This window comes from Halomonas stenophila (genome assembly GCF_014192275.1).
Taxonomy (GTDB): Bacteria; Pseudomonadota; Gammaproteobacteria; order Pseudomonadales; family Halomonadaceae; genus Halomonas; species Halomonas stenophila.
Map to the genome: position 1 here is coordinate 55538 of NZ_JACHXR010000002.1, position 57671 is coordinate 113208.

At 69.1% G+C, this 57671-nt stretch carries 44 protein-coding genes and 3 tRNA genes (1 of these 47 cut by a window edge); 39 read left to right on the forward strand and 8 right to left on the reverse strand.

Annotation, left to right across the window (positions count from 1 at the left end; genetic code table 11):
- Positions 1 to 195: 195 nt before the first annotated feature.
- A complete protein-coding gene (locus tag FHR97_RS04370; RefSeq protein WP_183382559.1) occupies positions 196 to 2439 on the reverse strand; it encodes a primosomal protein N' in 2244 nt (747 codons plus the stop codon).
- Between the two features lie 145 nt (positions 2440 to 2584).
- On the opposite strand from FHR97_RS04370, the gene rpmE reads away from it, so the two are divergent.
- Complete coding sequence (rpmE, locus tag FHR97_RS04375) at positions 2585 to 2797, forward strand: 50S ribosomal protein L31 (protein ID WP_183382560.1); 213 nt, start codon at positions 2585 to 2587, stop codon at positions 2795 to 2797.
- A 278-nt stretch (positions 2798 to 3075) separates the two neighbouring features.
- Positions 3076 to 4347: a malic enzyme-like NAD(P)-binding protein gene (locus FHR97_RS04380; RefSeq protein ID WP_183382561.1), complete on the forward strand. Its 1272-nt coding sequence runs from the start codon at positions 3076 to 3078 to the stop codon at positions 4345 to 4347.
- 62 nt (positions 4348 to 4409) lie between these two features.
- Here FHR97_RS04380 and FHR97_RS04385 read toward each other — a convergent pair whose 3' ends face one another.
- Positions 4410 to 5153 carry a DUF481 domain-containing protein gene (locus tag FHR97_RS04385; RefSeq protein WP_183382562.1) on the reverse strand — a complete coding sequence of 248 codons (744 nt, stop codon included), beginning with the start codon at positions 5151 to 5153 and terminating at the stop codon, positions 4410 to 4412.
- Between the two features lie 86 nt (positions 5154 to 5239).
- Complete coding sequence (locus tag FHR97_RS04390) at positions 5240 to 7765, reverse strand: penicillin-binding protein 1A (RefSeq protein ID WP_183382563.1); 2526 nt, start codon at positions 7763 to 7765, stop codon at positions 5240 to 5242.
- 256 nt (positions 7766 to 8021) lie between these two features.
- Here FHR97_RS04390 and pilM point away from each other — a divergent pair, with 256 nt between their 5' ends.
- From pilM to eno, 12 genes are all read left to right on the forward strand, one after another.
- On the forward strand, positions 8022 to 9080 hold the full coding sequence (pilM, locus tag FHR97_RS04395; protein WP_183382564.1) for a type IV pilus assembly protein PilM: 1059 nt from the start codon (positions 8022 to 8024) through the stop codon (positions 9078 to 9080).
- Complete coding sequence (locus tag FHR97_RS04400; RefSeq protein ID WP_183382565.1) at positions 9077 to 9637, forward strand: PilN domain-containing protein; 561 nt, start codon at positions 9077 to 9079, stop codon at positions 9635 to 9637. The genes pilM and FHR97_RS04400 overlap by 4 nt, the downstream gene beginning before the upstream one ends.
- A complete protein-coding gene (locus FHR97_RS04405; protein WP_183382566.1) occupies positions 9634 to 10266 on the forward strand; it encodes a type IV pilus inner membrane component PilO in 633 nt (210 codons plus the stop codon). Before FHR97_RS04400 ends, FHR97_RS04405 begins: the two co-directional genes overlap by 4 nt.
- Positions 10263 to 10787, forward strand: coding sequence for a pilus assembly protein PilP (locus FHR97_RS04410; RefSeq protein ID WP_183382567.1), 525 nt, complete (start codon positions 10263 to 10265; stop codon positions 10785 to 10787). The genes FHR97_RS04405 and FHR97_RS04410 overlap by 4 nt, the downstream gene beginning before the upstream one ends.
- Before the next feature lie 81 nt (positions 10788 to 10868).
- Positions 10869 to 12902, forward strand: coding sequence for a type IV pilus secretin PilQ (locus tag FHR97_RS04415; protein WP_183382943.1), 2034 nt, complete (start codon positions 10869 to 10871; stop codon positions 12900 to 12902).
- Positions 12902 to 13444, forward strand: a complete 543-nt coding sequence (gene aroK, locus FHR97_RS04420) for a shikimate kinase AroK (protein WP_183382568.1) — start codon at positions 12902 to 12904, stop codon at positions 13442 to 13444. The genes FHR97_RS04415 and aroK overlap by 1 nt, the downstream gene beginning before the upstream one ends.
- A 4-nt stretch (positions 13445 to 13448) precedes the next feature.
- The gene (aroB, locus tag FHR97_RS04425) at positions 13449 to 14555 is read left to right on the forward strand and encodes a 3-dehydroquinate synthase (RefSeq protein WP_183382569.1); all 1107 of its coding nucleotides are present in this window, start codon (positions 13449 to 13451) and stop codon (positions 14553 to 14555) included.
- A 436-nt stretch (positions 14556 to 14991) separates the two neighbouring features.
- The gene (gene gltB, locus FHR97_RS04430) at positions 14992 to 19440 is read left to right on the forward strand and encodes a glutamate synthase large subunit (protein ID WP_183382570.1); all 4449 of its coding nucleotides are present in this window, start codon (positions 14992 to 14994) and stop codon (positions 19438 to 19440) included.
- A gap of 23 nt (positions 19441 to 19463) precedes the next feature.
- Positions 19464 to 20882 carry an FAD-dependent oxidoreductase gene (locus FHR97_RS04435; RefSeq protein ID WP_183382571.1) on the forward strand — a complete coding sequence of 473 codons (1419 nt, stop codon included), beginning with the start codon at positions 19464 to 19466 and terminating at the stop codon, positions 20880 to 20882.
- A 381-nt stretch (positions 20883 to 21263) separates the two neighbouring features.
- Positions 21264 to 22919, forward strand: coding sequence for a CTP synthase (gene pyrG / locus FHR97_RS04440; RefSeq protein ID WP_183382572.1), 1656 nt, complete (start codon positions 21264 to 21266; stop codon positions 22917 to 22919).
- Positions 22920 to 22924: 5 nt separating this feature from the next.
- Positions 22925 to 23776, forward strand: coding sequence for a 3-deoxy-8-phosphooctulonate synthase (gene kdsA / locus FHR97_RS04445; protein WP_183382573.1), 852 nt, complete (start codon positions 22925 to 22927; stop codon positions 23774 to 23776).
- Between the two features lie 36 nt (positions 23777 to 23812).
- Positions 23813 to 25105: a phosphopyruvate hydratase gene (gene eno / locus FHR97_RS04450; RefSeq protein WP_183382574.1), complete on the forward strand. Its 1293-nt coding sequence runs from the start codon at positions 23813 to 23815 to the stop codon at positions 25103 to 25105.
- Positions 25106 to 25588: 483 nt separating this feature from the next.
- Here the strand turns inward: eno and fdxA are convergent, their stop codons facing one another.
- Together fdxA and mutS are read right to left on the reverse strand one after the other, a co-directional pair.
- The gene (gene fdxA / locus FHR97_RS04455; protein WP_183382575.1) at positions 25589 to 25912 is read right to left on the reverse strand and encodes a ferredoxin FdxA; all 324 of its coding nucleotides are present in this window, start codon (positions 25910 to 25912) and stop codon (positions 25589 to 25591) included.
- Between the two features lie 175 nt (positions 25913 to 26087).
- Positions 26088 to 28664 carry a DNA mismatch repair protein MutS gene (mutS, locus tag FHR97_RS04460; protein ID WP_183382576.1) on the reverse strand — a complete coding sequence of 859 codons (2577 nt, stop codon included), beginning with the start codon at positions 28662 to 28664 and terminating at the stop codon, positions 26088 to 26090.
- A 161-nt stretch (positions 28665 to 28825) separates the two neighbouring features.
- On the opposite strand from mutS, the gene FHR97_RS04465 reads away from it, so the two are divergent.
- The 10 genes from FHR97_RS04465 to FHR97_RS04510 all read left to right on the forward strand — a co-directional run bounded on the left by FHR97_RS04465 (position 28826) and on the right by FHR97_RS04510 (position 38983).
- Positions 28826 to 31729: an AsmA family protein gene (locus FHR97_RS04465; RefSeq protein ID WP_183382577.1), complete on the forward strand. Its 2904-nt coding sequence runs from the start codon at positions 28826 to 28828 to the stop codon at positions 31727 to 31729.
- 57 nt (positions 31730 to 31786) lie between these two features.
- The gene (locus tag FHR97_RS04470) at positions 31787 to 32326 is read left to right on the forward strand and encodes a nicotinamide-nucleotide amidohydrolase family protein (RefSeq protein ID WP_183382578.1); all 540 of its coding nucleotides are present in this window, start codon (positions 31787 to 31789) and stop codon (positions 32324 to 32326) included.
- A 134-nt stretch (positions 32327 to 32460) separates the two neighbouring features.
- A complete protein-coding gene (gene recA / locus FHR97_RS04475; RefSeq protein WP_183382579.1) occupies positions 32461 to 33522 on the forward strand; it encodes a recombinase RecA in 1062 nt (353 codons plus the stop codon).
- A 3-nt stretch (positions 33523 to 33525) separates the two neighbouring features.
- On the forward strand, positions 33526 to 33996 hold the full coding sequence (locus FHR97_RS04480; RefSeq protein WP_183382580.1) for a regulatory protein RecX: 471 nt from the start codon (positions 33526 to 33528) through the stop codon (positions 33994 to 33996).
- Positions 33997 to 34175: 179 nt separating this feature from the next.
- Positions 34176 to 36782: an alanine--tRNA ligase gene (gene alaS / locus FHR97_RS04485; protein ID WP_183382581.1), complete on the forward strand. Its 2607-nt coding sequence runs from the start codon at positions 34176 to 34178 to the stop codon at positions 36780 to 36782.
- Between the two features lie 106 nt (positions 36783 to 36888).
- Positions 36889 to 38139, forward strand: coding sequence for an aspartate kinase (locus FHR97_RS04490; protein WP_183382582.1), 1251 nt, complete (start codon positions 36889 to 36891; stop codon positions 38137 to 38139).
- 198 nt (positions 38140 to 38337) lie between these two features.
- Positions 38338 to 38541, forward strand: coding sequence for a carbon storage regulator CsrA (gene csrA, locus FHR97_RS04495; RefSeq protein WP_183382583.1), 204 nt, complete (start codon positions 38338 to 38340; stop codon positions 38539 to 38541).
- A gap of 90 nt (positions 38542 to 38631) precedes the next feature.
- Positions 38632 to 38724: transfer RNA gene (locus tag FHR97_RS04500), tRNA-Ser, on the forward strand.
- 35 nt (positions 38725 to 38759) lie between these two features.
- A tRNA-Arg gene (locus FHR97_RS04505) sits at positions 38760 to 38836 on the forward strand.
- A gap of 70 nt (positions 38837 to 38906) precedes the next feature.
- Positions 38907 to 38983, forward strand: a tRNA-Arg gene (locus FHR97_RS04510).
- A gap of 174 nt (positions 38984 to 39157) precedes the next feature.
- On the opposite strand, the gene FHR97_RS04515 is transcribed toward FHR97_RS04510, so the two are convergent.
- Complete coding sequence (locus FHR97_RS04515; RefSeq protein ID WP_183382584.1) at positions 39158 to 40117, reverse strand: tRNA dihydrouridine synthase; 960 nt, start codon at positions 40115 to 40117, stop codon at positions 39158 to 39160.
- 173 nt (positions 40118 to 40290) lie between these two features.
- On the opposite strand from FHR97_RS04515, the gene FHR97_RS04520 reads away from it, so the two are divergent.
- Genes FHR97_RS04520 through FHR97_RS04530 form a run of 3 tightly spaced genes read left to right on the forward strand, consistent with a single transcriptional unit; the run spans position 40291 to position 43737 of the window.
- Positions 40291 to 40533, forward strand: a complete 243-nt coding sequence (locus FHR97_RS04520) for an OadG family protein (RefSeq protein WP_183382585.1) — start codon at positions 40291 to 40293, stop codon at positions 40531 to 40533.
- 56 nt (positions 40534 to 40589) lie between these two features.
- The gene (oadA, locus tag FHR97_RS04525; RefSeq protein ID WP_183382586.1) at positions 40590 to 42401 is read left to right on the forward strand and encodes a sodium-extruding oxaloacetate decarboxylase subunit alpha; all 1812 of its coding nucleotides are present in this window, start codon (positions 40590 to 40592) and stop codon (positions 42399 to 42401) included.
- Between the two features lie 10 nt (positions 42402 to 42411).
- The gene (locus FHR97_RS04530; RefSeq protein WP_183382587.1) at positions 42412 to 43737 is read left to right on the forward strand and encodes a sodium ion-translocating decarboxylase subunit beta; all 1326 of its coding nucleotides are present in this window, start codon (positions 42412 to 42414) and stop codon (positions 43735 to 43737) included.
- Positions 43738 to 43804: 67 nt separating this feature from the next.
- Here the strand turns inward: FHR97_RS04530 and FHR97_RS04535 are convergent, their stop codons facing one another.
- Both FHR97_RS04535 and lexA read right to left on the reverse strand, forming a co-directional pair.
- Positions 43805 to 44431 (reverse strand): IMPACT family protein, encoded by a 627-nt coding sequence (locus FHR97_RS04535; protein ID WP_183382588.1) that lies wholly within the window; start codon positions 44429 to 44431, stop codon positions 43805 to 43807.
- Entirely contained in the window at positions 44431 to 44901 is a 471-nt protein-coding gene (gene lexA / locus FHR97_RS04540) for a transcriptional repressor LexA (RefSeq protein WP_183382589.1), read from the reverse strand. The genes FHR97_RS04535 and lexA overlap by 1 nt, the downstream gene beginning before the upstream one ends.
- 196 nt (positions 44902 to 45097) lie before the next feature.
- On the opposite strand from lexA, the gene ccmA reads away from it, so the two are divergent.
- The 12 genes from ccmA to ligA form a co-directional block, all read left to right on the forward strand.
- Positions 45098 to 45742: a cytochrome c biogenesis heme-transporting ATPase CcmA gene (gene ccmA, locus FHR97_RS04545; RefSeq protein ID WP_183382590.1), complete on the forward strand. Its 645-nt coding sequence runs from the start codon at positions 45098 to 45100 to the stop codon at positions 45740 to 45742.
- Between the two features lie 61 nt (positions 45743 to 45803).
- Positions 45804 to 46472, forward strand: coding sequence for a heme exporter protein CcmB (gene ccmB / locus FHR97_RS04550; RefSeq protein ID WP_246403777.1), 669 nt, complete (start codon positions 45804 to 45806; stop codon positions 46470 to 46472).
- A gap of 14 nt (positions 46473 to 46486) precedes the next feature.
- The gene (locus FHR97_RS04555) at positions 46487 to 47227 is read left to right on the forward strand and encodes a heme ABC transporter permease (protein WP_183382592.1); all 741 of its coding nucleotides are present in this window, start codon (positions 46487 to 46489) and stop codon (positions 47225 to 47227) included.
- Complete coding sequence (gene ccmD / locus FHR97_RS04560) at positions 47227 to 47451, forward strand: heme exporter protein CcmD (RefSeq protein WP_183382593.1); 225 nt, start codon at positions 47227 to 47229, stop codon at positions 47449 to 47451. Before FHR97_RS04555 ends, ccmD begins: the two co-directional genes overlap by 1 nt.
- Positions 47441 to 47947, forward strand: coding sequence for a cytochrome c maturation protein CcmE (ccmE, locus tag FHR97_RS04565; protein ID WP_183382594.1), 507 nt, complete (start codon positions 47441 to 47443; stop codon positions 47945 to 47947). The genes ccmD and ccmE overlap by 11 nt, the downstream gene beginning before the upstream one ends.
- A gap of 12 nt (positions 47948 to 47959) precedes the next feature.
- Positions 47960 to 49963 carry a heme lyase CcmF/NrfE family subunit gene (locus FHR97_RS04570; RefSeq protein WP_281380454.1) on the forward strand — a complete coding sequence of 668 codons (2004 nt, stop codon included), beginning with the start codon at positions 47960 to 47962 and terminating at the stop codon, positions 49961 to 49963.
- Positions 49960 to 50490, forward strand: a complete 531-nt coding sequence (locus FHR97_RS04575; RefSeq protein ID WP_183382595.1) for a DsbE family thiol:disulfide interchange protein — start codon at positions 49960 to 49962, stop codon at positions 50488 to 50490. The genes FHR97_RS04570 and FHR97_RS04575 overlap by 4 nt, the downstream gene beginning before the upstream one ends.
- Entirely contained in the window at positions 50478 to 50948 is a 471-nt protein-coding gene (locus FHR97_RS04580; RefSeq protein ID WP_183382596.1) for a cytochrome c-type biogenesis protein, read from the forward strand. The genes FHR97_RS04575 and FHR97_RS04580 overlap by 13 nt, the downstream gene beginning before the upstream one ends.
- A complete protein-coding gene (gene ccmI, locus FHR97_RS04585) occupies positions 50945 to 52192 on the forward strand; it encodes a c-type cytochrome biogenesis protein CcmI (RefSeq protein WP_183382597.1) in 1248 nt (415 codons plus the stop codon). Before FHR97_RS04580 ends, ccmI begins: the two co-directional genes overlap by 4 nt.
- The gene (gene smc, locus FHR97_RS04590) at positions 52193 to 55687 is read left to right on the forward strand and encodes a chromosome segregation protein SMC (RefSeq protein ID WP_183382598.1); all 3495 of its coding nucleotides are present in this window, start codon (positions 52193 to 52195) and stop codon (positions 55685 to 55687) included.
- A gap of 225 nt (positions 55688 to 55912) precedes the next feature.
- Positions 55913 to 57352, forward strand: coding sequence for a cell division protein ZipA (gene zipA / locus FHR97_RS04595; protein ID WP_183382599.1), 1440 nt, complete (start codon positions 55913 to 55915; stop codon positions 57350 to 57352).
- Between the two features lie 141 nt (positions 57353 to 57493).
- Positions 57494 to 57671, forward strand: partial view of an NAD-dependent DNA ligase LigA gene (ligA, locus tag FHR97_RS04600; RefSeq protein ID WP_183382945.1) — the beginning only. 1883 nt of this gene lie beyond the right edge of the window; only the first 178 of its 2061 coding nucleotides appear in the window; it begins with the start codon at positions 57494 to 57496; its stop codon lies beyond the right edge, outside the window.

A 57671-nucleotide genomic window follows, 5' to 3' on the forward strand; every position in this document is an offset into this window, starting at 1 on the left:
CTGTGGCGCGGGCTTGTGGCGCTCGCCCGTCGGCGGGCATTTGGCCGCACATTATCGACAATTGCGCGTGGGCTTTAAACCCTGCCCGCGGCTTAGCCGCGAGCTGGAAGATCGTCCGCTTCGCGGACGTAAGCCTGAAGCTGGAAGAAAAGCCCAAGACGCGGGCTTTTGAGGCAAGCTGTTGCCTTCCAGCTTTCAGCTAAGGGTTTGGGGATCGATATCCAGCGACCAGCGTACCCGGCGTGCTGCCGGCTCGGCCTCGAGCCAGGCGACGAGCCAGGCGCCCGCCTCGTGGAGCCGGCTGCGCTTGTCGGCGCCGAGCATGACCTGCAGGTGATAGCGGTTCTGGCGGCGCTCCATGGGCGCCGGCACCGGGCCCAGGCAGTCCACCGCCAGCCTGCGCTCGGCGAGGTGCTCACGCAAGGCGTCGGCGGCGCGGCCACCGAGTTCACTTGCCGCCTCTTCCCGGGGGCTCTCCAGGCGCAGCAGGGCCAGGTGACGGAAGGGGGGCAGGGCCGCGGCGCGGCGCTCCGCCAGCAGCTGCTCGGCCAGGGCATCGTAGCCGCGGGCCGCCAGCAGGCGCAGGTTGGAGTCGTCGGCATGCAGGGTCTGCACCAGCACCCGGCCGGGATGGGCGGCGCGGCCGGCGCGGCCGGCCACCTGCTCGAGCAGCTGGGCGCTGTGTTCCAGGGCGCGGAAGTCGCTCGAGTAGAGGCCGGCATCGGCGTTGACCACCACCACCAGGGTGACGTGGGGCAGGTGGTGGCCCTTGGCCAGCATCTGGGTGCCCACCAGCAGGCAGGGCGCGCCGCGCCGCACCTCGGTCAGGGTCTGCTCCAGGGCGTCGCGGCGCCGGGTGCTGTCGCGGTCGATGCGATGGACGGGCGTCTCGGGGAAGCGCTCGGCCAGGGTCTCCTCGGTGCGCTCGGTACCGCTGCCCAGGGGGCGCAGGTCGGCGCTGCCGCAGTCGGGGCAGGCGTCGGGCAGCGCCCGGCGGCGATCGCAGTGGTGGCAGGCCAGCAGCGGCGGCTGGCGGTGCAGGGTCATGCGTGCGTCGCAGTGGTCGCACTCGGCCATCCACCCGCAGGCGTGGCAGGCCAGGGTCGGGGCAAAGCCGCGACGGTTGATGAACACCAGTACCTGGTGGCCGGCGGCCAGCGTCGACGCGATGGCCTCCATGACCGGCGGGATCAGCCCGCCCCGGCGCGGGCGGCCGCGCAGGTCGACCAGCTCCAGGCGCGCCGGCGGGTGGCGGCTGGCGCGCTGGGTCAGCCGCAGGTGGCGATAGTCGCCGGCCAGGGCCCGCTGCAGCGTCTCCAGCGACGGCGTGGCGCTGCCCAGCACCAGCGGGACCCCATGGCGGTGGGCGCGAGCCACCGCCAGGTCCCGGGCGTGGTAGCGCAACCCCTCCTGCTGCTTGAAGGAACCGTCGTGCTCCTCGTCGACGATGATCGCCCCGGGGCGGGCCAGCGGCGTGAAGATCGCCGAGCGGGTGCCGATGACGATGGGCGCGCGGCCGCTGGCGGCGGCCTCCCAGGCGTCCAGGCGCTCATGGTCGGTGAGCCCGGAGTGCAGCGCGACCACCGGCACCCGGAAGCGGCTGCGAAAGCGCGCCAGGGTCTGCGGCGTGAGGCCGATCTCCGGCACCAGCACCAGGGCCTGGCGCCCCCGCCCCACCACGGCCTCGATCAACTGCAGGTAGACCTCGGTCTTGCCGCTGCCGGTGACCCCGTGCAGCAGGCAGGGGTGGAAGGCATCGAGGCGCTCGTGCAGCACGGCCAGGGCGGCGGCCTGCTCCCGGTGGAGCGGCAGGGCCGGCTCGGCCAGCAGCGGTCCCGCCTGGCCGGTCGGCGTGGCGGTCCGTGGCTCCTCGAGGCGCTCGACCAGCCCCTTGTCGACCAGCGCCTTGAGCTGGTCGCGGCTGAACGACTGGGCGAGCACGGCCTGGGTGACCAGGCCGTGAGGGTGCTGGCGCAGCATGGCCAGCAGCTCGGCCTGGCGCGGGGCCCGGGCCAGGCCGGGCGGCGGTTCCCGCTCGGCGGCGGGTGTCACCCGCCAGCGCTCCCGGGTACGGGCCTCGAGGGCCCGCCCCTGGCGCAGCAGGGCGGGCAGCGCCTGATGCAGGGTGTCCCCGGGGGCGTGCTGGTAGTAGCGGGCGGTGAAGCGGCACAGCCATAGCCAGTCCGCCGGCAGCGGGGCGTCGTCCAGGCAGGCATCGACGGGCTTGAGGGTGGCCAGCGGCAGGGCGCTGTCGTCGCGGCACTCGAGGACCACCCCGACCACCTGGCGCCGCCCGAACGGCACCCGGACCCGCAGGCCCGGCCGCCAGCCACCGGCCGGCGTCTCGCCACCGGGGCGGTAGTCGAACAGGCGGCGCAGCGGCGAAGGGATGGCGACGCCCAGCACGCGGGGGGCGGGCCGGGTGGATGATTCGGACAATTGGCCTCCGGGGGCGGCTCTGCTAGAATGCGTCGCCTCCGCGTCCCTCCAGGGGGCGCGGGCGACCGGTTCGAACGTTCCGACAACCCGTATGCGGTGCCTGGCAGCAGATCAGGTGGCGGCATACCGCTCAACGAGGCTCAAGATGAAACAAGGTATCCACCCGGATTACAAGGCGGTCAGTGCGACCTGCTCCTGCGGCGCCACCTTCGAAGTGGGCTCCACCGCCGGCCAGGACCTGTCCCTGGATGTCTGCTCCCAGTGTCACCCCTTCTATACCGGCAAGCAGAAGCAGGCGACCACCGGTGGCCGCGTCGAGCGCTTCAACAAGCGTTTCGGTGCCGCGCTCAAGCGCTGATGCGTCGTTCGGCGCCGCGACGCCGAAACCGTCGACATCGATGATGAAACCCGCCCTGACCGGCGGGTTTCTTTTTTTGTCGAGAGGGGACTAAGGTTAACCAATAAGGGATTGTTTATGGCAAGGGGTGGAAATATAACTTCCGGCAAATAGACGGGATTGTCGGCGAACGCGCGATGTCTCGAGGGGAGGTCGAGGAAAAGTCGCTCAAGTTGAGAAATGGAAATTTTTTTTATACTCTGGTTGGTCTCAACCCCAATGTGGACCGGATCCTGAGCATGACAGACGCGAAGAGACAGGCGGCGCTGGACTATCACGCGAAACCCATTCCCGGGAAGCTGTCGGTGGAGCTGACCAAGCCTACCGCCACGGCTCGGGATCTCGCCCTGGCGTACAGCCCGGGCGTGGCCGAGCCGGTTCGCGAGATCGCCCGTGACCCGGAAAACGCCTACCTCTATACCGGCAAGGGCAACCTGGTCGCGGTCATCTCCGACGGCAGCGCCATCCTCGGCCTGGGCAACCTGGGCGCGCTGGCCAGCAAGCCGGTGATGGAAGGCAAGGGGGTGCTCTTCAAGCGCTTTGCCGGCATCAACTCCATCGACCTGGAGGTCAATGCCGAGAGTCCTCAGGCCTTCATCGACACCGTGGCGCGCATCGCCGACACCTGGGGCGGCATCAACCTCGAGGACATCAAGGCGCCGGAATGCTTCGAGATCGAGCGCGCGCTGGTCGAGCAGTGCAACATCCCGGTGTTCCACGATGACCAGCACGGCACGGCCATCGTCACCGCCGCCGGCATGCTCAACGCCCTGGATATCGCCGGCAAGTCGCTGGAGAGTGCGCGGATCGTCTGCCTGGGCGCCGGGGCGGCGGCCATCGCCTGCATGAAGCTGCTGGTCTCCTGCGGGGCCCGGGCCGAGAACCTGGTGATGCTCGACCGCAAGGGCGTGATCCACAGCGGTCGCGAGGATCTCAACCAGTACAAGGCCGTGTTCGCCGTCGAGACGGACAAGCGCACCCTGGACGATGCCATCGACGGGGCCGATGTCTTCGTCGGGCTCTCCGGCCCCGGGCTGATGACCGCCGAGCATATCCGCAAGATGGCCCCGAACCCGGTGGTCTTCGCCTGCACCAACCCGGACCCGGAGATCCATCCCGACCTGGCCCGGGAGACCCGGCCGGACGTGATCATGGCCACGGGGCGCTCGGACTACCCCAACCAGGTCAACAACGTCCTGGGGTTTCCGTTCATCTTCCGCGGGGCCCTGGACGTGCGGGCCACCCGCATCAACGAGGAGATGAAGGTGGCGGCGGTGCATGCGCTGAAGGACCTGGCCCGGGAACCGGTCCCCCAGGCGGTGCTGGATGCCTACGACAAGGACAGCCTGACCTTCGGGCGCGACTACATCATCCCCACGCCGGTGGACGTGCGGCTGCTGGAGCGGGTGCCCGCGGCGGTGGCCCAGGCGGCGGTGGACTCCGGCGTGGCGCGCAAGCCCTATCCCTCCCACTATCCCCTGAAGACGGTGGAGGATGTCTACGGCGACTGACGCCTGTGGGCGGTCCATGACACGACGCCGCCGGCCCTCGGGCCGGCGGCGTCGTGTCTGGCCTACCAGTCGAAGAGTACCGAGGCGCTGGTAGTGAGGTCGGTGCGCGCCGTGGCGGTCTCGGGGGGGCGGGAGTTGTGCTCGATCTCGTGGGACAGCTTGAGCGCCAGGTGGTCGGTGAGGCGCGCCGTCAGCGAGGTCAGCGAGCGGGAGGTGGTATTGTCGTCGGTGGCCTCGACCGACAGCTCCTGGCTGAAACTCGCGCTGTCGGAGAACTTCCAGCGGTAGTCCATGGCGCCGTAGAGCACGGCGAGCTGCTCGTCCTCGGCGTCGCGTACGCTGTCGAAGCGATAGCCGGGGCCGGCCTCCAGGGACAGCGACTGGGCGTCGCTGTCGAGGAGCTGCCGGCCGTAGCCGGCGATGGTGGTGAACTGGTTATCGTAGCCGCTGAAGCGGTCCTTGTCCCAGCGGGCGAAGCCGAACAGGTAATGCGGGCCCTGGATCTCGTAGCGTTCCCGCATGGCCACCAGGTATTGCTCGGCGCTGGTCTCGTCGTCCTGGGTCACGTGGCGGACCTCACCGCGCAGGCTGTGGGTCAAGGGGCCGGTCAGCCAGACGAGGCGCCCCTTGGCGATTAGCGTCTGGCTGTCGGTGTTGCCGGCCAGGTGGGTGAAGCCGAGCTCGCTCTCGCCGCTCCAGGGCGGGGCATCCGGCTCCGGCGCGGGCGGCGCATAGAAGGGCGAGGCGAGGGCATTGCCGGCCATGGCCAGCAGCCACAGGGTGGCGGAAAGGCGCCTGAGACGCATGGCTGTGTCTCGCTGTCGTTCGGGAAGTCGGCGAACCGGTTGGCGGACGAGGCGATCCGTCGTTGGCCTCGTCCGCCGGGGCCGGTTCAGAAGATGGCCTCGTAGGCGGCGGTCCCCTGGGAGCCGCTTTCCTGTTCCACCGCCTGGTCGACCCGTCGTGGCTGGAAGTCGGGGAGGTGGTCGGCGCGGAACAGCTCCTCGATGCCGCCGGACTGGTCGTCATGCAGCAGGCGACCGGTGTCTGGATCGACCCGCCGGCTGACGACGTTCGCCGGGCGCTCGGGGAGCGCCTCGGGGCGGCCGTCCAGCGCGTGGCCCATGAAGTCGACCCAGATCGGCAGGGCGGCCTGGGAGCCGTACTCGGCGGTGGAGGTGTTGTCGTCCATGCCGACCCAGACGGTGGTCGCCAGGTCGGTGTTGAAGCCGGCGAACCAGGCGTCCCGCTGGTCGTTGGTGGTGCCGGTCTTGCCGACGATATCGGCGCGCTCCAGCGCCAGGGCGCGGCGGGCGGTGCCGTGTTCGACCACGTCGCGCAGCATGTCGCGCAGCAGGTAGACCGCGGCCGGCTCGGCCACCCGGGGCGCGACCCGATAGGTCTCGCCGTCGCGTTCCACGCGGGTCTGGCCTTCGCGGCACTCCCGGCAGGCCACCATGGGGTCGGCCTCTTCCACCGTGGCCTGCTCCTCGCCACGGGTCACCCGCTCGATCAGCCAGGGCTCGATGGCGAAGCCGCCGTTGGCCAGCACCGCATAGCCGCGGGTCATTTCCAGGGGAGTCAGGCTGGTGCTGCCCAGCGCCAGTGCCAGGCCGTGGGGCAGGCGCTCCGGGTGGAAGCCGAAGTCCTCGAGGAAGCCGATGGTGTGCTCCAGGCCCAGGGTCTGGAGCAGGCGAATGGTCACCAGGTTGCGCGACCGGGCCAGGCCGACGCGCAGTCGGGTCGGGCCGAGGAAGTCGCCGCTGGAGTTGTTGGGGCGCCACAGTTCGTTGCTGCCATCCTCCATCACCACCGGGGCGTCGTTGACCACGCTGGCCGGGTTGATCTCGCCGCTGTTCAGGCCGGCCAGGTAGATGAAGGGCTTGAAGATGGAGCCGGCCTGACGACGCGCCTGGGTCGCGCGGTTGAACTTGCTGGCGTCGAAGTCGAAGCCGGCCTGCAGGGCCAGGATGGCGCCGGTGTCGGGTTCCATCACCACCAGCGAGCCCTGGGCCTGGGGTTGCTGCGAGAGGCGCCAGCTGCCGTCCTCGCGCTGGAGGATACGCACCAGGTCGCCGGGGCTGGCGATCTCGGCGGCGGTGTCCGGTGCCGCTCCCCGGCTGCGGGCGCTGCGGTAGGGGCGAGCCCACTCCAGACCCTCCCAGCCCAGGGTCCTGACCTCGGCGCCGGGGGCCAGCACGCGCATCTCGCGCCCCTCGCTCTCTACCACGATGGCCGGCTCCAGGGGGCCGAGAACCGGGGTGCGTTCCAATACCTGCAGCCAGTTGCTGACGTCGCCGTCGATACCCTCGACCTCGCTCTGGCTGCGCTCGGCGGCGCGTCGTGCGGTGGCCATCACCTCGGGGGACTCGGCGAGCTCCTCCTCGAGCCCCTCGCGGTCGGTGCGTTCCTGAGCCTCGGCCAGACTGCGGGGGATGTCGGTCTGTTCCGGACCGCGCCAGCCATGGCGGGTGTCGTAGGCGATCAGGCCCTCGGCCAGGGCGCGGCGCGCCTGCGGCTGCAGCTCGCTGTCCAGGGTGGTGTAGATGTGATAGCCGCCGGTGTAGGCGTCGTCGAAGCGCTCGACGGCGAACTGGCGGGCCATCTCGGCCACGTAGTCGGCCTGGACCTCGGCCTGGGTGATGTGACGGCGCGCGGTGATCGGGGCCTGGACCGCCTCGTCGTAGGCCGGCTGGTCGATGAAGCCGAGCTTGCGCATGCGGAACAGGATCCAGTTGCGGCGAATCAGGGCGCGCTCGGCGTTGGCCAGCGGGTTGAGGGCGGAGGGCGCCTTGGGCAGGCCGGCAATCATCGCCTGCTCGGCCAGGGTCAGCTCCTCCAGCGGGCGGTCGTAGTAGACCTCGGCGGCGGCGGCGATGCCGTAGGCGCGATGGCCCAGGAAGATCTTGTTGACGTAGAGCTCGAGGATCTCCTCCTTGCTGAGGATCTGTTCCATCTGCAGCGCCAGCAGGATCTCGCGGACCTTGCGAGTGTAGGTGCGGTCCAGCGTCAGCAGGTAGTTGCGGGCCACCTGCATGGTGATGGTCGAGCCGCCCGACTGGATGTCGCCGCCGCTGGCCGCCAGTTCCACGGCGGCACGGGCCAGGCCCTTGGGATCGACGCCACGGTGATCGAAGTAGCCGGCGTCCTCGGCCGCGAGCAGGGCCTGCACCATCTCCTCGGGAATCTCGTCGAACTCGACCGGCAGGCGCCGCTCCTCACCGAACTCGCCGATCAGCTTGCCGTCCTGGGTGAAGATGCGCAGCGGCGTCTGCAGCTCGAAGTCCTGCAACTGGCGGACATCCGGCAATCCCGGGGCGAAATAGAGGGCGGCGCCGATCACGGCCAGCAGTGTGGCGGCAGAGAGCGATGCCAGCAGCCACAGGGCCGAGAGAGCCAGTTTTCTGATGAACGTCATGAAAGGGCGGTATCCATGCTGAGAACGGGAACGATGACGGGACGAGGCGCGGGTCTCGGGACGCGCCGGCCATTATAGGAATCCGGCTCGACGACCACCAGCGTTGACACTTGGCGACACTCGGGCCGTGTGAGATTTGGAAATATCATGTAACCTCGAATTACAGGCCCTGGCCTGCTGGTACCTTCATCCAGTGGAGAAGTGGGGCATTATAACGAGCGGCTCGCCGCCAGCTTCAGTCGGGGGCATGATCTAGATGCGAATCGGGACATCCGGTAAAGGGCTTATCGGGGTCGATATCACCTCGGCCACCGTCAAGCTCATCGAGCTCAAGCGGGTCGGGGCCGGCTATCAGGTCGAGAGCTATGCCGTCCGTCCGCTGCGGGAAGGGGCCGTCGTCGAGCGGCGGATCCGTGACATGGGCGAGGTGGTCGATGCCCTCAAGCGTGCGGTGGATCATGCCCGGCCCTCCAGCACACGGGCGTCGGCGGCGGTGCCGGCCAGCGCCGCGATCACCAAGACCCTCACCTTACCCGCCTCCCTCGCCGATGACGAGATCGAGGGGCGAATCCAGCTCGACTCCGACAAGCATATCCCCTTTCCGTTCAGCGAGGTGGCCTTCGACTTCCAGCGCCTGGGGCTCAATTCCCGCTATGGTGACCAGCAGGACGTGCTGCTGGTCGCCTGTCGCAACCAGGACGTCGGGCAGCTGACCGAGGCGCTGCGCCAGGCCGGCCTGACGCCGGCCGCCGTGGACGTGGAGACCTTCGCCATGGAGCGGGCCGTCACCGAGCTGGGAGCACAGCTGCCGGCGGCCGGCCAGGAGGACTGTGTCGCCCTGGTGGATATCGGCGCCAACATGAACGCCTTCCATGTGCTGCGCAACGGGCGCATCACCTACAGCCGCGACACCGTCTTCGGCGGGCGGGCCCTCACCGAGGAGATCCGCGACCGCTACGGCCTGAGCCTGGAAGAGGCCGGGCTGGCCAAGAAGCGCGGCGGCCTGCCGGAAGACTATCAGCGCAGCGTCCTGGATCCCTTTCTCGATACCCTGGTGCAACAGGTCGGTCGCTCGCTGCAACTCTACTATACCGCCGGACGCAAGCACGAGGTGCGCCGCATGATCCTGGCCGGGGGGACCGGCGTGCTGCCCGGCCTGGCGGATCGCCTCGCCGAGGAGAGCGGCATGGAGGTGGTGATCGCCAACCCCTTCCGGCGCATGAAAGTGAATCCGCGGATCGACGTCCAGACCCTGGCCGGGGATGCCCCGGCCATGCTGACGGCCTGCGGCCTGGCGATGAGGGTGCGCTCATGACCATCGAGATCAACCTGCTGCCCTGGCGCGAGGAGCAGCGCCAGACGCGCAGCAAGCGATTCTACATGGCGCTGCTGCTGGTCGGCCTGGTGGGGCTGGGGGCCGGTTACGGCATGACCTGGCACTACGAGCAGGAGCTGGAGGCCCAGCGGGATCGCCATGCGCTGATCCGCGAGCGGACCGTCGCGCTGGATCGCGATATCCGGGCGGTCAGCGAGTACGAGCAGCAGATCGCCATCCTCAAGCGCCGCATCGAGGTCTTCCAGCGGCTCCAGGCCGAGCGGCCGCAGACCGTGCATGTCTTCAATGCGCTGGCCGAGAGCCTCGAATCGGGGGTCCATTACGCGAGCCTCGCCCGCCAGGGCGATTCGCTGCAGCTCAGTGGCCTGGCGGAGGACAATCGGCGGGTCTCCGACCAGCTGCGCGCGCTCGAGGCCTCACCGGTCTTCGACGTGCCGGTGCTGTCCGAGGTGGAGTCCGCCGAGGACAGCCGGCGCTTCAACCTGAGCGTCGACCAGCACATGCCGGGGGCGGCGGCGAAGGAGGTGGCGCAATGAACCTGTCCACGGAATTCCGGCGCCTGCGAGATCTCGACTGGGGCGAGCTGGACATCAAGGAGTCCGGTGGCTGGCCCTTCCTGCTGCAGCTGATCTGCTGCGTGCTGGTGCTGGGCCTGACCTTCGCCGGCATGTACTGGTACCTGGCGGCGCCCAAGGCCGAAGAACTCAAGCAGGCGCGGCAGCAGGAGCAGCAGCTGCTGCGGGATTTCCGCAGCAAGGCGGCCCAGGCGGCGAACCTGCCGGCCCTGCGCGAGCAGGTCGAGGAGCTCGATGGCCGCCTGGCGACCCTGGTGGCGATGCTTCCCGGCGGGCCGGAGATCCCGTCGCTGATCGACGACATCAGTGAGACGGCCATCGACAACCAGCTGACCATCGACTTCATTCGGCTGCGCAGCCCGGTGAGCCAGGAGTTCTATGTCGAGCGACCCTTCGACATTCGCGTGCGCGGCGATTATCACCGCATCGGCTCCTTCATCGCGGGTGTCGCGGATCTGCCACGCATCGTCACGCAGCACGACTTCCAGCTCGAGCCGACGGACAACAACCGGCTGGAGCTGTCGATGCTGGCCCGGACCTATAGCTATCAGCCGCCGGAGGCGTCGCCCGAGGAGGAGGGGCCGCAATGAGGAACTGGTTGCGCATGGGGGGCGTGCTGCCCCTGGCGGTCGTCCTGAGTGCCTGTAGTGATCCCGATCTCACCGGGCTCGAGCGAGAGCTCGCCGAGTTGCGCGGCGACCCGGGGGCGCTGACCCTCGAGCCGCTGCCGCCGATGCCGGTCTATCGTTCGGTGGACTATCGCTTCGCCGACGCCCGCAGCCCCTTCCAGGCACGCCTGCCCGAGAGTCGCGAGCTGCCGGTCGCGGATGTCGACCTGGCGCCGGACACCTCGCGTCCCCGGGACCCCCTCGAGGCCTACAGCCTCGACGATCTGGCCCTGGTGGGAACGCTGATGGTGGGCGGGCAGCCCTCCGCCCTGGTCCGGGCACCGAACGGCAACGTGCATCGTCTGCGGGTCGGGGATCACATGGGTTCGGATTTCGGGCGCATCGTGGGGATCACTCAGGCCTCGGTGCAGCTGGTGGAGATCGTGCCCACCGGCCGGGGTGGGTGGATCGAGCGCAGCACGCTGCTGACGCTGGATGGCTAGATGAGGCCTGGATAATAACGCGCCGCCCCGACAGGGACGGATGAGCGGTACGCAGCAGGGGAGAGGGGAACCATGAAACCGATGACACGCGCGCTCGCGGCGCTGGCCATGCTGGCGATATCCACCGCCGCCATGGCCGCATCCACGCTCACCAACCTGGATTTTCGTCAGGGGGCCGGCGGGGCCCTCGAGGTGGATCTCGACTTCAGCGGGCCGGTGCCCGAGGTGCGCGGCTACCGCCTCGACGATCCCCCTCGCCTGACCATCGACCTGATGGAGACGTCCAGCGGCCTGGAGCGTCGTCGCCAGGAGCTGGGGATCGGCGGCGTCGAACGGGTCACCGCCCTGGAGGCCGGCTCTCGGACCCGGCTGGTCTTCGATCTCGCCGGGCCGCTGCCCTACGACACCACCCAGCTCGGCAATCGCCTGCGGCTGTCCATCGGCGGCGGGGTCGCCGCGGCGGCCCCGACGAGCCCTTCCTCCACGGCGTCCGCGCCCGCTCGCGATGCGGCCGGGCCGAGCATCCAGGACATCGATTTCCGACGCGGCGACGAGGGCGCCGGACGCCTGGTGGTCACCTTCGACCGGGCCGGCGTGGATGCCCGGGTCCGCGAGAGCGGCCGCTCCAATATCGTGGCCCGCCTGGCGGGCGTGAGCCTGCCGGCCTCCCTGAACCAGGTCTATGACGTCAGTGACTTCGGCACACCCCTCCGGCGGATCACCCCCCGGGTCGGCAGCGACGGCGTGACCCTGGAGATCGAGGGCAGCGGCGACTTCGCCATGCTCTCCACCCAGACCGGGCGTCAGCTGACCATCTCGGCCCAGCCGGTCACCCCGGCGGAGCGCGAGCAGCAGGTGCGCGAGCAGTTCCCCTACACCGGCGAGCGCATCACCCTCAACTTCCAGGACATCGAGGTGCGCTCGGTGCTGGCGATCATCGCCGACTTCACCGGCCTCAACCTGGTGGCCAGCGACAGTGTCACCGGCCGCGTCACCCTCAATCTCGAGGATGTGCCCTGGGATCAGGCCCTCGACCTGGTGCTGAAGAGCCATGGCCTGGCCAGCCGCCAGGAAGGCAACGTCATCGTGGTGGCGCCGGCCGCGGAGCTGGCCCAGCTCGAGCGCCAGGAGCTGGAGGCCCAGGAGCAGCTCGAGACCCTGGCGCCGCTCGAGACCGAGTACATCCAGGTCAAGTACGCCAAGGCCGAGGACCTGGCCGCGCTGCTGCGCAGCGACACCGGCTTCGGGCTGCTCACCGAGCGGGGGCGGGTCGCGGTGGATGTGCGCACCAACACCCTGCTGGTGCAGGACACCGCCGAGCAGATCGATGCCATCATCCAGACCCTGGAGCAGTTGGACGTGGCGGTACGCCAGGTGCAGATCGAGGCGCGGATCGTCATCGCCCGGGACAGCGCCACCCGGGAGCTGGGGGTGAACTGGGGGCTTTCTGCTGCGGACACCCCCGCCATTCACCATGCTGGCAGCGATATCGACCTGGGCGGGGCGGCGACGGGCCGTGTGCCCGATGGCGGGCTGTCCGTGGATCTGGGCAGCAGCGTCAATCCGTCCACCGCCTTCAGCTTCGGTTACCTGTCCGGCGATATACTGCTCGACCTGGAGCTGCGGGCGCTGGAGAGCGAGGGCAAGAGCCAGACCATCTCCCAGCCGCGGGTGATCACCGCCAACCAGAGCACGGCGGTGATCAAGCAGGGCACCGAGATCCCCTTTCAGGAGGCTGCTTCCAGCGGTGCCACCAACATCGAGTTCAAGGAGGCCGTGCTGTCCCTGGAGGTGACGCCACAGATCACCCCGGACAACCGCATCATCATGGACCTGGTGATCAACAACGACACCGTGGGCGAACTGTTCGGCGGCGTGCCCTCCATCGACACCAACGAGATCACCACCCAGGTGCTGGTGGACAACGGCCAGACCGTGGTGCTGGGCGGCATCCTGACCACCGAACAGGTGCGCAGCCTGTTCAAGACCCCCTTCCTGGGCGACCTGCCTGCCATCGGGAACCTCTTCCGCTATACCGAGGACACCAGCGATAAGGTAGAGTTGCTGGTATTCATCACGCCCCGAATACTGGATGACAACCTGGCGATTCGCTGATGCCGGCACTACCCAACCTGATACTGATCGGCCCCATGGGGGCCGGAAAGAGCACCATCGGCCGCCTCTTGGCGGCCGAGCTGTCGCGTGAGTTCCTCGACAGCGACCACGAGATCCAGGCCCGCTGCGGCGCCGACATCCCGTGGATCTTCGATGTCGAGGGCGAGGCGGGCTTCCGCGATCGCGAGACCCAGATGATCCGCGAGCTGGCCAGGCTCGACAAGGTGGTCATCGCCACCGGCGGCGGCGCCGTGTTGCGCGAGGAGAATCGGCGTGTGCTGCGCGACTGCGGCACCGTCGTCTATCTCTATACCACCGTGGAGCAGCAGCTGCGGCGGACCGCCAAGGATCGAAACCGTCCGCTGCTGCAGCGTGACGACCGCGAGCAGGTGCTGCGCGAGATGTTCGTCAAGCGGGACCCGCTGTACCGGGCCACGGCCGACATCATCGTGAGAACCGACCGCCGCGGCCCCCGGGCCGTGGTCAACGAGATCGTGCGCCGCGTGCAGCGGTTGATCGACCCCCTCCAGTGCAAGGCCTGAGACCATGACACGACCGGACGATGCCCTGAGCACCCTGCGGGTGGCCTTGGGCGAGCGCAGCTATCCTATCCACATCGGCCCGGGGCTGCTGGGGGATCCCCAGTGGTTGACGCCCCATTTGGCCGGTCGGCAGGTGATGGTGGTGACCAACGAGACCGTGGCACCCCTCTACCTGTCGCGCTTGAGGCAGGGGCTCGGCGACGACCTCGACGTGCGCGAGCTGGTGCTGCCGGACGGCGAGGCCACCAAGACCCTGGCCAGCGTCGAGCGCATCTGGGATGCCCTGCTCGAGGCCGGCTTCAATCGTCGCTGCACCCTGGTGGCCCTGGGGGGCGGGGTGATCGGTGACATGGTCGGCTTCGCCGCCGCCTGCTACCAGCGCGGCGTGGCCTTCGTGCAGGTGCCCACGACGCTGCTGTCCCAGGTGGATTCCTCGGTGGGCGGCAAGACCGGCGTCAATCATCCCCGCGGCAAGAACATGATCGGGGCCTTCTGGCAGCCCCGGGCGGTGCTGATCGATACCGACACCCTGTCGACCCTGCCGGCGCGCGAGCTGTCCGCCGGCCTCGCCGAGGTGATCAAGTACGGCCTGATTCGCGACGCCGACTTCCTGGCCTGGCTGGAGGCCAACATGGCGGCACTGCGCGGGCTCGAGGCCACGGCCTTGACCCGGGCGATCGAGCGCAGCTGCAGCCTCAAGGCCGAGATCGTCGCCGAGGACGAGACCGAGCAGGGGGTGAGGGCGCTGCTCAACCTGGGGCACACCTTCGGCCACGCCATCGAGACGCACCAGGGCTATGGGCGCTGGCTGCATGGCGAGGCCGTCGGCACCGGCATGCTGATGGCCGCCGAGCTCTCGCAGCGGCTGGGATGGCTCGAGGCGGCGGACGTGGCGCGGATCCGGGCGATCCTCGCGGCGGCGGACCTGCCCCTGGCGGCCCCCGTCGACATGACCCCGGAGGACTTCCTGGCGATCATGCGCCTCGACAAGAAGAATCTCGATGACCGGCTGCGGCTGATCCTGCTCGAGCGCCTGGGCGAGGCCTGTGTCCACGACCGGACCCCTCCCGAGCGCCTGGTCGCCCTGCTCGAGGCCTTTCCACGCCGCTGAGCCATGGCCCGCCCCGCATCGACGCCCGCCAGTCCCGGCGGGCGTCGTCGTTTCCGGGTTCCGGCACGGCCGATGCGCGGGTTGGGTTTAATCAATTCGCATGCCTTATGCAGTATCGGTATGGGGAACCTGCAGCGAATTAGACTAAAGTCTAGTGCGTGACGCTCGGGCATGAAACGCCCGTTTTGAGGTTGTGCAACTCGTTGAGTTGCCGGGGTTTTTTTCTTTTTGTCGATCGCAAGTCACGGATTTGTCGACGGTTTTGGGGCGCAGGGAAGGCGGGAGGCGTTGCGTGGTGGGGGCCTGGCTGGCTATGCTGTTCAACCTTTTGCCATGCAGTCTTGATGCCTCGAAATCGGCATCGTGGAAAAAGAAAAATATTATAAGATATCACAAGAAACTGCATAAAAACACCCTTATCACCTGAGGCACGCCCATGAACAGAGGTCTTCATCAACCCGGCGAGTTTCGTGACAACTGCGGGTTCGGCCTGATCGCCCACATGGAGGGGCAGGCCAGTCACGATCTGCTGCAGACCGCCATCGAATCGCTGACCTGCATGACCCACCGCGGCGGTATCGCCGCCGACGGCAAGACGGGCGACGGCTGCGGCCTGCTGCTGAAGATGCCCGACGGCTTCATGCGCGAGATCGCCAAGGAATCCCTCGGGGTCGAGCTCGGTGAGCGCTTCGCCGTGGGCACCATCTTCCTGCCCGACGACGATGCCCGGGAAGCCCGGGGGCGCGAGGTCCTCGAGCAGCAGCTCGAGGCCCGTGGCCTGACGGTGCTGGGCTGGCGCGAGGTGCCGGTGGACCCGAGCGTCTGCGGTCCCATGGCGCTGGACTGCCTGCCGCGTATCCGCCAGCTGTTCGTCGAGCCCGGCGAGGCGACCGTTGACACCTTCGATGTCGACCTGTTCATGGCGCGCCGCCGGGCCGAACAGGCCCTGCGCGACGACGAGGACTTCTACGTCTGCTCGCTGTCGACCGAGGTCGTCTCCTACAAGGGGCTGGTGATGCCGGTGGACCTGCCGGCCTTCTACCAGGACCTGGGCGATGCGCGTCTGGAGACCGCGATCTGCGTCTTCCACCAGCGCTTCTCCACCAATACCGCGCCGCGCTGGCCGCTGGCCCAGCCGTTCCGCCTGCTGGCCCATAACGGCGAGATCAACACCATCCAGGCCAACCGGGGTTGGGCGAACTCCCGCAAGGAGAACTTCGTCAACGAACGGCTGCCCGACATCGCCGAGCTCGACGAGATCGTCAACACCACCGGCTCCGATTCCTCGAGCATGGACAACATGCTGGAAGTCCTGCTCACCGGCGGCATGGACCTGCATCGTGCGGTGCGCATGATGGTGCCGCCGGCCTGGCAGAACGTCGAGATCATGGACGGCGACCTGCGGGCCTTCTACGAGTACAACTCCATGCATGTGGAGCCCTGGGACGGCCCGGCCGGGGTGGTCATGACCGACGGCCGTCAGGCGCTGTGCATGCTCGACCGCAACGGCCTGCGCCCGGCGCGCTGGGTGATCACCAGGAACGGCTACATCACCCTGGCCTCCGAGATCGGCACCTACGACTACCAGCCCGAGGACGTGGTCGCCAAGGGGCGGGTCGGCCCCGGCCAGATCCTGGCCGTGGACACCGAGACCGGCGAGGTGCTGCATACCGAGGACATCGACGAGCGGCTCAAGTCCGCCTACCCCTACAAGCGCTGGCTCAAGCAGGAAGCCAACTACCTCGAGTCGGCGCTCACCGAACTGGCCCGTTTCCAGAACATGGATGCCGAGACGCTGGCCGTGCGGCAGAAGATGTTCCAGGTCAGCTTCGAGGAGCGCGACCAGGTGCTGCGGCCGCTGGCCGAGAGCGGCCAGGAGGCGGTGGGCTCCATGGGCGACGACACGCCCATGGCGGTGCTCTCCGGAAAGCATCGGCTGCTGACCGACTACTTCCGCCAGAAGTTTGCCCAGGTCACCAACCCGGCGATCGATCCGCTGCGCGAAGCGATCGTGATGTCGCTGGAGGCCTGTATCGGCGCCGAGCGCAATGTCTTCGAGGCGACCCCGGAGCATGCCCATCGCATCATCCTGACCACGCCGGTGCTGTCGCCGCGCAAGTTTACCGCCCTGGTCACCCACGAGGACCCGGCCTTCGCCAGCCACGCCCTGTCGCTGGGCTATGACCCCGAATCGGTCGGCCTCAAGGGCGCCCTCCAGGCGCTGTGTCGCGAGGCCGAGCAGGCCGCCCGCGACGGCAAGGTGATCCTGGTGCTCTCCGATGCCGAGCTTCAGAAGGGACAGTTGCCGATCCACGCCGCCCTGGCCGTCGGGGCCGTGCACCATCACCTGGGGCGCCTGGCCCTGCGCCCGCGGGTCAACATCGTGGTGGAGACCGGCTATGCCCGCGATGCCCACCAGATGGCGGTACTGTTCGGCGTGGGCGCCACCGCCGTCTATCCCTGGCTGGCCTACCAGGTCATGGCCGACATGCACCGTACCGGCGAACTGGTCGGCAATCCGGCCGATGCCCGGGAGAACTACCGCAAGGGGCTGCAGAAGGGGCTGTTCAAGATCCTCTCCAAGATGGGGATCTCGACGCTCGCCTCCTACCGCGGTTCGCAGCTGTTCGAGGCCGTGGGGCTGGCCTCCGAGGTCATGGAGCTGTGCTTCACCGGCATGGCCTCGCGCATCGAGGGCACCGGGTTCGCCGAGCTGCAGCTGCAGCAGGAGCTGCTGGCCAAGGATGCCTGGAAGCCGCGCAAGAGCATCTCCCATGGTGGCCTGATGAAGTACGTGCACGGCCACGAGTACCACGCCTACAACCCGGACGTGGTCAAGGCGCTGCAGGAGGCCGTGCAGGAGGGCGACTACGCCAAGTGGAAGAAATTCGCGGCGCTGGTCAACGACCGCGACCCGGCCACCATCCGCGACCTGCTCAGGCTCAAGCCGGCCGAGACGCCGTTGCCGATGGACGAGATCGAGCCGGTCGAGGACCTGCTGCCGCGCTTCGACAGCGCCGGGATGTCGCTCGGCGCGCTGTCGCCGGAGGCCCACGAGGCCCTGGCCCAGGCCATGAACGAGGCCGGCGGGCGCTCGAACTCCGGCGAGGGCGGCGAGGACCCGTCCCGCTACGGCACCATCCGCAGCTCCAAGATCAAGCAGATCGCCTCCGGTCGCTTCGGCGTCACCCCGGCCTACCTGGCCAATGCCGAGGTGCTGCAGATCAAGGTGGCCCAGGGCGCCAAGCCCGGCGAGGGCGGCCAGTTGCCCGGCGGCAAGGTCAATGACCTGATCGCCCGGCTGCGCTACTCGGTGCCCGGCGTGACCCTGATCTCGCCGCCGCCGCACCATGACATCTACTCCATCGAGGACCTGGCCCAGTTGATCTTCGACCTCAAGCAGGTCAATCCGGACGCCCAGGTCTCGGTGAAGCTGGTCTCCGAGCCCGGCATCGGCACCATCGCCACCGGCGTGGCCAAGGCCTACGCCGACCTGATCACCGTCTCGGGCTATGACGGCGGCACCGCGGCCAGCCCGTTGACCTCGATCAAGCATGCCGGCAGCCCCTGGGAACTGGGCCTGCCCGAGGTCCACCAGGCGCTGCGCATCAACGGCCTGCGCGACAAGATTCGCCTGCAGACCGACGGCGGCCTGAAGACCGGCCTCGACGTGATCAAGGCGGCGATCCTCGGCGCCGAGAGCTTCGGCTTCGGCACCGCCCCGATGGTCGCGCTGGGCTGCAAGTACCTGCGGATCTGCCACCTCAACAACTGCGCCACCGGCGTGGCCACCCAGCACCAGTACCTGCGCGACGAGCATTTCCGCGGCACCGTCGACATGGTCAAGCACTACTTCCGCTTCATCGCCGAGGAGGTGCGCGAGCTGATGGCCATGCTGGGCGTGCGCCAGCTCACCGACCTGATCGGGCGCACCGACCTGCTCGAGGCGATCGAGGGGGTGACGCCCTCCCAGCGCAGGCTCGACCTGTCGGCGCTGATGACCAACGACTTCGTGCCGGCCGAGGCGCCGCAGTTCTGCCGCGTCAGCCGCAACGTGCCCCACGACCCGGGGGCCAAGAACCAGGAGGTGCTGGAGGCGCTCAAGGCGGCCATCGAGGACAGGTCGGGCGGCGAGTTCGCGTTCGCCATCACCAACTGCGACCGCTCCGTCGGCGCCCTGGCCTCCGGGGTGATCGCCAAGCGCTACGGCGAGGCCGGCCTCGAGGAGGCGCCGATCACCGCCCGCTTCCGCGGCGTGGCCGGCCAGAGCTTCGGGGTGTGGAATGCCCGTGGCCTGCAGCTCTATCTCGAGGGCGATGCCAACGACTACGTCGGCAAGGGCATGAACGGCGGCAAGGTGGTGATCGTGCCGCCCCGCGAGAGCCGCTTCGAGAGCCACAAGACGGCGATCGTCGGCAATACCTGCCTGTACGGCGCCACCGGCGGCAAGCTGTTCGCCGCGGGGACCGCCGGCGAGCGCTTCGGGGTGCGCAACTCCGGCGCCCATGCGGTGATCGAGGGCGCCGGTGACCACTGCTGCGAGTACATGACCGGCGGCCTGATCACGGTGCTCGGCGAGACCGGCGTCAACTTCGGCGCGGGCATGACCGGCGGCTTCGCCTATGTGCTCGACGAGGACCGCACCTTCGTCGACAAGTACAACCATGAACTGGTGGAGATCCACCGCATCAACACCGAGGCCATGGAGGCCCATCGGCGACACCTGAGGGAGGTGATCGAGGAGTTCGTCGCGGAGACCGGCTCGCAGCGCGGCCGCGACATCCTCGAGGACTTCAGCGACTTCGTCCGCCATTTCTGGCTGGTGAAGCCCAAGGCGGCGAGCCTCGCCAGCCTGCTGGAAGAATCCCGTCGGCGTCCCGAGTAAGCCCGCAGAGAGGAGCACAGAGCATGGCCAACCGTTTGAGCAACGATTTCCAGTTCATCGACGTGGGTCGCCAGGACCCCGAGAAGAAGCCGGCCCGTACCCGGGCGAAGCAGTTCGCCGAGATCTACGAGCCGTACAAGCCCCAGGAGGCGGCCAGCCAGGCACACCGCTGCCTGCACTGCGGCAACCCCTACTGCGAGTGGAAGTGCCCGGTCCACAACTACATCCCCAACTGGCTACAGCTGGTCAGCGAGGGCAACATCCTGGAGGCCGCCGAGCTCTCCCACCGCACCAACTCGCTGCCCGAGGTGTGCGGCCGGGTCTGCCCCCAGGATCGCCTCTGCGAGGGCGACTGCACCCTCAATGACGGCTTCGGGGCGGTGACCATCGGCTCGGTGGAGAAGTACATCACCGACACCGCCTTCGCCATGGGCTGGCGCCCGGACATGTCCGGCGTCACCTGGTCCGACAAGCGCGTGGCGATCATCGGTGCCGGCCCGGCGGGGCTCGGCTGCGCCGACATCCTGGTGCGCAACGGCGTCAAGCCGGTGGTGTTCGACAAGTATCCCGAGATCGGCGGCCTGCTGACCTTCGGCATCCCCGAGTTCAAGCTCGAGAAGACCGTGATGGAGCGGCGCCGGGCGGTGTTCGAGGAGATGGGCGTGGAGTTCTGCCTGGGCGTGGAGATCGGCCGCGACATGCCCTTCGACACGCTGCTCGAGGAGTACGATGCCGTCTTCCTCGGCATGGGCACCTACAAGTACATGGAGGGCGGCTTCCCCGGCGAGGACCTGCCCGGCGTGCACAAGGCGCTCGACTACCTGATCGCCAACGTCAACCACTGCCTGGGCTTCGAGAAGGACCCGGCGGACTACGTCTCCCTCGAGGGCAAGCGGGTCGTGGTGCTGGGCGGCGGCGACACCGCCATGGACTGCAACCGCACCGCCATCCGCCAGGGCGCGGCCGCGGTGACCTGTGCCTATCGCCGTGACGAGGAGAACATGCCGGGGTCGCGCAAGGAGGTGGCCAACGCCCGCGAGGAGGGCGTCGAGTTCCTGTTCAACCGCCAGCCCGTGGCGGTGGTCGGCGAGGACGGCGTCGAGGGGGTCAAGGTGGTGCGCACGCGCCTCGGTGAGCCCGATGAGAACGGCCGCCAGCGTCCCGAGGTGGTGCCGGGGTCCGAGGAGGTGGTGCCCGCCGATGCCGTGGTCATCGCCTTCGGCTTCCAGCCGAGTCCGGCGCCCTGGTTCGAGACGGTGGGCATCGAGGTCGACGAGCGCGGCCGGGTCAGGGCGCCAGAGCACGGCGCCCACGCCTTCCAGACCACCCACGAGAAGATCTTCGCCGGTGGCGACATGGTGCGCGGCTCCGACCTGGTGGTCACCGCGGTCTACGAGGGGCGCCAGGCCGGCGAGGGCATCCTCGACTTTCTGGACGTGTAAGCCGCGGGCGACGGGCTTCGAGCGGGGGGGGTAATCATCCTGCTCGAAGCCCGAAGCCCGAAGCCCGAAGCTCGAAGCCGATGACGCGGCTTTTCCGGCGACAGGTCTACGAGGGGGCGCTGTGAACCCCTCCCTGGGCGCTACCGACGCCATCCATGGCGTAGGACCCCCTCTAAGACCTGTCCCCGGCGCCGCTCGCTTCGTCGGCCCCGCTTGTCGGGTGTCTGTAGAGGCTGCGCCATTCCGCTTGGCCGCTTGGCCGCTTGGCCGCTTGGCCGCTTGGCCGCCAAATTGAGCCATTGGTCGTATTCTGCTACGCTGTCGTCCCATCCTGGCGCGGCTTCCTGCCGGGCCTACCGATCACGTTTCGACAGGTTCTCCATGACACGATATATCTTCGTGACCGGCGGCGTTGTGTCCTCTCTCGGCAAGGGCATCGCGTCGGCATCGCTGGCGGCGATTCTCGAGGCCCGGGGCCTCAAGGTCACCATGCTCAAGCTCGATCCCTACATCAACGTGGATCCGGGCACCATGAGCCCCTTCCAGCACGGCGAGGTGTTCGTCACCGAGGATGGCGCCGAAACCGACCTGGACCTTGGACACTACGAGCGCTTCATCCGCACGAAGATGACCCAGGCCAACAACTTCACCACCGGCCGGGTCTACGAGCACGTGCTGCGCAAGGAGCGCCGCGGCGACTACCTGGGCGGCACCGTGCAGGTGATCCCGCACATCACCGACGAGATCAAGCGTCGCGTCTACGAGGGCGGCAAGGGCGCCGACGTGGCCCTGGTCGAGATCGGCGGCACCGTGGGCGACATTGAGTCGCTGCCGTTCCTCGAGTCGATCCGCCAGATCCGCAGCGAGCTGGGCGCGAGTCGCGCCATCTTCATGCACCTCACCCTGGTGCCCTATATCAAGACCGCCGGGGAGACCAAGACCAAGCCGACCCAGCACAGCGTCAAGGAGCTGCGCTCCATCGGCATCCAGCCGGACATCCTGATCTGCCGCAGCGAGGTGGAGCTGGAGGAGACCGAGCGGCGCAAGATCGCGCTGTTCACCAACGTCGAGGAGCGCGCGGTCATCCCGCTGCAGGACGCCGACACCATCTACCGTATCCCGCTGATGCTCCACGAGCACGGCCTGGACGAGATCGTCTGCGACAAGCTGCGCCTGGAGGCCGGCGAGGCCGACCTGACCGAGTGGATCCGCGTGCTCGATGCCAAGCTCAACCCGCTCAAGTCGATCAACATCGCCATGGTCGGCAAGTACATGGAGCTGCTCGACGCCTACAAGTCGCTCAACGAGGCGCTGGTGCATGCCGGCATCCAGAGCCGGGTGAAGGTCAACATCGACTATATCGACTCCGAGGACATCGAGCGTCACGGCCCGGAACGCCTGGCCGGCAAGGACGCCATCCTGGTGCCCGGCGGCTTCGGCGAGCGCGGCGTGGAGGGCAAGGTCGCCACGGCCCGCTTCGCCCGGGAGAACAAGATCCCCTACCTGGGCATCTGCCTGGGAATGCAGGTGGCGGTCATCGAGTTCGCCCGCCACAAGGCCGGCTGGAGCGATGCCAACTCCACCGAGTTCACCCACGACACCCAGCACCCGGTGGTCGGCCTGATCACCGAGTGGATCAACCCGGAAGGCAAGATCGAGTTGCGCGACGAGGCCTCAGACCTCGGCGGCACCATGCGCCTGGGGGGCCAGGTCTGTCGCCTGGCGCCGGGCTCCAGGGCCCGCGAGGCCTACGGCGACGACGAGATCGTCGAGCGCCACCGCCACCGCTTCGAGGTCAACAACCAGTTCGTCGAGGCCCTGGAGAAGGCCGGCCTGGTGGTCTCCGGGCGCAGCGTCGACAGCTCCCTGGTGGAGATGGTCGAGTTGGCCGACCACCCCTGGTACGTGGCCTGCCAGTTCCACCCGGAGTTCACCTCGACCCCCCGTGACGGCCACCCGCTGTTCACCGGCTTCGTCAACGCGGCCCTGGAGCACAAGGCGGTGCGCTCCCGTGCCCAGACCGCCCCGCAGGAGTAAGGTCGATGACCGCCCCCGAACGCCATATCGACGTCGCCGGCCTGCCGGTCGGCAATGCCCTGCCGCTGACCCTGTTCGCCGGCATGAACGTGCTGGAATCCCGCGAGCTGGCCCTCGAGGTCGCCGAGGCCTATGTCGAGGTCACCGCGCGCCTGGGCATGCCCTACGTGTTCAAGGCCAGCTTCGACAAGGCCAACCGCAGCTCCATCCACTCCTTCCGGGGGCCGGGCATCGAGAAGGGGCTCGAGATCCTCGCCGAGGTGAAGGCGCGCTTCGGCGTGCCGATCATCACCGATGTCCACGAGCCCTGGCAGGCCAGGCCCGTCGCCGAGGTGGCCGATGTCATCCAGCTGCCGGCCTTCCTCGCCCGCCAGACCGACCTGGTGGTGGCGATGGCCGCGACCGGGGCGGTGATCAACATCAAGAAGCCGCAGTTCCTGGCGCCTCACGAGATGCGCCATATCCTGCGCAAGTGCGAGGAGGCCGGCAACGACCGGCTGATCCTCTGCGAGCGCGGCACCAGCTTCGGCTACAACAACCTGGTGGTGGACATGCTCGGCTTCGGTGACATGAAGCAGACCGGCTACCCGCTGCTGTTCGATGTCACCCATGCCCTGCAGCGCCCCGGTGGCCGGGCCGACAGCGCCGGCGGGCGTCGCGCCCAGGTCGCCGAGCTGGCCCGGGCGGGGGTCGCCGTGGGGCTGGCCGGCCTCTTCCTGGAGGCGCACCCGGACCCGGACAACGCCAAGTGCGACGGCCCCTGTGCGCTGCCGCTGGACAAGCTCGAGCCCTTCCTGGCCCAGCTCAAGGCCTTGGACGACCTGGTGAAGGGGTTCCCGCCGCTCGAGATTGCCTGATTTCCCTCAACGCTGACTCGCTAAGGACGACACACCATGACCAAGATCGTCGATATCCGCGCCCTCGAGGTGCTCGACTCCCGCGGTAATCCCACCGTCCAGGCCGAGGTGCGCCTGGAAAGCGGTGCCATAGGCGTGGCCTGCGCCCCGAGCGGGGCCTCCACCGGTTCCCGCGAGGCCCTCGAGCTGCGCGATGGTGACAAGTCCCGCTATCTGGGCAAGGGCGTGTTGAAGGCCGTCGACGCCGTCAACGGGACCATCCGCGAGCGCCTGGTCGGCATGGATGCCCGCGACCAGCGCGGCCTGGACAACGCCATGCTCGAGCTCGACGGCACCGACAACAAGGCCACGCTGGGCGCCAACGCCATCCTCGCCGTGTCCCTGGCCGCCGCCAAGGCCGCCGCCGCCGCCAAGGGCGTGCCGCTCTATGCGCATGTCGCCGAGCTCTACGGCCAGCCGGGCCAGTACCGCATGCCGGTGCCGATGATGAACATCCTCAACGGCGGCGAGCATGCCGACAACAACGTCGACATCCAGGAGTTCATGATCCAGCCGGTGGGCGCACCCAGCTTCCGCGAAGGCCTGCGCATGGGTGCCGAGATCTTCCATGCCCTGAAGAAGGTGCTCTCGGCGCGTGGGCTGTCCACCTCGGTGGGCGACGAGGGCGGCTTCGCCCCCAACCTGGCCTCCAACGCCGAGGCCCTGGCGGTGATCAAGCAGGCGGTGAGTGACGCCGGCTACACGCTCGGCTCCGACATCACCCTGGCCCTGGACTGTGCCTCCTCCGAGTTCTACAGGGACGGCCAGTACCAGCTCTCCGGCGAAGGCAAGAGCTTCGACGCCGCCGGTTTCGCGGATTACCTGGTCGAGCTGTGCGACCAGTACCCGATCGTCTCCATCGAGGACGGCATGGACGAGTCCGACTGGGACGGCTGGCAGGCCCTCACCGACAAGCTCGGTGACCGCGTGCAGCTGGTCGGCGACGACCTCTTCGTCACCAACACCCGGATCCTCAAGCGCGGCATCGACGAGCGGATCGGCAACTCCATCCTGATCAAGTTCAACCAGATCGGTTCGCTCTCCGAGACCCTGGACGCCATCAAGATGGCCCAGGATGCCGGCTTCACCGCGGTGATCTCCCACCGCAGCGGCGAGACCGAGGACACCACCATCGCCGACCTGGCGGTGGGCACCGCCGCCGGCCAGATCAAGACCGGCTCGCTGTGCCGCTCCGATCGCGTCGCCAAGTACAACCGCCTGCTGGTGATCGAGCAGGAGCTCGGCGAGCGGGTGGACTACCCGGGGCGTGCCGCGATCAAGGGTCAGTAAACGAACACTGTTGTCTTTGCCGTTGTGATGTGTAGGAAATCGCCTACAAGGCGACGACGACATCGACCACAGTTAGCCTGAGAAAGACCGGCGCTTCGGCGTCGGTCTTTTCTTATCCGGCTGATTTAAAAAGGTTTTCTGGATGATCGGCGTGACGGGACAGGGGTCGTGGATGGCGGAGGGGAGGGTTGAGAAGTCGTCAGGCCCTGCCACAATGAACTCGGGATCAGGGAGAGCGGAGTCTCTCCCGGCAGGATGCCACGGGATGCAGTCTCGAGTGCGCGCGGTGTGACAGGACGTCGCCTCCGCGCAGGGACGTCACTCAGGGAGGGCGAGCGGAAGGATCCGCTCAAGGATGGCTTGGAGCGGGCGGCCTGCAGGGTCGCCCTTTTTTGCCTGGTGTTCTCCTCCACGTGCAGGGCAAAACGACGACGCCGAATGTCGAGAGACATTCGGCGTCGTCGTGTCCGGGGGTAGGCGGGATCAGCGCTCCAGGTGCTCCAGCTTGCCGGGCTTGCCGTCCCACTCCTCGGCGTCGGCCGGCGGGTCCTTCTTCTCGGCAATGTTCGGCCAGACCTCCGAGAGCTCGGCATTGATCTCGATGAATGGCTCCTGCCCCTCGGGCAACTCGTCCTCGGAGTAGATCGCCTCGGCCGGGCACTCGGGCTCGCACAGCGCGCAATCGATGCACTCGTCGGGGTGAATCACCAGAAAGTTGGGACCCTCGTAGAAGCAGTCCACCGGGCAGACCTCGACACAGTCGGTGTACTTGCACTTGATGCAGTTTTCGGTGACGACGAATGTCATGTCAGTCTCCCTTCCTCGGGGCCGGGGCGCGCCACGGCCGATCGGTCTTGAATGTTGAGTTTTAGGTTATAAAAACGGTTGCTTTTATAATAAGTGGAACTTGGTCGAACCATTCTAGTCGCCCCGCCATATGTCCCGCAAGCCGTGGGCTGCCGCCCCCTTTGGACGTCGACCCTCACAGGCTTCCCTGCCAGCGGTACAGCCACTCCAGCGCCTGGCGCGGGGTGACCTCGTCCAGCCGCAGCCCCGAGAGGCTCTCGACCACCGGATGCGGGGCGCTGGCGAAGAGGTCGGCCTGCTGGGGCGGAGCGGCGCCGTCCAGCGATGCGCCGTCGAGGCGCTGGCCTTGATCGACCTCCTGCTGCTCCAGGGTGGCGAGTTTCTCCCGGGCTCGGGCGATCACCCCCTGGGGCACGCCGGCGAGCTGGGCGACCTGGAGACCATAGCTCTGACTGGCCGGGCCGTCCTCCACCCGGTGCATGAAGACGATGCCATCGCGGTGCTCCGCCGCCGTCAGGTGGACGTTGGCCACCCCCGGCACCTGATCCGCCAGGGCCGTCATCTCGAAGTAGTGGGTGGCGAAGAGCGTGAAGGCGCGGCTGCGGGTCAGGTGCTCGGCGCTGGCCCAGGCCAGGGACAGGCCGTCGAAGGTCGAGGTGCCCCGGCCGATCTCGTCCATCAGCACCAGGCTGTGGTCGGTGGCGTTGTGCAGGATGTTGGCGGTCTCGGTCATCTCCACCATGAAGGTGGAGCGCCCGCCCGCCAGGTCGTCCGAGGAGCCGATGCGGGTGAAGATGCGATCCACCGGGCCGATCACCGCCTCGTCGGCGGGCACGAAGCTGCCGGTATGGGCGAGCAGGGTGATCAGTGCCGCCTGGCGCATGTAGGTCGACTTGCCGCCCATGTTGGGGCCGGTGATCACCAGCATGCGGCGTTCGTCGTCCATGTGCAGGTCGTTGGGCACGAAGGGCGCGTCGCTGACCCGCTCGACCACCGGGTGGCGGCCGCCGCGGATGGCCAGGCCGGGAGCCTCGGGCAGCGTCGGGCGCACCAGGTCCAGGGCCCGGGAGCGCTCGGCGAACGCGGCCAGCACGTCCAGGGCGGCCAGGGCGCGGGCGCTGGCCTGCAGGGCGCCGAGCTCGGCGTTGAGCGCGTCCAGCAGGCTCTCGTAGAGCAGCTTCTCCCGGGCCAGCGCCCGGGACTTGGCCGACAGCGCCTTGTCCTCGAATTCCTTGAGCTCGGGGATGATGAAGCGCTCGGCGTTCTTGAGGGTCTGGCGGCGGATGTAGTCCACCGGGGCGTCGCGGGCCTGGGCGCGAGGGATCTCGATGTAGTAGCCGTGGACCCGGTTGTAGCCCACCTTGAGCCCGGGCAGGCCGGTGCGCTCGCGCTCCCGGGTCTCCAGTTGCACCAGGTAGTCGCCGGCGTGTTCGGCGAGCCCACGGTGCTCGTCGAGCTCGGCATCGAAGCCCTCGGCGATCACCCCGCCGTCGCGGATCACCACCGGCGGGTTCTCCACCAGGGCCCGGGCCAAGGTGTCGGCGAGCTCGGGGTAGGGACGGATATGGCGCTTCAGCTCGTCCAGGGCGGTGCCGTCGGCGTAATCGGCCAGCGCGTCCTGGAGGTCGGGCAGGGCGGCCAGGGCATCGCGCAGTCGCGCCAGGTCCCGGGGACGGGCGCTGTAGAGGGCGACCCGGGCGAGGATGCGCTCCACGTCGCCGATGGCCTTGAGCGAGTCGCGCAGCGCCTCGAAACCGTCGCGGTCGAGCAGGGCGGCCACCGCCGCCTGACGCCCGCCCACCTGGGCGCGGTCGCGCAGCGGGCGGTTGAGCCAGCGCTTGAGCAGCCGCGAACCCATGGCGGTGGCGGTGGTGTCGAGCACGCTGGCCAGGGTGTTGTCCGTGCCGCCGCCGAGGTTGACGTCGATCTCCAGGTTGCGCCGGCTGGCGGCATCGATCACCACGGCGTCGTCCCGGCTCTCCACGCCGATGGCGGTGACATGGGGCAGGCGCGAGCGCTGGGTGTCCCGGGCGTAGTCGATCAGCACGCCGGCGGCGGTGAGGGCCGCCTCCAGGTGGGCGCAGCCGAAGCCACGCAGGTCCTGAACGGCGAACTGGTCGCACAGGGTGCGGGTGGCGGACTCGAGGTCGAACAACCAGTCGCTCTGGCGGCGCAGCCCGCGGCGCTCCTCGAGGCCGGGGGGCAGGGCGAGGCTCTCGGGGAGCAGCAGCTCGGCCGGGTCCAGGCGGGTCAGCTCGGCGAGCATCTCGGCCTCGCCCTCGACCTCCAGCACGCTGAAGCGCCCGCTGGACAGCTCCAGCCAGGCCAGGCCCCAGCGTTCGCCGGCGGGGTGGACCGCCACCACCAGGTTGTCGCGGCGGGCGTCCAGCAGGGCCTCGTCGTAGAGGGTGCCGGGGGTGACGATGCGCACCACCTGGCGCTCCACTGGGCCCTTGCTGGTCGCCGGGTCGCCCATCTGCTCGCAGATGGCCACCGACTCGCCGGCCTGGACCAGCCGGGCGAGGTAGCCCTCGGCGCTGTGATAGGGCACGCCGGCCATGGGAATCGGCTTGCCCGCCGACTGGCCGCGCTGGGTCAGGGTGATGTCGAGCAGGGCGGCGGCGCGCTTGGCGTCATCGAAGAACAGCTCGTAGAAGTCGCCCATGCGGTAGAAGAGCAGCACTTCCGGATGCTCGCGCTTGATCTTCAGGTACTGCGCCATCATGGGCGTGTGTTGGGGAGCTGACTGCATCGTCACGCCTTACGGGGTTGATTGTGTCGGGGCATTTGCGAGCGGCAATTCTAGCGCAGACCGCCGCTGCCATGACAGCTCGGCGGCCAGCGTCGGCTATCCTCAAGGTGAGGCTCGGCCGGCCCGGGGGCATGGCAGCGGCGGGGCGATGGGAGGCGGACGTGGCCAAGGCGGTTCGGCGCGGGGTGGCGGCCCTCCTGGGGCTGGGGCTCGTGGTGGTGGCGACGATGCTGCTGGTGGAGTCCCCTTGGGCACGGCATTGGCTGGAGGGCCAGGTCAGTCAGCGCCTGAACGGACGGGCAGTGGCGATCGGTGCCCTGGATATCGACTGGGGCTGGCCGCTGACGGTGCGCCTCGAGGAGGTCAGCGTCGACAATTCCGCCTGGGCGCGTCAGAAGCGTTTGCTGCACCTGGCCTCGCTCAGCGTTGCCCTGGACACCACCCGCCTGCTGCAGGGGCGGGTGGAACTCGAGAGCCTCGCCCTGGTCCGTCCCGAGCTCCATTTGAGGCGGCACCCGGACGGCCGCCGCAACTGGACCGGTCTCCTGGGGACGCGGGCGGAAGCCGGGAGCGGCTCGGGGCGGCGACCCGAGCGTGTCAGTGTGGAGCGGGGGCGGCTGACCTATCATGACCCGGCCCGGGACATCGGCCTGAGCGTCGCCCTGCAGACCGGCCGGGACGGTACCCAGGCTCCCGGGCTGATCATCGCGGCACGCGGGGTCGTTCGCGGCCAGTCGCTGCGCGCCAGCGGGCGGGGCGCCCCCCTGGAGGACCTGATGGCCTCCCGGGACGACTACCCGCTGGCCGTCGACGCGCGCCTGGGGCAGGTCCGGGCCCGACTCGACGGTCGCCTGGACGGGGCGCATCTCGTCGGGCGGATCGAACTGGTCGCAGCGGAGGAGGCCGACCTGGCCGGGCTGGTGGGCCGGCCGGGCCTGGACCTGCCGGCGCTGGATCTCACCGGGCGCCTGGACCTTGTGCCCTCGCGCTGGGCGCTGGACGACATCGACGGTCACCTGGGGGAGAGCCATGTGGCCGGGACGCTGGCCTTCGTCCCGGGGGGGCGGCCCCGCCTCGAGGCGCGGCTCAGGGCCGACCGCCTGAGCCTGGAACGCTGGGGCATCACCCGACTCCGTCGGCCCGAGGAGCGCCGCGAGACCGAGCGCGAGATCGAGGAGACGCTCGAGGAGATCACCTGGAATCGACGCTGGGCGCAGCTCCTGGCCCCGCTGCGTCGCCTCGACGCCGAGCTGGAGCTGGCAGTCGGGCGGCTGGGCTACGGCGACACGCTGCTCGAGGATGTCGCCGTCGACGGCCGGCTTGAGGCGAATCGCCTGGACCTGGAGCGACTGCATGTTGCCCGAGGCCAGAGTGCGCTGACCACCCGGGGCTGGCTCGAGGTCGGCGCCGGGACCCTCGCCGGCGATCTCGACACCCGGGTGACGCGCCTCGACCTGGGCGAGCTCCTGGCGCCGCTGGGCTATCCCGAGGCGGGCACCCTCGACGGGCGCCTGCGGGTGCGGATCACCGAGGCGACCCTGGCCTTCGACGACACCTCGCTCGACTATCGCGCCCCGGCGCAGTCGCTGGCGCTGACGCTGAACGCCGAGACCGCCCCGGTCACGGGTGATACGGTCCCCGGCGTACACCTGCGGGGGCGCGGGCGCTACCGCGACGAACCCTTCGCCTATGACCTGACGGTCGGGCCGCTGCTGGACCTGAACGCGCCCGACCGGCCTTATCCGGTACGGGGCCTGATCACCTCGCGGGACACCCGGCTACGGGTGGATGGCAGCATCCAACAGCCGCTGCAGCTCGCCGCGGTCACCGGTCGCTTCCAGCTGTCGGGACCCAGTCCGTCCCGACTCACTCCCCTCCTCGGCCTGACCCTGCCGGAGCTGCCACCCTACGAGTTGAGCGGCGAGGTGCAGGTGCGGGAGAATCGGGTCCGCCTGCGCGATGCCCGAGGGCGGGTGGGGGACAGCGACCTCGCTGGCGAGCTTCGCCTGCACCTCGGCGAGCGCCACCGTGTGCAGGCCCGCCTGATGTCGCGGCGCCTCGATCTCGATGACCTCGGGCCGCTGGTCGGCTTGGCGCCCGACACCGGGCCGGGGGAGGAGGCCTCGCCGGAGCAGAGGCGTCGGGCCCGACAGCAGGCCCGACGCCCCGGCGTCTTCCCCGATCGTCGCTGGAACCTGGCCGGGCTGCGCCGCATGGACGCCGAAGTGACGTACCGGGCGGCCAGCGTGAACGCCCGGCATGTGCCGCTGTCCGACGTGGCCGTCGACCTCGCCCTCGAGCGAGGGCGGCTCACCCTGGCCCCGCTGCGCGTCGGCCTCGGTGGCGGTGAGGTGACGGGGCGGGCGCGCCTCGACGCCCGGGGCGAGGCCCTGCAGGGCGATCTCGCTATCGCCCTGCGGCGGGTCAACCTCAAGCCGTTGCTGCAGCGTGCCGGGCTGCCCGAGGTCGCCCGGGACTCCGCCGGAACGCTCGGCGGCGAGGGCGCGCTGCGCTTCCGCGGTCGCTCGCTCGACGAGAGCATGGCGAGCCTCGACGGCACCCTGGAGCTGGCCATGGCCGGCGGGCGTCTGGATATGCTGCTGATCGAGGCCATCGGACTCGACGTCGGCGAGGCCCTGCTGGCTGCGCTGAGCGAGTCCCAGCAGGTGGCCATGCGCTGTGCCTACGCCCGCCTCGACAGCGACCGCGGGCGGGCGGCCCTGCAGCAACTGTTCATCGACACGGACGATTCCAACCTGACCGGTGGCGGGGCCATCGACCTGGATGCCGAGCGCCTCGAGTTGGTCTTCGAGGCACACCCCAAGGACGTCAGCCTGCCTGCCTCGAATTCCCCGGTGACCCTCCGCGGGCCGCTGGAGGATCCGCGTGTCGAGGTGGTGTCGCGGGAACTGGTGGCGCGCGGGGTGCTCTCGGTGCTGGGGGCCCTGATCGCGCCGCCGCTGGCGATCCTGCCATGGATCGAGCCGGGGACCGGTGAATCGGTCGGGCCGGGCTGCCGTCGGGTGCTCGAGGACTTTCCGGCCACCCCGGCCGGCGATTCATGACGTCGCCGGGCCCTTGTCTGCTAAGCTGTCGACCGACTCAGGCCGGTAGACGAGGAGGTGGCGGTGAGCAACGCGACATGGGAGGCGGGGGAGGTACACGTCCTGGCCGAGCGGCTGGGCGAACTCTGCCGGGCCCGCGGCGTCACCGTCACCGCCGCGGAGTCCTGCACCGGCGGCGGGGTGGCCAACGCCATCACCGCGGTGGCCGGCAGTTCCGACTATTTCGAGACCGGTTACGTGACCTACGCCAACGGCGCCAAGACCCGCCTGCTGGGGGTGCCGGCGCCGCTGATCGAAGACCACGGTGCGGTCAGCCGCGAGGTGGTCGAGGCCATGGTGGCCGGCGCCTGCCGGGAGAGCGGTGCCGACCTGGCCGTGGCCGTCAGCGGCGTGGCCGGCCCCGGCGGCGGCAGCCCCGACAAGCCGGTGGGCACGGTGTGGCTGGCCTGGGGAAGCGCCGACGGTGTCCTCGCCGAGCGCCGCCACTTCCCCGGCGACCGTCGGGCGGTGCGCGAGCAGGCCGTCAAGGCCGCCCTGGCCGGGCTGATCCGGATCCTGGAGGGCGACCGCGCCGAGGCGCTCGGCGACACCAGATGAGGCTGGTCGAGCGCCGCTTTTTTCGTCATACTACTGTGCAGTCATACAGTGCTTTCGGCCGGGCCCTTCGGCCCGTCATTCCCACTTCCGTTTCGTCATCGTCGTGTCCCACGGCGACCGCTTAGGAGACCCTCATGGCTCAGGACGACAATCGTGCCAAGGCGCTGAGCGCCGCGCTTTCCCAGATCGACCGGCAGTTCGGCAAGGGGACCGTGATGCGCCTGGGCGACACCCCGCGCGTGGTGATGCCCTCGGTATCCACCGGCTCGCTGGGCCTGGATATCGCGCTGGGTATCGGCGGGCTGCCCTACGGCCGGGTGGTGGAGATCTTCGGCCCCGAGTCCTCGGGCAAGACCACCCTGACCCTGTCGGTGATCGCCGAGGCCCAGAAGCAGGGCAAGACCTGCGCCTTCATCGACGCCGAGCATGCCCTGGACCCGAGCTACGCCGAGAAGCTCGGCGTCAATCTCGACGACCTGCTGGTCTCCCAGCCGGACACCGGCGAGCAGGCCCTCGAGATCTGCGACATGCTGGTGCGCTCCGGTGGGGTCGACGTCATCATCATCGACTCCGTGGCCGCCCTGACCCCGCGCGCCGAGATCGAGGGCGAGATGGGCGACTCGCACGTCGGTCTGCAGGCACGGCTGATGTCCCAGGCGCTGCGCAAGATCACCGGCCACATGAAGAGCGCCAACTGCATGGTGGTGTTCATCAACCAGATCCGCATGAAGATCGGCGTGATGTTCGGCAGCCCCGAGACCACCACCGGCGGCAACGCCCTGAAGTTCTACTCCAGCGTGCGCCTGGACATCCGCCGCACCGGCTCGGTCAAGCAGGGCGACGAGGTCACCGGCAACGAGACCCGGGTCAAGGTGGTCAAGAACAAGGTGGCACCGCCGTTCCGCCAGGCCGAGTTCCAGATCCTCTACGGCAAGGGCATCTACCACGCCGGCGAGGTGGTCGATCTCGGCGTGCAGTGCGGCCTGGTCGACAAGGCCGGTGCCTGGTACAGCTACCAGAGCAACAAGATCGGCCAGGGCAAGGCCAACGCCGCCCAGTTCCTCGAGGACAACCCGGCGGTGATGGAGGAGATCGAGAGCCAGATCCGCGCCCAGCTGCTGGCCACCCCCGAGCCCAGGGAGGAGGCAGTCGAGGCCACCGCCGACGCGGGCGAGCGCGACGACGACCTGCTCTAGGCCATGCGCGAGCCCCGTGCCGCCGACGCCACGCCCCGGGAAGACGCCATCCGCCTGCTGGCCCGGCGCGAGTATGCCCGGGCCGAGCTGTGCGAGCGGCTCGCCGCCCGGGGGCACGCGGCCGATGAGATCGAGGCCTGTCTCGACGCCCTGGTCGAGCAGGGGCTGCAGAGCGATGCGCGCTTCGCCGAGAGCTTCCTGCGTTCCCGGGTGGCCCGCGGCCAGGGCCCGGTGAAGATCCGCGCCGAGCTCGGGCGGCGGGGCATCGACGACGACACCGCCCGGGCGGCCTTCCGCGAGGCCGGCGACGAGGTCGACTGGTTCGGCCTGGCCGCCGAGGTCCTGGCGCGCCGCTTTCCCGGGCCCGGCGAGGGGCCGCGGGAGCGCGCCCGCCGCGAGCGCTTCCTGGCCGGCCGCGGCTTCGACTTCGACCAGCTCAGGCACGCCCTTGCGCACGCCTGGGACGACGCCTGATCCCTCCCGAAGGCCTTCCGCCCTTTAGTCGCTTGACGACTGCGCTATAATGGATCCCTTTGCGAATGCCCCGGGTGGCACTCCACGGGCGCAACGGCGTGCCGACACCGGCGTCGGCGCGGTGTGTGTCGACGATCACCCGCCCGGCGGGCCACCATGCTTATCGCCACGGATACCCCATGAAAAGCGCAGACATCAGACAGGCCTTTCTGAAGTACTTCGAGGAGCAGGGGCACACCATCGTGCCGTCCAGCTCCCTGGTGCCGGGCAACGACCCGACGCTGCTGTTCACCAATGCCGGCATGGTGCCGTTCAAGGATGTCTTCCTCGGGCGCGACCCCCGGCCCTACGTGCGCGCCACCTCGGCGCAGCGCTGCGTGCGTGCCGGCGGCAAGCACAACGACCTGGACAACGTCGGCTATACCGCGCGGCACCATACCTTCTTCGAGATGCTGGGCAACTTCAGCTTCGGCGATTACTTCAAGCGGGATGCCATCCGCTTCGCCTGGACCTTCCTCACCGAGGTGCTGGGGCTGCCCAGGGAGAAGCTGTGGGTCACCGTCCACGTCAGCGACGACGAGGCCGAGCGCATCTGGAAGGACGAGATCGGTGTCGACCCCGAGCGCTTCTCCAGGCTCGACGAGGACAACTTCTGGCAGATGGGCGACACCGGCCCCTGTGGCCCGAGCTCCGAGATCTTCTTCGATCATGGCCCCGAGGTCTGGGGTGGGCCTCCCGGCAGTCCCGAGGAGGACGGCGACCGCTACATCGAGATCTGGAACCTGGTCTTCATGCAGTTCGACCGGGACGCCGGCGGCGAGATGCACCCGCTGCCCAAGCCGTCCATCGATACCGGCATGGGGCTCGAGCGGATCGCCGCGGTGATGCAGGGCGTCCATTCCAACTACCAGATCGACCTCTTCCAGTACCTGCTCGAGGCCGCGGCCCGGGCCACCGGCCACGCCGATACCACCACGCCCTCGCTGCGGGTGATCGCCGACCATATCCGTTCCTGCGCCTTCCTGATCGCCGACGGCGTGCTGCCCTCCAACGAGGGGCGCGGCTACGTGCTGCGCCGGATCATCCGCCGGGCCGTCCGCCATGGCCACAAGCTGGGCGCCGAGGGCAGCTTCTTCCACAAGCTGGTCGGGGCGCTGGACGCCGTGATGGGCGATGCCTATCCCGAGCTGCGCGAGGCCCGGCACCAGATCGAGCGCGTGCTGCTCAAGGAGGAGGAGCAGTTCGCCCGTACCCTGGAGCACGGCATGGGCCTGCTCGAGGAAGCCCTGGGCGAGATCGAGGGCGAGGTGCTGGCCGGCGAGACGGTGTTCAAGCTCTACGATACCTACGGCTTCCCCTTCGATCTGACCGCCGACGTCTGCCGCGAGCGCGGCGTCAGCCTCGACGAGGCCGGCTTCGAGCGCGAGCTCGAGGCCCAGCGCGAGCGCGCCCGGGCGGCCAGTCAGTTCGACGCCGACTACGGGGCGGCCCTGGACCTCGAGGGCGAGACCGCCTTCACCGGCTATGACCGGCTGGAGGACCGCGCCATCGTCACCGCCCTGGTCGACCGCGAAGGCAATGGCCTGGCCAAGCTGGTGCCGGAGCAGCGCGGCGTGGTGGTGCTGGACCGCACCCCCTTCTACGGCGAGTCCGGCGGGCAGGTGGGCGACACCGGCTACCTGACGCTCGAGGGCGGCCGCTTCCTGGTCACCGACACTCAGAAGCAGGCCGGCCACCACCTGCACCACGGCGTGCTGCTCGAGGGCGAGCTGGCGGTCGGCGCCCGAGTGACGCCCCGGGTCGATGCCAGCCTGCGCGCGGCCACCGTGCGCAACCACTCCGCCACCCACCTGCTGCACCAGGCGCTGCGCATGGTGCTGGGCGATCACGTCCAGCAGAAGGGCTCGCTGGTGACGCCGGAGCGGCTACGCTTCGACTTCAGCCACTTCGAGCCGATGACCGCCGAGCAGCTGACCGAGGTGGAGCGCCTGGTCAACGAGCAGGTGCTGGCCAACGCCGATACCCGCATCGAGCACATGACCCTCGACGAGGCCAAGGCGAGGGGCGCGGCGGCGTTGTTCGAGGCCAAGTACGCCGAGGACGTGCGGGTGCTGACCATCGGCGCCGACGGCTTCTCCGTGGAGCTGTGCGGCGGCACCCACGTGGCGCGCAGCGGCGACATCGGCTGCTTCCATATCGTCAGCGAGGCCGGTATCGCCAGTGGCGTGCGGCGCATCGAGGCGATCACCGGCGAGGGCGCGCTGGCCTATTTTCGCGAGCAGGAGGCTCGGGTGGGCCGCATCGCCGAACGCCTCAAGGCCAAGCCCGAGCAGCTCGAGGAGCGGGTCGACACGCTGGTCGAGCGTAACCGCAGCCTGGAGAAGGAACTCGAGCGCCTCAAGGGCAAGCTGGCCAGCGCCGCCGGCAACGACATGCTCGGCGAGGCCCGCGAGGTCAAGGGTGTCAAGGTGCTGGCCAAGCGCCTGGAGGGCGTGTCCGGCAAGGAGCTGCGCGGCATGCTCGACCAGCTCAAGAACAAGCTGGGGTCCGGCATCGTGGTGCTGGGCGTGGCCGACGAGAGCGCCGGCAAGGTGAGCCTGATCGCCGGCGTCACCGACGACCTGACCGCCCGCGTCAAGGCCGGTGAGCTGGTCAACCACGTGGCCTCCCAGGTCGGCGGCAAGGGTGGCGGGCGACCCGACATGGCCCAGGCCGGCGGCAGTGATGTCGCGTCCCTGCCGGGGGCGCTGGAGAGCGTCCCGGTGTGGGTCGAGGACCGGCTCTAGTCCGTTCCGGGGGCCGGAGGCAGCGATGCCTCCGGCCCCCAGTCTTTGCGGCCTCCATCACCCTTCACTCATTCGAACGCTAACTCGAAACGAGGGATAACGACACATGGCACTATACGTACAGAAGTTCGGCGGCACCTCGGTGGGCTCCGTGGAGCGCATCAAGGCCGTGGCCGAGAAGGTCAAGGGCTTCCGTGACGCCGGCCATCAGGTCGTGGTCGTGGTCTCGGCCATGAGCGGCGAGACCAACCGCCTGATCGGCCTGGCCAACGACATCAACGACGACCCGACCCCGCGCGAGATGGACATGCTGGTCTCCACCGGCGAGCAGGTCACCATCTCGCTGCTGACCATGGCCCTGCACAAGCTGGGCGTGCCGGCCACCTCCTACACCGGCTCCCAGGTCGGCATCATGACCGACAGCGCCCACACCAAGGCGCGCATCCAGCGCATCGAGACCGAGGACATGCGCCAGGACCTGGACGAGGGCCAGGTGGCCGTGGTCGCCGGCTTCCAGGGCGTCGACGAGGAAGGCAACATCACCACCCTCGGCCGCGGCGGCTCCGACACCACCGGGGTGGCCCTGGCCGCGGCGCTGGGCGCCGACGAGTGCCAGATCTATACCGACGTCGACGGCGTCTACACCACCGACCCGCGTGTCTGCACCCGGGCCCAGCGCCTGGACACCATCACCGTGGAGGAGATGCTGGAGCTGGCCAGCCTCGGCTCCAAGGTCCTGCAGATTCGCGCCGTCGAGTTCGCCGGCAAGTACAATGTTCCGCTGCGCGTGCTGTCCAGCTTCGAGGACGGCCCCGGCACCCTGATCGTCGCAGACTCCGACAAAGACGAGGATTCCATGGAAGAACCGCTGATCTCCGGTATCGCCTTCACCGCCAACGAGGCCAAGCTGACCCTGCTCAACACCCCCGATGTGCCCGGCGTGGCCTCCCGCATCCTGGGGCCGATCGCCGATGCCAACATCGAGATCGACATGATCGTCCAGAACGTGGCCCCGGCCGGCGACTACACCGACTTCACCTTCACCGTCGCCAAGGGCGACTACAAGCAGACCCTCCGGATCCTCGAGGAGCAGGTGCTGCCCGAGCTGGGCGAGGGCGAGGTCAGGGGCGACGACAAGATCGCCAAGGTCTCCCTGGTGGGCGTGGGCATGCGCTCCCACGCCGGCGTGGCGTCCAAGATGTTCCGCGTGCTGGCCGAGGAGAACATCAACATCCGCATGGTCTCCACCTCCGAGATCAAGATCTCGGTCGTGGTCGACGAGAAGCACATGGAGCTGGCGGTGCGCGCCCTGCACCAGGCCTTCGGTCTCGACAAGGACGATATCGAAAGCGAATGAGGCGTCGTAGTTCGTCTTCAGCTTCTACGCTTGTAGGGAAGTCCGGAGCTTCGCCGTGACAGGGCTTCCTTTCAACGAGCCCATTGGTTGTCATGGTCGACGCCAGTGGCCAGGGACGACGCCGTGGCCCTCATCGCGACGTCGTCGCCTGTCGAAGACGAGCATCCCGAAGTCAGTAGTCTGAGAAGGAGATCAGTCATGCTCATCCTGACTCGCCGTGTCGGCGAAACCCTGATGATCGGTGACGACATCACCGTCACCGTGCTTGGCGTCAAGGGTAACCAGGTCCGCATCGGCGTCAATGCCCCCAAGGACGTCGCCGTCCATCGTGAAGAGATCTATCAACGCATTCAGCGCGAGAAGACGGATGGGGATGCCGATGACGGGACAAGCGAGGCCTGAGGGACGGGGTCGCGGGGAGGCGCGCAGAAAAATCCCCGAGGCTCTGGACAATGGCCTTTCAAATCGGTAGGATACGCACCTGTCGATGAGGGAGAGGTGGCCGAGTGGCTGAAGGCGCTCCCCTGCTAAGGGAGTATGGGGTTTATAGCCCCATCGAGGGTTCGAATCCCTCCCTCTCCGCCACGTTCGCCATGAACGTCTCGACACGGTAAGGATCAGCGCCCGTAGCTCAGCTGGATAGAGTACCTGACTACGAATCAGGTGGTCGGAGGTTCGAATCCTCCCGGGCGCGCCATCTTTATCGGCGATGAGCCGAGTCCCGTGACTCGATCATCACTTCGCGACGAGCCCGCTTGTCGCCGAACGCGCCCGTAGCTCAGCTGGATAGAGTACCTGACTACGAATCAGGTGGTCGGAGGTTCGAATCCTCCCGGGCGCGCCAGATTCCGACCCGCCCTCCTCGCGAGGGCGGGTCTTCTGCTTTCCTGTCAGTGATTTCTCGCTAGCCGGACCGGTCGTGCCCAGAGAAGGGCCCCGACTCCGCGATCGTTTGGGGCGCCGTCGCTTTGCGACGAGCGCCCCTTTTTTTGGCTTGGCGCATGATGCCGTGTCCGATTCAGGCCGGCGCGGCCAGCCGCGCGCCCCGGGGTTCCCCGAGGCCGTCCAGGAAGGCATCGAGCTCGGTGAGCCGGCGCAGCGCCTGGAAGCGTCGGGCGGCCTCGGCATCCCGGCCGCGCATCAGGTTCAGCCATTGTTTAAGGAGCGACACCACGATCCTGTCCGGAAGTGTGCTACGCTGCACTGCAGCATATCCGGCCAGTACCCGGGCCTTCTCGGCCCAGGGAGTCACCGGCAGGCGCTCGCCGGTGGCCTGCCAGTGGCGGATGCGCGGGGCCAGCCCGGGGTCGGCCAGGGCGCCGCGGCCGAGCATGACGTCGCGACAGCCGGAGAGGGTGCGCGCCTTCCAGTAGTCTTCCAGGGTCCAGATGTCGCCATTGGCGACCACCGGGATGGCCAGGTGCCGGCGGATGCGGCCGATCCACTCCCAGTGGGCCGGCGGGCGGTAGCCCTCGTTGCGGGTGCGGCCGTGCACCACCAGGCGACGGGCGCCGCCGTCCTCGGCGGCCCGGGCGCAGGCCAGTGCCAGTCGGCGGTCGGCGAAGCCCAGGCGGATCTTGGCGGTCACCGGCAGGGTGTCGCCCACGGCGGCGTGCACGGCGCTCACGGCGGCGTGCAATCGCTGCGGATCGCGCAGCATGGAGGCACCGCCGTCGTGGCGATTGACCAGCTTGGCGGGGCAGCCGAAGTTCAGGTCCAGGCTCGCGGCGCCCAGGCGCAGGGCCTGCCGGGCATTGGCCGCCAGGGCGGCCGGATCCGAGCCCAGCAGCTGCAGGTGGACGGGCACCCCGCTGGGAGTCCCGGGAGGCGCGTCGCCGGCCAGTTCCGGGCAGTGGCGCAGGAAGACGCGGGGCGGCAGGCGCGTGTCCACCACCCGCACGAACTCGGTCACCGTCCAGTCGAAGCCGGCGGCGCGCGTCAGCAGGTCGCGGGTCACCGCATCGATCACCCCCTCCATGGGGGCTAGGCCGATACGGCCCTCATGTAGTAAATTAACAACATTGACTTCCACCATGGCGTCATTGCAATCCGTCGGGAGTCTGGCAGGTTAAGCGATCAGAATTTACGCGCAAGTCATCCTGATCTCGTGTTTTTCGCGCAAGGTGACTGCATTGGCGAGGAGATTTCCGCATGCAGGACATGCAGCTATTGAACGAGGGCTTTGCCCTGATGGGGCTCGGCATGGGCTTCGTGTTTGTTTTTCTTACCGTGCTAGTAATCGTCACGACCCTGATGTCCAGGGTCATCGGGCGCTTCTTCCCCGAGCCGGCGCCCGCCGCCCCGTCCCGGCCCGGGCGCGCCGCGCCGGCCAAGGACGATGAGCTCATGGCCGTGATCGGTGCCGCGGTGCATCGCTATCGCCAGCGCCGCTGAGGCCGGCCCGCTTCCCCCTGTCCCTTTCCATCCCCTATAACGATAAGGAACGTCTCATGAGTGAGAATGCTCGCCCGCTCGGCATCACTGACGTGGTGCTACGCGATGCCCATCAGTCGCTGTTCGCCACCCGCATGCGCCTGGACGACATGCTGCCCATCGCCGAGAAGCTCGACAAGATCGGCTTCTGGTCGCTGGAGTCCTGGGGGGGCGCCACCTTCGACGCCTGTATCCGCTACCTCGGCGAGGACCCGTGGGAGCGGATACGGGCGTTGAAGGCGGCCATGCCCAACACTCGCCAGCAGATGCTGCTGCGCGGCCAGAACCTGCTCGGCTATCGTCACTACGCCGACGACGTGGTCGACCGCTTCGTCGAGCGGGCCAGGACCAACGGGGTCGATGTCTTTCGCGTCTTCGATGCCATGAACGACCCGCGCAACCTGGAGCGGGCCATCCAGGCGGTGCGCGCCAACGAGGGGCACGCCCAGGGTACCATCTCCTACACCCTGAGCCCCGTGCACACCATGGACAGCTGGGTCGAGCTGGCCAAGTCCATCGCCGCCATGGGCGCCGATTCCCTGGCCATCAAGGACATGGCCGGGCTGCTCACCCCCTACGATGCCTTCGAGCTGGTGTCGCGGCTGAAGCAGACACTGGATATTCCCATCCACATGCAGTGCCATGCCACCACCGGGCTGTCCAGCGCCACCGCCCTCAAGGCCGTGGAAGCGGGCATCGACAACGTCGACACCGCCATCTCCTCGATGTCCATGACCTACGGCCACAGCCCCACCGAGTCGCTGGTGGCCATGCTCAAGGGCACCGAGCGCGATACCGGCCTCGACCTGGAGGCCCTCGAGGACATCGCCGCCTACTTCCGCGAGGTGCGCAAGAAGTATGCCGCCTTCGAGGGCTCGCTCAAGGGCATCGACGGCCGCATCCTGGTGGCCCAGGTGCCGGGCGGCATGCTCACCAACATGGAGAATCAGCTCAAGGAGCAGGGTGCCGGCGACCGTCTCGACGAGGTGCTCAAGGAGATCCCCCGGGTCCGCGAGGACCTGGGCTACATCCCGCTGGTCACCCCGACCTCGCAGATCGTCGGGACCCAGGCGGTGATGAACGTGATGATGGGCGAACGCTACAAGTCCATCTCCAAGGAGGTCCAGGGGCTGCTCAAGGGCGAGTACGGTGCCGCCCCGGCCGAACTCAACAAGGAACTGCAGGCGCGCGTGCTGGAGGGCGGCGAGCCGATCACCTGCCGCCCGGCCGACAACCTGGCGCCGGAGATGGACAGGCTGACCGCCGAGCTCAAGGAGAAGGCCAAGGCCGAGGGCATCCGCCTGGCCGAGGGCGAGCGCGAGATCGACGACGTGCTCACCTATGCGCTCTTCCCGCAGATCGGCCTGAAGTTCCTCAAGAACCGCGACAACCCCGAGGCCTTCGAGCCGGCCCCCCAGGCGCCGGGCAGCGAGACCGCACCGGCGCTGACGACGGCCAAGGCCGCGGCCCCGGCCGGCGACCCCGAGACCTACACCATCAAGGTCAACGGCAAGGCGTACGTGGTCGAGGTCGCCGAGGGCGGCGAGATCAGCCAGGTCCAGGAGCAGGGCGCCGCCCCGGCGGCACCGGCGGCACCGGCCGCGCCGGCCGCCTCCTCGGGCGAGACCATCGCCGCACCGCTCGCCGGCAATATCTTCAAGGTCAACGTCAGCGTCGGCGATCAGGTCGCCGAGGGCGACGTGGTGATCATCCTCGAGGCCATGAAGATGGAGACCGAGGTGCGTGCCGCCTCGGCGGGGACCGTCTCGGCGGTCAAGGTCAGCGAAGGCGACAGCGTGGCCGTCGGCGACGCCCTCGTCGTGCTCTAAGGAAGGTTCCATGACCGAGAAGATACTGACGCTCTGGACCGGCTCGGGGCTCTACAACCTGAGTCTCGGCCAGGCGGTGATGCTGGCCGTCGGCCTGCTGCTGCTGTGGCTGGCCATGGCCAAGAAGTTCGAGCCGCTGCTGCTGGTGCCGATCGGCTTCGGCGGCATCCTGGCCAACATTCCCGAGGCGGGCCTCGCGCTCTCCGCCGCCGAGCAGGCGGCCCACCTGGCGAGTCCCGAGCTGCTCGAACAAATGGCCGCGGCCCTGCAGCTGACCCTGGAGCCCGGTGCCGGCCTCGAGGCCTGGCGCCACAGCCTCGCCGAGGTGCTGCACGGCGATACCTCGCCCGAGCTGATCCGCGCCGCCAACGATGCCGCCATGGACGCCGGCCATGCCCACGGCATGCTCTACCAGTTCTACAGCGTGGCGATCGCCTCGGGCATCGCCCCGCTGGTGATCTTCATGGGCGTGGGGGCGATGACCGACTTCGGGCCACTGCTCGCCAACCCGCGCACGTTGTTCCTCGGCGCGGCCGCCCAGTTCGGCATCTTCGCCACCCTGCTCGGGGCGGTGGGCATGTCGGCCATGGGCTGGATGGACTTCACGCTCAACCAGGCCGCCGCCATCGGCATCATCGGCGGTGCCGACGGCCCCACCTCGATCTATGTCTCGAGCATCCTGGCCCCGGAGCTGCTGGGGGCCATCGCCGTGGCGTCCTACTCCTACATGGCGCTGGTACCGCTGATCCAGCCGCCGATCATGCGCGCCCTGACCACCAAGCACGAGCGCGAGATCGCCATGACCCAGCTGCGCCCGGTGTCCAAGCTGGAGAAGATCGTCTTCCCGCTCAGCCTGCTGATCCTGGTGGTGCTCTTCCTGCCGGATGCCGCGCCGCTGCTGGGGATGTTCTGCTTCGGCAACCTGATGCGCGAATGCGGGGTGGTCGAGCGGCTGTCCGACACCGCCCAGAATGCCCTGATCAACATCGTGACCATCTTCCTCGGGCTGTCGGTGGGCTCCAAGCTGATGGCCGACCGCTTCCTGGCGGTGGAGACCCTGGGCATCCTGGGGCTCGGCATGGTGGCCTTCGCCATCGGCACCGCCTGCGGCGTGCTCATGGCCAAGCTGCTCAACAGCGTCAGCAAGATGCCGATCAACCCGCTGATCGGCTCCGCCGGCGTCTCGGCGGTGCCCATGGCGGCGCGAGTGTCGAACAAGGTGGGGCTCGAGTCCAACCCCCACAACTTCCTGCTGATGCATGCCATGGGGCCCAACGTGGCCGGCGTGATCGGCTCGGCGGTGGCCGCGGGCGTGATGATCAAGTACCTCGGCTGACGGCACCGCTCATGCCCGACCGCGAACGGCGCCCCTCGGGGCGCCGTTTCGCGTTGTGCTGCTCCTCTCAGGCCGCATCGGGGTCGAGTAGCTCGAGGCGGCCCTTGAGGCGGGCCGTCAGGGTGGCCAGGTCCCGGGCGGTGTCCCGCGGCCAGCCCAGGGTGAGCACCACGCCGTCGGCCTGGTAATCGGCCCCCTCCACCGGGATGTCGTGCTCGGCGCACCAGGCCCGGGCCTGGGCCTCGCCGGCGAACTCGACCTTCAGGTGCAGGGCGTCGCGCTCGGTGACCTCGCGGCAGGGCAGCGAGACCAGGGCGTCGCTCACCGCCTGGCCATAGGCCCGGGCCAGGCCGCCGGTGCCGAGCTTGGTGCCGCCGAAATAGCGGGTCACCACGCAGCCCACCTGGCCGAGGCCGGCGCCCTCGAGTACCTGGTACATCGGGCGCCCGGCGGTGCCGCCGGGCTCGCCGTCGTCGGAGAAGCCGATGGCCCGTTGCTCGCCGGGCGGGCCGGCGATGAAGGCGCTGCAATGGTGGCTGGCATTGGGATGGGCCTGCCGCGCCGCCGCCAGCAGGGCATCGAAGGCCGCGACGTCGGGGGCATGGCAGACCCAGGCGAGGAATCGGCTCTTCTCCACTTCCAGCGCGGTCTCGTGCCACTCGCCGGGGGCGAGGTCGGGAACGGCGTAGCGCATCAGGCCGCCAGGTCCGGCTGGCGGACCACGCCCATCACCAGGCCCAGCACCTGGATGTCGCTGTTCTTCAGGTAGATGGGGGGCATGGCCTCGTTGGCCGGCTGCAGGCGCACGCCGGACTTCTCGATGTAGAGCTTCTTCAGGGTGACCTCCTGGTCGTTGATCATCACCACGGCGGTCTCGCCGTTCTCGGCGCTCTCGCGGCGTTCGATGATGATCACATCCCCGTCGAAGATGTTGCAATCGATCATGGAGTTGCCGCATACCTTGAGCGCATAGGTGTTGCGCCGCACCATGCGGGTCGGCACCTCGACGCTGCCGGCGTCCAGGCAGGCCTCGATGGGCATGCCGGCCGAGACCCGTCCGAGCAAGGGGACCGCGACCAGGTCGTCGGCATCGATGGTCGCCCAGGCCTCGGCCAGGGGCAGGTTGGGCTGGCGGAACAGGTACTGTGGCGTGAGGCTGGGCATGGCGCGGCGTCCCCTTGTCGGCAATGACTGTCGATACATACAGTACATGGCCAGCATAGCAGGGCCCCGCCATCTGGCAAGTCACGCAGGCGTGATGCAAGGCAAGTGCGACGGCCTGACGCCCGCCCCCCGGCTGGCGACACCAGGCCTTTCCGTGTAGAGTTCCGGGCCAGATTCCCCATGTCCGGAGTGTGCCTTGAGCCTGCGCCTGCAAGCCCGAAAGCTGGCCTGTGAGCGGGATGACCGTTGGTTGTTTCACGACCTCGACCTGGAGCTCTGCGCCGGCCAGATCGTGCGTGTCGAGGGCCCCAACGGCAGCGGCAAGACCACCCTGCTCAAGATCCTGTCGGGCCAGCTGGCGGACTATCGGGGCGAGCTCTTCTGGAAGGGGGCGCCGATGCACCGCGTGCGCCGCGACTTCCTGGCCAACCTGCTCTACCTCGGCCATGCGTCGGGGGTCAAGGCGGCGCTGACGCCGCTGGAGAACCTCGCCTGGTACCAGGCGCTGGCCGGGGCCCCCGGCGACGAGGACGACCGCCTGGCGGCCCTCGAGGCGGTGGGCCTGGCCGGCTTCGAGGACCTGCCGGCGGGCCAGCTGTCCGCCGGGCAGCAGCGCCGCGTGGCCCTGGCGCGCCTCGAGCTGATGCCGCGGCCGCTGTGGGTGCTGGACGAGCCCTTCACCGCCATCGACCGCGAGGGCGTGGCCGCCCTGGAGGCGCGGCTCGAGGCCCACACCCGCTGCGGTGGCTGCGTGCTGGTGACCACCCATCATGCGCTGCGCGCCTCGGCGGGGCTGCGCAGCGTATGCCTGGGCGAAGGGGGTGCCGGTGTCGAACGCTGAGCCCGGTCCCGCCCGGCACGACGAGCCGCTGCCGCTGGCCGGGGAACCCGAGGGAGGCGCCATGGTCGCAATTCGGGCGACCCTGAAGCGCGACCTGGTGCTGTTGCTGCGTCGGCGCAGCGAGGTGCTCAACCCGCTGGTGTTCTTCGCCCTGGTGATCACCCTGTTCCCGATCGGCATCTCGCCGGACCCGGCATTGCTGGCGACCATCGCCCCGGGGCTGCTCTGGGTGGCGGCGCTGCTGGCGGCGCTGCTGTCGCTGGACGGGCTGTTCCGCAGCGACTACGAGGACGGCTCCCTGGAGCAGCTGCTGCTGTCGCCCCAGCCGCTGCCGGCCCTGGCGCTGGCCAAGGTGGCGGTACACTGGCTGCTGACCGGCCTGCCGCTGGCGCTGATGGCCCCGGTGCTCGGCATCATGCTGTCGTTGCCGGCGGGCAGCTACCTGGTGCTGGCATTGTCCCTGGCGCTGGGCAGTGCCAGCCTGAGCCTGATCGGCGCCATCGGGGCGGCGCTCACCGTGGGGCTGTCCCGGGGCGGGGTGCTGCTCTCGCTGCTGGTGCTGCCGCTCTACATCCCGGTGCTGATCTTCGGGGCCGGGGCCGTCCAGGCGGCCATCCAGGGCGCCGGGGTCTCGGCCCACCTGGCCATCCTCGGCGCGCTGCTGGCGGTGGCCCTGATCTTCGCGCCCTGGGCCATCGCGGCGTCATTGCGCATCAGTATCAACGGTTGAGGAATCGACACGTCATGTGGGCCTTCATACACAAGCTCGGCTCCCCCAAGTGGTTCTACGGCATCAGCGCCCGGCTCTCGCCCTGGTGCTGGGCGCTGGCGGTGGCGCTGATCCTGGTCGGCGGCGCCTGGGGCCTGGCCTTCGCCCCGGCCGACTACCAGCAGGGCAACAGCTTCCGCATCATCTATGTTCACGTGCCCGCGGCCTTCCTGGCCCAGTCGATCTTCGTCGCCATGGCCGCGGCCGGCGTCATCTTCATGGTCTGGAAGGTCAAGCTGGCCGATATGGCCGCGGCGGTCATGGCGCCGCTCGGGGCCGGCATGACCTTCGTGGCGCTGTTCTCCGGGGCCGTCTGGGGCGTGCCCACCTGGGGCACCTGGTGGCAGTGGGATGCCCGCCTGACCTCGATGCTGATCCTGTTCTTCCTCTATATCGGCGTGATCGCCCTGCGCGGTGCCTTCTCCAGCCGTGACAGCGCCTCCCGGGCGGCCTCGGTGCTGGCCATGGTGGGCGTGATCAACATCCCGATCATCAAGTACTCGGTGGAGTGGTGGTATACCCTGCACCAGCCGGCCACCTTCTCGGTCACCTCGCGGCCGGCGATGCCCACGGAGATGTGGGCGCCGCTGTTGATCATGGTGCTGGGCTTCTACAGCTTCTTCATCGCCGTGACCCTGATGCGCACGCGCAGCGAGATCCTGCGCCGCGAGTCGTCCAAGCGCTGGGTCCGCGACCTGCTCGGGGAGGGCGGCTGATGGCCTTCGAGTCGCTTTCCGCCTTCCTCGCCATGGGCGGCCATGGCCCCTATGTGTGGGCGGCCTATGGTGCCACCGCCGCGCTGCTGCTGGGGGTGACCCTGCATGCCCGGGCCGAGCGCCGGCGGGTGCTGCGCGACCTGCGCCGGCGGCTGCGTCGCGAACGGCGCCAGGCCGGGTCGGCCCCGGTATCCCCTGACGAGAGGCATGCCCGTGAGAGCTAAACGCAAGCAGAAACTGTTCGTGATCCTGGGGCTGGTCGCCCTGGCCGCCATCGCCGTGGGCCTGACCCTCTACGCCCTGCGCAGCAACATCAACCTGTTCTTCAGCCCGGTGCAGATCGCCGGCGGCGAGGCGCCCCTCGAGCGCCAGATCCGCGCCGGCGGCATGGTCAAGGAGGGCTCGGTGGCCCGCGACGCGGAAGGCCTCGACGTCGCGTTCACCGTGACCGACTACGTGGAGGACGTGCGGGTGCGCTACAGCGGCATCCTGCCCGACCTGTTCCGCGAGGGGCAGGGCGTGGTGGTGGTGGGCCAGCTGCAGCCCGAGGGCTGGCTGCGCGCCGACCAGGTGCTGGCCAAGCACGACGAGAACTACATGCCCCCCGAGGTGGCCCAGGCCCTGGAGGACGCCGGCTATTCGCCGGAGGACTACCAGGCCAAGGCCGCCGAGGTGGCGGAGCGGCTGGACGCCCAGGCGGCGCCCGCCCGCCAGGACTGACCCGGAGTCACCATGCTGATCCAGATGATCCCCGAGCTCGGCCACTTCGCCCTGATCCTCGCCCTGCTGATGGCGCTGGTGCAGGCGGTCGTGCCGCTGGCGGGGGCGGCGAGCCGACGCCCCCTGTGGATGGCCTATGCGCGGCCCATGGCCACCGGCCAGTTCCTGTTCCTGGTCATCGCCTACCTCTGCCTGACCGCCAGCTACCTGCTGGATGACTTCAGCGTGGCCAACGTGGCCGACAACTCCAACTCGATGCTGCCCTGGTACTACAAGGCCAGCGCCGTGTGGGGCAACCACGAGGGCTCGGTGCTATTGTGGAGCCTGATCCTCGGTGCCTGGACCTTCGCCGTCAGCCGCTTCTCCCGGGAACTGCCCCGCGACATGCTGGCCCGGGTACTGGGCGTGATGGGCCTGGTCAGCGTGGGCTTTCTGGCCTTCGTGCTGATCACCTCCAACCCCTTCGCGCGGCTGCTGCCCAAGGTGCCGGCCGACGGCGCCGACCTCAACCCGCTGCTCCAGGACTTCGGCCTGATCATCCACCCGCCGATGCTCTACATGGGCTACGTCGGCTTCTCGGTGGTCTTCGCCTTCGCCATCGCCGCCCTGCTGGGCGGCCGCCTGGACGCCGCCTGGACCCGCTGGGCCCGGCCCTGGACCAATGTCGCCTGGGCCTTCCTCACGGTGGGCATCGCGCTGGGCAGCTGGTGGGCCTACTACGAGCTGGGCTGGGGCGGCTGGTGGTTCTGGGACCCGGTGGAGAACGCTTCCCTGCTGCCCTGGTTGGCCGGCACCGCGCTGATCCACTCCCTGGCGGTGACCGAGAAGCGCGGCTCCTTCAAGAGCTGGACCGTGCTGCTGGCCATCTCCACCTTCTCGCTGTCGCTGATGGGCACCTTCCTGGTGCGCTCCGGGGTGCTCACCTCGGTGCATGCCTTCGCCAACGACCCGGCCCGGGGGCTGTTCATCCTGGTGCTGCTGGGCATCACCGTGGGCCTGTCGCTGCTGCTGTTCGCGTTCCGCGCGCCCCGCGTCAGCCACCAGGTGGGCTTCGGCTGGCTGTCCCGCGATGCGCTCCTGCTGGTCAACAACATCCTGCTGGTGATCATGACGGTCACGGTGCTGCTCGGCACCGTCTACCCGCTGCTGCTCGATGCCATGGACCTGGGCAAGATCAGCGTGGGCCCGCCCTACTTCAATGCGTTGTTCGTGCCCCTGACGGTGGTGCTCTGCCTGTTCATGGGCCTGGGGCCGCTGGCCCGCTGGAAGCGCATGAGCGGCCGCGAGCTGGCGCGCCGTGCCTGGCTGTCCGGCGCCGCGGCCCTGGTCATCGGGGCCGTCGCCCCGCTGCTGTATGGCGGCGAGTGGAACCTCAAGGTCTCGCTGGGACTGGTGGCGGCGCTGTGGGTCGTGCTGCCGCTGGTGCGTGACCTCTGGGACAGGAGCCGCAACGCCGACTCGCGCCTGGCCGGCCTCAAGCGGCTGTCGCTCGCCCACTGGGGCATGGTCCTCGGCCACCTGGGCCTGGCGGTCACCATCGTCGGCGTCACCGTGGTGTCGAACTACGCCGTCGACCGCAACGTGCGCATGGCGGTGGGCGACAGCGCCGAGTTGGCCGGCTACACCTTTACCATGACCGAGCTGGGCAGCCGTCGCGGCCCCAACTTCGTCGCCGACGTGGCACGCATCGAGGTGCGCCGCGGCGATAGCCAGCGCAGCTTCGTGATGACCCCGGAGAAGCGTCTGTATATCGCCCGCGGCATGCCGATGACCGACGTCGCCCTGCGGCCCGGCCTGTTCCGCGACCTCTATGTCGCCATGGGCGAGGACCTCGAGGACGGCAGCTGGGCCATGCGCCTCCAGTACAAGCCCTTCGTGCGCTGGCTGTGGCTGGGGGCACTGCTGATGGCGGCCGGCGGCATCCTGGCGGTGATCGACCGCCGCTACCGGCGCGCGGCCACCGCCCGGGATCCCGAGCGGGCCGCCGCGGCCGCGCAGAAGGAGGTCACGGCATGACGCGTCGCCTCCTTCTGCTGCTGCCGCTGGTCGGCTTCCTGGTGCTGGGCGGCTTTCTCTACCAGGGGCTGTCGATGAATCCCTTCGAGCGGGACTCGGCGCTGATGGCCCGGGAGTTCCCGGCCTTCGAGCTGAGCACCCTGGCCGACCCCGAGCGCACCGTCGACGCCTCGCTGCTCGAGGGTCAGGTCACCCTGGTCAACGTCTGGGGCGAGTGGTGCCCGACCTGCAAGCAGGAGATGCCCCAGCTGCTGGATCTCGCCGACCGCGGCGTGCGCCTGGTCGGCGTCGACTACAAGGACACCCGGGAGAAGGGCCGCGAGTTCCTGGCCGAGTTCGGCAACCCCTTCGAGGTCAATATCTTCGATCCCGAGGGCACCCTGGGCTTCGACCTGGGAGTCTACGGGGCCCCGGAAACCTTCCTGGTCGATGCCGAGGGGGTGATCCGCTACCACCACACCGGCTACATCAGGCCGGAGGATGTTCGCGAGGTGATCCTGCCGGAGGTGGAAAGATGGCGCGAATGATCCGAGTCGTGCTGGCCGCCCTGATCCTGCTGCCGTGGCTGGCCCAGGCCGCCAGCATCGAGATCCGCCAGTTCGACGATCCCGTCACCGAGCGGCGCTACCAGGAGCTCACCGCGACCCTGCGCTGCCCGAAGTGCGAGAACCAGGCGATCGGCGACTCCGACTCGCCGATCGCCGGCGACATGCGCGACCGGGTCTATGAGCAGCTCCAGGATGGCCGCTCGGACAAGGAGATCCTCGACTTCATGGTGCGCCGCTTCGGCGACTACGTGCTCTACAATCCACGCCTCGAGGGCCGTACCCTGCTGCTGTGGGGGCTGCCCGTGGCCCTGGTGCTGCTCGGCGCCCTGGTGGTGGTGCTGCTGGTGCGCTCCCGTCGGCAGGCCTCGGCGCGTCGCCTGAGCGACGCCGAGCGCGACCGTCTGGACGCCCTGATCAACCGTGAGAGGAACGAATGACCCTGCTTTGGCTCGCCTTCGCCGTGCTGCTGCTGCCGGCCCTGTGGCTGATGGTGGCGCCCCTGCGTCGGGCCGCCGCCCTGCGGGCCGCCCAGCGCGACTTCGAGACCCAGGATCGCACCGCCGAGCAGAACGTGGCCATCTATCGGCGTCGCCTGGCCTCCCTGGAGGCGGCCCGCGACCGCGGCGAGATCGATGCGACGCGCTTCGAGGAGGACCGCCTGGAACTGGAGCGCAGCCTGCTCGACGACACCGCGGCGCTCGAGCGGCCGCCGCTCAAGGCGGCCGCCGCCGGCAAGCTGCTGGTGCCGGTGCTGATGGTGGCCCTGGTGGCGGCGAGCGTCCTCTGGTATCGCCTGGAGGGCGCCGAGGGCGACCTGGCGCTGTACCGGGTCCAGCAGGAAGTCGCCGCGGATCCCGAGGCCTCGCTGCCGATGCTGGTGCAGCGCCTCGAGGAACAGGCCGCCCGCCAGCCCGACAACCCCAACGTCTGGCGTTCGCTGTTTCCGCTGTACCGTGACAGTGGGCGGGTCGCCGAGGCCGATGCGGCCCTCACCCGCTTGCTCGAGCTCGAGGGGCGCCGGCCCTGGCTGCTCGCCGAGCTGGCCCAACTGCGCTACTTCGCCGCCGACCGCGAGCTGACCGAGGGCGTCCAGGCACTGGTCGACGAGGCCCTGGCCGCCGACCCGGGGCAGCCCACGGTGCTCGGCATGCTGGGCATCGAGGCCTTCGAGAACGGCGACTACCAGGCCGCCATCGATAACTGGCGGCGGGCCATCGCCGGCATGGACGATCCCGCTTCCGCCGAGGCGCTGCGCCAGGGGATCCGGGTCGCCCAGCAGCGCCTGAGCCAATCCGGCGAGGCGGAAGACCCGGCAACCGCCGAGGCGGGCCCCGGCATCCGCGTGCGGGTCCGCCTGGCCCCGGCGCTGGCCGAGCGGGTCGCCGACGACACCGCCGTCTTCGTGGTTGCCCGGGACCTCGCCGGCGAATTGCCGCCGCTGGCGATGGCGCGGACCACCGTCGGCGAGCTGCCGCTGACCCTGACCCTCGACGACGGCGATGCCATGGCGCCCATGGCGCGGCTCTCCCAGGTCGAGCAGGCCCGGCTGGTGGTGCGGGTCTCCGAGAGCGGCCAGGCCGATCCCCGGCCCGGCGACCTCGTCGGCCGGCATGAGGCGGTGGCGGTCGGCGAGACCGACGGCGAGCCCGTCGAGGTGGTGGTCGACGGGGTCATCGAATAAATGCGCCTCAAGTCGATCCGCCTGGTGGGCTTCAAGTCCTTCGTCGATCCGATCAGCGTGCCCTTCGACGGCAACATGACCGCCATCGTCGGGCCCAACGGCTGCGGCAAGTCCAATATCATCGACGCCGTGCGCTGGGTCATGGGGGAGTCCTCCGCCAAGACCCTGCGCGGCGAGTCGATGACCGACGTCATCTTCAATGGCTCCACCGGCCGCAAGCCGGTGGGCCAGGCCTCCATCGAGCTGCTCTTCGACAACCGCGACGGCACCATGGGCGGGCCCTATGCCCAGTACGCCGAGATCTCGGTGAAGCGCCAGGTCACCCGCGAGGCCCAGTCGAGCTACTTCTTCAATGGCCAGAAGTGCCGGCGCCGCGATATCGCCGACCTCTTCCTGGGCACCGGGCTGGGCCCGCGCTCCTACGCCATCATCGGCCAGGGCATGATCTCGCGGCTGATCGAGTCGCGCCCCGAGGAGCTGCGCGGCACCCTCGAGGAGGCCGCCGGCATCTCCAAGTACAAGGAGCGCCGCCGCGAGACCGAGAACCGCATGCGCCGCACCCAGGAGAACCTGGAGCGCCTGGAGGACATCCGCGAGGAACTCGACAAGCAGCTCGAGCGCCTCAAGCGCCAGGCCGATGCGGCACGCCGCTACCAGACCCTCAAGCAGGAGGAGTATCGGCTCAAGGGCGAGCTGGCACTGCTGCGTGCGCGGGCCCTGCGGGCCAGCCAGGCCGAGGAGGAGGGCCGGGTCCGCGAGCTGGAGACCGCGGTGGAGCGCGAGGTGCTGGGCCTGCGCCAGTGCGAGAGCCGGCTCGAGGAGGCCCGCGCCGAGCACGACCGGCTGGCCGGCGAGCTCGAGGGCTACCAGCACCGCTTCCACGAGACCACCACCGCCATCGCCCGCCTGGAGCAGGACCTCGAGCATACCCGCTCGCGGGACCAGCAGCTGGCCCGGGACCTGGAGGCGGCCCGCCAGGAGCTCGCCGACCTGGCGCGCCTCGGCGAGGACGACGGCGAGCGCCTGATGCGCCTCGACGAGCGCCTCGAGACCCTGGAGCCCGAGCAGGAGGAGGTCGCCGAGCGCCTCGCCGAGCTGGAGGCCGCCCTCGAGGAGGCCGAGCCCCTGGCCGAGGAGGCCGATGCCGACTGGGAGGCCTTCGGCGAGACCTGGCAGACCGACAGCCGCGAGGCCGAACGCTCCCAGGATCGCCTGCGCGAGCAGGAGGCGCGCCTCGAGCGGATCGAGGCCGATGCCCGCAAGCGTCGCCAGCAGCGCGAGGAGTTGCCGGACATCGCCGGGCTCCAGGCCCAGCGCGACGAGGTGGTGGAGCGCCTGGCGACGCTCGAGGAGCAACTGGCGACGAGCGAGGAGCGCCGCGAGGCCTGGCAGGCCAGCCGCGACGCCGCTCGGGAGGCGGTCCGCGAGGCCGAGGCGGCCCGCGAGGACGACCGGCAGCGGCGCAGCACCCTGCAAGGCGAGCTCGCCTCCCTGGAGGCGCTGATCCAGGCGGCGCTGGCCGACCATGACGAGTCCCTCGACGACCACCTGGCCGACCACGGCCTGGCGGAGGCCCCGCGGCTCGGCGAGCGCCTGGCGGTCACGCCGGGCTGGGAGGACGTCGCCTCCTGGGTGCTGGCGCCCTGGCTGCGGGCCCGCCTGGCGTCTCTCGACCGGGCCGTGCAGGCCCTCGCCCCGGGGCTCGCCGCCGAACTCGGCCTGCTCGAGGGCGAGGAGCGCGAGGCGCCCGCCGACAGCCTGGCGGCCAGGGTCCGTGGCGCCGGGGCGGCCGCCCAGTGGCTGACCCGGGTGCGTTGCGTCGACTCCCGGGAGCAGGCCTGGGCCGAGCGCGACACTCTGGGGCCCGGCGAGAGCCTGATCACTGCCTGCGGCCTCTGGGTCGGCGACGGCTGGGCGCGCCACCGGGGCCAGGACGAGGGCCCCGATGCGCTGCTGGTCAGCCGGCGTCGTGAGGGTGAGGTGCGCGAGGCACTCGCCGCGGTGGAGGCGCGTCTCGAGGCCCAGGAGGCCCGACTCGGCGAGGCCGCCGAGCGTGTCGAACGGGCCGAGGAAGGCCTCGAGACGGTGCGCCTCGAGGAACGCGACCTCGAGCAGCAGCGCCAGCAGCTGGCGGTGCAGGACAGCGGCCTGGCCAGCCGCCTCGAGCACCTCCAGGGGCGGGCCGGCGAACTCGCCGAGGAGCTCGAGGGCCTGGCCGAGTCCGCCGAGGAGACGCGCCTGGCCATCGAGGAGACCCGTGAGCACTGGCAGGCCGCCATGGCGCGGCTGGAGGAGGGCGCCGAGACCCGCGAGCGACTGGAGCGTGCCCGTCAGCAGGCCCGGGAGCGGCTGGCCCAGCTGCGGGCCCGGCAGCGGCCGCTGGCCGAGCAGTCCCAGCGCCTGGCCCTCGAGCACCAGCGGCTGACCACCGAGCGTGCCGGCCTGGCCGAGCAGCAGGGACGCGCCGGCGAGGCCCGGGAGCGTCTCGAGCAGCGCTGCGCCGAGCTCGAGGAGGCCCGCGAGGGCCTGCACGAGCCCGACGAGGAGCGCCGCGAGCGCCTCGAGGAACTGCTCCATCGCCGCGAGCGGGAGGAGCGCGAGCTCAACGAGGCCCGCTCCCGCGCCGCCGGCCTGGTCGAGCGGCTGCGCGAGGACGAGCAGGCCCGCCAGGGCCACGAGCGCCAGCTCGAGGGCATCCGCGAACGCCTGCAGGAAGCGCGCATGCAGGTCCAGGCATTGACCCTCAAGGCCGAGACCCAGGACGAGCAGCTACGCGAGCTCGGCCACGACACCGGGGCCCTGGCCGAGGCCCTGGACCCCAATGCCACCGAGTCGGCCTGGCAGACCCGCCTCGAGGAGGTCGGCGAGCGCATCCGTCGGCTGGGCGCCATCAACCTGGCGGCCATCGAGGAGTACGACCAGCAGGCCGAACGACGCGACTACCTGGAGGCCCAGCATGCCGAGCTCACCGAGGCCCTGGAGACCCTCGACCGGGCGATCCGGCGCATCGACCAGGAAACCCGCAGCCGATTCCGCGACACCTTCGAGCGAGTCAATAGCGGTCTGCAGACGCTTTTCCCCAAGGTCTTCGGCGGCGGGACCGCATGGTTGACCCTGACCGGCGAGGATTTGCTGGAGACGGGGGTCGCCATCATGGCGCGCCCCCCGGGCAAGAAGAACAGCACCATTCATCTTCTCTCGGGGGGCGAAAAGGCACTGACGGCCCTGTCGATGGTCTTCGCCATCTTCCAGCTCAATCCGGCCCCCTTCTGCATGCTCGACGAGGTCGACGCCCCGCTGGATGATGCCAACGTGGGGCGCTATGCCAAGCTGGTTAAGGAGATGTCGGACTCGGTACAGTTCATTTATATCACCCACAACAAGATCGCCATGGAGGCATCGGAACGCCTCATGGGGGTGACCATGCAGGAACCTGGCGTCTCCCGGCTGGTCTCTGTAGGCGTCGAGGAGGCCGCGGCCCTCGCGGAGGCCTGAGGGCTTGAACGGAAACGGCAAAAGGGTTAACAAGGAAGGCAATGATGTTGCATTGCACGTACGCAAGGGGATTCACGAAGGGCGATTGCGCAGGGCCTGGTCAAGAGTCGCCAGGAATTCGGCGGGCTTGACAATCAAAAAAAGTGGTCCTTTTTTGGGCAATCGCGCTATGCTGTTCACGGACAACCATCAGGCATGGCGCCTTAGCGAAAGGCATGACGACCCATGGAACTAAGAGAGTGGCTGATCATTCTGGGGCTGGCGCTGGTGACCCTCATCGTCATCGACGGCGTGCGTCGCCTGCAGCGCCAGCGTCGTGTTCCCCGGCTGGATGCGGCCGGACACGACGCCGGAGACGAAACGACGGGCTCCATCGAGGACCCCGAGGCGGCGGCCCGCGAGGCCGAACTCAACTGGGAACTGCCCAACGGAGGGGCGCGAGTCGTCAGGCCCGCGGCCGAGGGCGACGTGCAACCCAAGCCCAAGCTGCAGCGGCAGGACCACCCCGGTCCGTCCCGGGTGCTGTCGGAATTCCGCCGCCAGCAGGGCGAGGAGCATCACGACACTCCCGCCGGGGCTCGGCAGGCGTCCGCCGCCCCGCAGGCGGGTCCTGCGGCTTCGCCCGAACCGGCGCCGGCCGAGCCCCCGCGTGCCGAGGCGACGCGCCCCGAACCCGAGGCCCCCGACGCAAGTACGCGGCCGGCGGCCCGCCAGCCCGACGAGCCGCCCCGGGATAAGGCCGATCTCGCCGAGCCCCTGGCGGCCGACCCTGCCGATCACGACGGCTACGGCGATGAAGACGACTATCGCCTGGTCGACCTGGAAGGCATGGGCGATTCCCTGAAGAGCGGCTCGAAGCGAGTCGGCTCCTCCATGCAGCGCTTCGGCGCCTCCCTGCAGAAGACCCTCCACGAGCGTCGCGACCACAAGCGTCAGGAGCGGGCGCGCCGCGAGCAGGAAAAGGCCGAACAGGCCGCCCGCGAGGAGGCCCGGCGCCGCCAGCAGGCCGAGGAACGGGCCGCTCGCGAGGCCGAGCGCCGCGAGCAGGAGGCCGCCGAGGCCGAGGGCCCGCTGTTCGCCCACTCGCGCCAGGCCGAGGCATATGACGAGCCCGCCGCCGAGAGTCCTCGCGAGGACGGCGTGGTGCGTGCCCACCCGGTGCTGGAGAAGGCGCTGCGCCACGATGTCGCCGCCGAGCATGCCCGGGAGACCCTCGGCCAGGCCGAGGAGATCATCGTCATCAGCGTGATGTCCCGGGACGAGGCCGGTTTCTCCGGCACGGCCCTGCTCGACCTGATGCTGGCCTGCGGGCTGCGCTATGGCCGCGACATGGGCATCTTCCATCGCTTCGAGACCGAGGACCCCGAGAGCCGCCTGCAGTTCTCCATGGTCAACGTGGTCAAGCCGGGCACCTTCCCCATCCGGTCCATGGACGACTTCCGCACCCCGGGGGTCACCCTGCTGATGCCGCTGCCCGGCGCCACCGATACCTCGGCGTCCTTCGAGGCGATGGTCGAGACCGCCATGGTCATCGTGCGCCACCTGGGCGGGGAGCTGAAGGACGAGCACCTCAGCGTGATGACCGCCCAGACCGTGGAATTCGCGCGCCAGCGCGTCCAGGAGTTCGAGCGCCGCAACCGCCTAAATCGGTATCAGGTGAATTAGTATTGATTAACTAGACTGAAACCAGAGTTCAAAGGCAACCCCGTGAGTTATCGCGGGGTTGCCTTTTAAGTAATGAGAATATGATTCAAGTGGTTGCGGTTTTATATTCTTTGCGAATGCACTTTTGAGACATATAAACGCATGCTTCAGGCCGATTCTACATTGTTTGAAAAAGTTGAGAGTTTGCGCTATCAGCTCAACGAGGCCATTTACTGGTACCACGTTCGTGATGACCCTAAAATTACGGATGCTGAGTATGATCAGCTGATGAGGCGGCTTCAGGACTTGGAAGCCCAACATCCCGAGCTCGTCACCCCCG

Bases quoted from the DNA above. Each gene is read 5' to 3' on its own strand.
- rpmE (WP_183382560.1), top strand. From the start codon at position 2,585: ATGAAACAAGGTATCCACCCGGATTACAAGGCGGTCAGTGCGACCTGC.
- FHR97_RS04380 (WP_183382561.1), top strand. From the start codon at position 3,076: ATGACAGACGCGAAGAGACAGGCGGCGCTGGACTATCACGCGAAACCC.
- FHR97_RS04385 (WP_183382562.1), bottom strand. From the start codon at position 5,153: ATGCGTCTCAGGCGCCTTTCCGCCACCCTGTGGCTGCTGGCCATGGCC.
- FHR97_RS04390 (WP_183382563.1), bottom strand. From the start codon at position 7,765: ATGACGTTCATCAGAAAACTGGCTCTCTCGGCCCTGTGGCTGCTGGCA.
- pilM (WP_183382564.1), top strand. From the start codon at position 8,022: ATGCGAATCGGGACATCCGGTAAAGGGCTTATCGGGGTCGATATCACC.
- FHR97_RS04400 (WP_183382565.1), top strand. From the start codon at position 9,077: ATGACCATCGAGATCAACCTGCTGCCCTGGCGCGAGGAGCAGCGCCAG.
- FHR97_RS04405 (WP_183382566.1), top strand. From the start codon at position 9,634: ATGAACCTGTCCACGGAATTCCGGCGCCTGCGAGATCTCGACTGGGGC.
- FHR97_RS04410 (WP_183382567.1), top strand. From the start codon at position 10,263: ATGAGGAACTGGTTGCGCATGGGGGGCGTGCTGCCCCTGGCGGTCGTC.
- FHR97_RS04415 (WP_183382943.1), top strand. From the start codon at position 10,869: ATGACACGCGCGCTCGCGGCGCTGGCCATGCTGGCGATATCCACCGCC.
- aroK (WP_183382568.1), top strand. From the start codon at position 12,902: ATGCCGGCACTACCCAACCTGATACTGATCGGCCCCATGGGGGCCGGA.
- aroB (WP_183382569.1), top strand. From the start codon at position 13,449: ATGACACGACCGGACGATGCCCTGAGCACCCTGCGGGTGGCCTTGGGC.
- gltB (WP_183382570.1), top strand. From the start codon at position 14,992: ATGAACAGAGGTCTTCATCAACCCGGCGAGTTTCGTGACAACTGCGGG.
- FHR97_RS04435 (WP_183382571.1), top strand. From the start codon at position 19,464: ATGGCCAACCGTTTGAGCAACGATTTCCAGTTCATCGACGTGGGTCGC.
- pyrG (WP_183382572.1), top strand. From the start codon at position 21,264: ATGACACGATATATCTTCGTGACCGGCGGCGTTGTGTCCTCTCTCGGC.
- kdsA (WP_183382573.1), top strand. From the start codon at position 22,925: ATGACCGCCCCCGAACGCCATATCGACGTCGCCGGCCTGCCGGTCGGC.
- eno (WP_183382574.1), top strand. From the start codon at position 23,813: ATGACCAAGATCGTCGATATCCGCGCCCTCGAGGTGCTCGACTCCCGC.
- fdxA (WP_183382575.1), bottom strand. From the start codon at position 25,912: ATGACATTCGTCGTCACCGAAAACTGCATCAAGTGCAAGTACACCGAC.
- mutS (WP_183382576.1), bottom strand. From the start codon at position 28,664: ATGCAGTCAGCTCCCCAACACACGCCCATGATGGCGCAGTACCTGAAG.
- recA (WP_183382579.1), top strand. From the start codon at position 32,461: ATGGCTCAGGACGACAATCGTGCCAAGGCGCTGAGCGCCGCGCTTTCC.
- FHR97_RS04480 (WP_183382580.1), top strand. From the start codon at position 33,526: ATGCGCGAGCCCCGTGCCGCCGACGCCACGCCCCGGGAAGACGCCATC.
- alaS (WP_183382581.1), top strand. From the start codon at position 34,176: ATGAAAAGCGCAGACATCAGACAGGCCTTTCTGAAGTACTTCGAGGAG.
- FHR97_RS04490 (WP_183382582.1), top strand. From the start codon at position 36,889: ATGGCACTATACGTACAGAAGTTCGGCGGCACCTCGGTGGGCTCCGTG.
- csrA (WP_183382583.1), top strand. From the start codon at position 38,338: ATGCTCATCCTGACTCGCCGTGTCGGCGAAACCCTGATGATCGGTGAC.
- FHR97_RS04515 (WP_183382584.1), bottom strand. From the start codon at position 40,117: ATGGAGGGGGTGATCGATGCGGTGACCCGCGACCTGCTGACGCGCGCC.
- FHR97_RS04520 (WP_183382585.1), top strand. From the start codon at position 40,291: ATGCAGGACATGCAGCTATTGAACGAGGGCTTTGCCCTGATGGGGCTC.
- oadA (WP_183382586.1), top strand. From the start codon at position 40,590: ATGAGTGAGAATGCTCGCCCGCTCGGCATCACTGACGTGGTGCTACGC.
- FHR97_RS04530 (WP_183382587.1), top strand. From the start codon at position 42,412: ATGACCGAGAAGATACTGACGCTCTGGACCGGCTCGGGGCTCTACAAC.
- FHR97_RS04535 (WP_183382588.1), bottom strand. From the start codon at position 44,431: ATGCGCTACGCCGTTCCCGACCTCGCCCCCGGCGAGTGGCACGAGACC.
- lexA (WP_183382589.1), bottom strand. From the start codon at position 44,901: ATGCCCAGCCTCACGCCACAGTACCTGTTCCGCCAGCCCAACCTGCCC.
- ccmB (WP_246403777.1), top strand. From the start codon at position 45,804: ATGGTCGCAATTCGGGCGACCCTGAAGCGCGACCTGGTGCTGTTGCTG.
- FHR97_RS04555 (WP_183382592.1), top strand. From the start codon at position 46,487: ATGTGGGCCTTCATACACAAGCTCGGCTCCCCCAAGTGGTTCTACGGC.
- ccmD (WP_183382593.1), top strand. From the start codon at position 47,227: ATGGCCTTCGAGTCGCTTTCCGCCTTCCTCGCCATGGGCGGCCATGGC.
- FHR97_RS04570 (WP_281380454.1), top strand. From the start codon at position 47,960: ATGCTGATCCAGATGATCCCCGAGCTCGGCCACTTCGCCCTGATCCTC.
- FHR97_RS04575 (WP_183382595.1), top strand. From the start codon at position 49,960: ATGACGCGTCGCCTCCTTCTGCTGCTGCCGCTGGTCGGCTTCCTGGTG.
- FHR97_RS04580 (WP_183382596.1), top strand. From the start codon at position 50,478: ATGGCGCGAATGATCCGAGTCGTGCTGGCCGCCCTGATCCTGCTGCCG.
- ccmI (WP_183382597.1), top strand. From the start codon at position 50,945: ATGACCCTGCTTTGGCTCGCCTTCGCCGTGCTGCTGCTGCCGGCCCTG.
- smc (WP_183382598.1), top strand. From the start codon at position 52,193: ATGCGCCTCAAGTCGATCCGCCTGGTGGGCTTCAAGTCCTTCGTCGAT.
- zipA (WP_183382599.1), top strand. From the start codon at position 55,913: ATGGAACTAAGAGAGTGGCTGATCATTCTGGGGCTGGCGCTGGTGACC.